Below are 57,671 nucleotides of genomic sequence, written 5' to 3' on the forward strand. Positions count from 1 at the left end.
GATGACGGTAGTATCTATCAGTCAGGCTGCTTGGGAGGTCCCGGCCTTCGCCGGGATGACGGTAGTATCTATCGGTCAGACTATTTGGGAGGTCCCGGCCTACGCCGGGATGACGGTAGTATCTATCAGTCAGGCTGTTTGGGAGGTCCCGGCCTGCGCCGGGATGACGGTAACTCTGTGAACGCCGTGATGACGGTAGGTTTGAATTTCGTCTCATTCCCAGCATACAAGGTCAAAAAAAACGCTGACCAGAACAACATGGTCTATTCTTTTTAATCTGTAATAGCAGGGCTTACATCAAAAGGTCTGAGATGAAATTATGGATTAAAATACTGTTGGGCTTGTTAGGAGCCTTACTCTTTATGGGTGGCTGGGCGGCAATGTTGGAGAAGGAGTTTACCGAAACCAGTAACACCGCTTATTTACAAAGCAGCGCCGTCTTATTTCAACAAGCAGGCATTGAACCGCAGTCCAAATTTGTGCAAACCCAGGGGCCCGTGCGCCGTGTCCATTACTATGAAATGGGGGAGGGGGAGCCTTTGATCCTCATCCATGGCGGAGGTGGCTATGCGTCGCAGTGGTTCCCTATCATGGAGTCACTGGCAAAATCTTATCATTTGTTTGTGGTCGATCGGCCGGGAAGCGGTTTAACAGACAAGTTTAACTATGATGGCGTAAATCTGACGAATCACGGGGCAGAATTCGTCCGTACTTTTATGGATGCGCTAAATTTGGACCGTGCTCACCTGGTTGGGCATTCTATGGGGGGCCTTTTCAGTGTGAATTTTGCTGATCGTTACCCTGAGCGGGTAAACAAGCTCGTGTTGATTGGCCATCCGGCAGGAGGCACCCTGGATATTCCACCACAGGTCATCATGATGGGCCTGCCGGGCGTGAATACACTACTGCTGAAGTTAATTGGAGAACCCACAATTGAGGGGAGCCGGGATTTCCATAACATGATGCTGGTTCATAATACGCAGCAGTTGTCGGATACATACTGGCAAAATGATGTAAATGCTCAGCTTATTCCCGGCAATGCGCGCTCATTCAATTCACTCATCGAAAACGTCGTGGAATTTGGTGGGTTCAAAGAAGAGTTTCTAATCCATAACGCGCTGTTCACTCTTCCTCATGACGTGACGTTTATTGTGGGTGATAAAGATATCTGGGACACCGTGGATAATGCCGAATACCTGGTGTCGAACATGAGCAATGCTGCTGTTCACGTAATTGACAACGCCAGCCATTTACCCTGGCTTGATGCACCGCAAGAAAGTGCGAACCTTATTTTAAAAGCGCTGGAATAGGTAATATTACTTCAATAGTGTGTGGGGCTTGCTATGCTGCCACATAAATAACAGGGTTTTCTGTGTACTCCCGCAGCGCAATAAAAAACGGCGCCAGAGGCGCCGTTCAGTGTCCGGGAAGACGGGTGTATCAGGCGTTGCCTATCTCAATGAGTTTTGGCTTTTTCGCCTCAGGTATGACTCGCTCCATATCGATATGCAGCAGGCCATTAGCCATATCTGCACCTACCACGTTCACGTGATCGCCAAGTTGGAACTTACGTTCAAAACTCTTTTCTGAAATCCCTTTATGCAGGAATTTGCGATCTTCCTTGTCAGTCTGGGGTTGTGGTTTACCGGCAACGGTCAGGGTGTTTTCCTGAACTTCAATGGTGACATCGTCCTGGCTAAAGCCAGCAATGGCCATTGTAATGCGGTATTTGTCCTCGGCCAGCAACTCAATGTTGTACGGAGGGTAGGCACTTTGTTTTTCGGTCCGGGTAGCTGCATCCACTAAGGATGCAAGGTGGTCAGAACCAATGAAAGAACGGTAAAGTGGAGACAGATCGATAGTACGCATAGTCATATCCTCAAAATTAAGCAATATGGTAAAAAAGGTGCCCCGATTCACGGCGGCGGTTGTGTCGACCTGATTCTTCAGCGCCGACACAACATATATAGGGCTGCGTAAACCCGTTTCAAGATACTTTTTGAAAAAATTTTAATTTATTTGCGACTTCACAACTTGGCCGGCCTTCATTACAAACTGAACGTTTTCCAGTTTGCTCATATCGTCCAGCGGGTTGCCGGGTACGGCGACCACATCGGCGAACTTGCCTTTTTGCAGGCTACCCAGCTGGTCTGCTTGTTTAAGTAGCGTGGCCGGGTTGATGGTGGCGGCCTGAATGGCCTGCATGGGCGTCATACCGAATTTCACCATGCGCGCAAACTGTTTGCCGTTATCGCCATGGGGGTACACACCGGCATCGGAGCCGAAGACCATGTTGACGCCGGCTTTAACGGCTTTTTCGAAGTTGTCACGCTGGCGCTGTCCTACCACCCGCTCTTTATTCAGGCTTTCCGCCAGGATCCCGGCTTCTTCGCCTTTTTCAAGAATGTATTCTGTGACGTAGATATCCATTGAGAAGTAGGTACCTTTTTCCAGCGCCAGTGCTATGGCTTCGTCGTCCAGCAAGCTTACATGTTCAACCGAATCCACTCCGGCACGAATAGCGTCTTTAATGCCGCTGGTACCGTGGGCATGGGTAGCTACCGTTAGTCCACGCAGGTGAGCTTCCTCAACCAGTGCCTGCATTTCTTCCAGAGTATATTGCTGAGCTCCCACTTTGGTGCCTTTCGACAATACACCACCGGTCGCACAGAATTTAATCACATTGGCGCCGTATTTGATGTTGCGACGCACCGCTTTACGCACTTCCCAGGGACCGTCGGCCACGCCATCACTGTAAGACTCATATTCAAATGGCAGCAGGTTACTGTCACAGTGTCCGCCTGTTACCCCCAATGAGGGGCCGGCAACAAACATTCTTGGCCCCATTACATCGCCGGCGTTGATGGCGTCGCGTAACGCTACGTCGGCAAAGCCTGGGGCACCAACATTACGTACCGTGGTAAAACCGGCCAGCAACGTGTCTTTGGCGTGCTTAACGCCCGTGATCGCGGCTCGGGGCAGGGAAACGGCCAGCCGCTTGTAGCCGTGTTTGCTGGCGTCGCTTGTCAGGTGAACGTGCATGTCCATAAAGCCCGGCATGAGTGTGGCATCACCCAGTGCAATGGTGTCAGCACCATCAGGCACGGTAATTTGCGAACGTTTCCCGGCATCCACAATGGTGTCGCCTTCGATAACTACTACCGCATCGCTTACCACGGTGCCATCATCAACATTTAACATTCTGTCTGCGGTTAACACCGTGGTCGTCGCTGAGGCACTGCCCGCCAGCCCGATAGCCAGCAACATCATAAGCACTTTCATAACTCATCCTTTGGTAAAGTTTTGCTTCACTTTACTGTATAAAGCGTTAATTGGAAGCGGGAGTGAGCAGTGACAGGGTAAGTGGGCGAGCGGATGAGATAAGTGCCGGGCGGGCAGGTATTAATGCTGTGAGCGTCGCTGGCGGGCCACCGCCAGACCGAGCAGTAACAGCGTCAGGCCGCCAGGCAGGAAGTCGCCGAAATAGTGATAAGGGGTCATACCCCGGGTGGTGGTAATGGGCGCAGTGATACTGCCCGCCTCAAATTGCGCCAGCTGGGAGATGGTCTGGCCCCGGTGATCCACAAAAGCGGTGATGCCATTATTGGTAGCGCGTACCAGCGGGCGGCCCATTTCAGCAGCCCGGGCGCGGGCGATTTGCAGGTGCTGGGCGGGGCCGTGGGAGCGGCCAAACCAGGCATCATTGCTCACAGTAATGATCATATCTGTGTTGTGATGTACGTTGGCCATGACCTGGCGGGGAAAAGCAATTTCGAAACAAATCGCCGGCGCCAGACGAATACCATTTGCCAGCAGGTTACGTTGCTGGAAGTCACCCCGCGAAAACGATGACATCGGCAGATCAAACAGCGGCGCCAGAGGGCGTAGTAAATCTTCAAACGGGACAAACTCGCCCACCGGGAGTAAATGGTGTTTAGCGTACCGGTTGTTATGAGAGTACTGATAGTGACCGGACTCATCACTTGAGTCGGCCTTGCCCAGCACCAGTAAACTGTTCCAGACTTCCTCTGATTCCCAGTTGTAGTTGACGATGCCGGTAATAAGGGCGGTATTTTCCTGCGCGGCGCGGGCATCCACCTCAGCCAGATAATCCAGTGCAAGATATTCCATTTTGGGAATCGCCGCTTCCGGCCAGATAATCAGATCGCTGTCCCACAGCCCCTCTGTCAGAGTGCGATACTTCTTCATAGTGGGCGCGTCCTGCTCCGGGATCCAGCGCAGCGACTGCTTAATGTTCCCCTGCACCATGGCAACCTGATAGGTTTTATGGGGCGTGACCCAGTTATGTTGTCCCGCCACCCAGCCACTGACATAGGCAATGGCAATGGCCAGTGAGGCCCGTAGCCAGCTTGCCCGGTCACTGGACACCGCTAATAATGCGGCCAGCGCGACCAGCAAGGCGGATACGCCGGTCTCACCGAGAATGGGAAACCAGCCCTGTAACGGACTGTCTAACTGACTGTAACCTATTGACAGCCACGGGAATCCGGTGAGTACCCAACTGCGCAGCCATTCACTGAGCATCCAGCATGCCGGCAACGCCAGCGGCCACAACCGGGCCGCGAAGAAGCGTTTGGTAAGGTAGAATGCCAGTGCAGGATATAGTGCCAGATAGCCGCACAATAACGCCATCAGGGCCACCGAGGCTATCAGCGGCAGGCCACCGAAGTCGGCAATACTCACATGCACCCAGCTGATCCCGGCGCCAAACCAGCCTAATCCAAACAGCCAGCCAGCTTTAAAGCCATTGCCGGGTAATTTGGCAAGCTGTCGCACGCCCAATGCCAGTGCGACCAGCGCCACCGGCCAGGCATAAAAAGGCGAGAATGCCAGCGTTAAGCTGGCACCACTGGCAATGAGCAGTAAACAGACGACCAGAGAGTTCAGCGCGTATTACTCCAGTGAGGGAACCGAAACCTTGAGCTGAACCAGCCGCCGTTTATCAGAATGGGTGATTTTAAACTGAATGTCACCAATGGTAATTTCGTCATTGGTGGCGGGCATATGCCCGAAAGCTTTGAGCACGATGCCGCCGATGGTGTCGGCTTCTTCTTCGCTGAAGCTGGTTTCAAAGAACGTGTTAAATTCTTCCACCGGGGTCAGCGCTTTTACCGAATAGGTATATTTGTTAAGCGGACGAATGTCGTCGGTACCATCTTCTTCAACATCGTATTCGTCTTCAATTTCACCGACGATAATTTCCAGAATATCTTCGATGGTGACCAGCCCGGAAACGCCGCCGTATTCGTCAACGACAATGGCCATGTGATAGCGCTGCTGACGAAACTCTTTCAGTAACACATCCACCCGTTTACTCTCGGGGACGATCACTGCCGGTCGCAGAACATCACGTAACTGAAATTCGCGTTCCGGATTAAACGCATAGCTGAGCAGATCTTTGGCCAGCAAAATACCTTCAATGTGATCTTTATCTTCGCTGATCACAGGAAAACGGGAGTGAGCAGACTCAAGCATTACCGGCAGAAACTCTTCTACCTTTTGCTCAATATCGATGGTGGTCATTTGTGCGCGGGGGATCATGATGTCGCGCACGCGCATGTCGTTTACGCCAATCACGCCTTCAATCATTTCACGTGTTTGGGGGTCAATTAACTCGCGCTGTTCGGCTTCGTTGATGACCTCTACCAGGTCTTGCTTGCTTTGCGGCTCGCCGGAGAATGACAGTTTTAATTTGTTAAACCAACTTTTTCCCTGGGAGCCGTTGGTAGAGTGGGGGTTGTCGTCGCTCATAGTGTCCGTTTTTTTAAATGTTCAGGGGTCAACTTAATGTTCCCGGTAAGGATCGTCAATGTCTAATTGTGACAAAATTTGTTTTTCCAACGCTTCCATGTGTTCGGCGTCTTCGTCGTTCTGATGGTCATAGCCCAGCAGATGCAGCATGCCATGCACAATCATGTGCGCGTAGTGGTGTGTTACCTGTTTTTGCTGTTGTTGCGCTTCGGCAACAATCACCGGTACACATACCACTAAATCGCCCAGCAGGTTAATCGGTACCTCGGGCGGGCATTCAAACGGGAAAGACAGCACATTAGTGGGCTTATCTTTTCCGCGATACTCGTGATTAAGGGTTTGCGATTCGTTTTCATCCACGAAGCGAACCGTCAGCTCTTTGTCAGACAATTGCTGTGCCTCTGCCACCGCCGAGACCCAGCACTCAACATCAGCCGGGCTGGGCAGGGTGGCATGGGCTTCATCGTCATGCTGGTAAGCTTGCTGGTAGTCAACCTCAATGGTCACGACTGGGTATCCTGGGACGCATCAGTGCCTTTGCTGTCAGGCGCTGACTGCTTGGCTTCGGCCTCACGTTTTGCTGCTTCTTTTTTAGCCGCGCGGGTTCGTTCCTGTTCGGCATCGTGATCTTCGTAAGCCTGAACAATGCGGGCAACCACGGGGTGGCGGACCACATCACCGGCTTTAAAGAAATTAAACGAAATGTCATTCACTTTGCTCAGCACATCAATGCTGTGACGTAACCCTGAGCGCACGCCTCTGGGCAGGTCTACCTGCGTGATATCCCCGGTTATAACGGCTTTCGAGTTGAAGCCTATCCGGGTGAGGAACATTTTCATCTGTTCGGTGGTGGTGTTCTGACTTTCATCTAGAATAATAAACGCATCATTGAGCGTGCGGCCCCGCATATAGGCCAGCGGTGCCACTTCAATGACGTTCCGTTCCATCAGCTTTTCCACTTTTTCGAAGCCCAGCATTTCAAACAGGGCATCGTATAAAGGACGCAGATAGGGGTCGACTTTCTGTGACAGATCGCCGGGCAGAAAGCCCAGCTTTTCGCCAGCTTCTACGGCTGGGCGGGTCAGCAGAATACGGCGTACATCCTGCCGTTCCAGGGCATCCACCGCACAGGCTACCGCCAGATAGGTCTTACCCGTACCCGCCGGGCCAATACCAAAGCTGATGTCATGATTGAGGATGTTGTCTACATACTGAGACTGGTTCGGGTTGCGCGGTTTGATAACGCCACGCTTGGTGCGAATATGGACTTCTTTGCCATAGTCACCCGCCTCAGCACGCTCCAGACAACGGGCTTCCTGAATAGCCAGGTGCACTTGCTCAGGCGCCAGGTCAGGAATAACGCCTTTTACTGGCTGGGTTTCAATGTACAACAGCTTGAGTAACTCTCCGGCCCCACTGGCTTGCAGCGGTTCGCCCAACACTTTGAAGGCGTTGTTGCGGTAGGTAATTTCCACGCCCAGACGACGTTCAATTTGCTTAATGTTGTCGTCGAACGGCCCACACAGGCTGGACAGTCGTTTATGATCTTCGGGTTCTAAAATAATGTCGTTGCTTACCAAAGTACTCAAGCTGCTGATATCCTCGCTTTTCTGAATGTCTTACGCTGTCGGTGTAAACTGGCCTACGCCCAATGCGTCAGGCTGCTCACCGGCATGCTTTGCTGTAATAGATTGGGGCGATACGGCTACACGCAACCCCATGTCTGCTTCACGTCTGACCACGTCGCCACGCAACGAATTACTGAATACGTCAGTAATGCGAACATCGACGAACTCGCCAATCATATCTGGTGTACCCTCAAAGTTTACTACCCGGTTATTCTCAGTACGGCCACTGAGCTCCATAGGATTCTTCTTGGACGGGCCTTCCACCAGAATGCGTTGTTCGGTGTTTACCATATTGCGGGCAATTCGCAATGCCTGCTGATTAATTCGCTGTTGCAGCAGATACAGACGCTGCTTTTTAGTTTCTTCACTTACATCATCTACGGCATCAGCAGCCGGCGTGCCGGGACGGGCGCTATAGATGAAGCTAAAGCTCAGGTCGTAATCTATGGCCTTAATCAGATCCATGGTGGCCTCAAAGTCGGCATCGGTTTCACCCGGGAAGCCGATAATAAAGTCACTGGACATGCTGATGTTCGGGCGCACCTTACGCAGACGGCGAATGGTTGATTTATATTCCAGCGCCGTATGGCCCCGCTTCATCAGGTTAAGAATACGATCCGAGCCGCTCTGTACCGGCAGATGCAGGTGGTCCACCAACTCAGGCACATTGGCATAGGCTTCAATAATATCGTTAGTAAATTCCACCGGGTGTGAGGTGGTGTAACGGATACGATCAATACCATCGATGCTGGCAACCAGCTCAAGCAGTTCCGCAAAGCGGCAAATGCCACCTTCAAACGTTTCACCCCGGTAGGCGTTCACATTCTGACCCAGCAGGTTTACTTCGCGAACACCTTGTTGCGCAAGCTGGGCAACTTCAAGCAGCACGTCGTCTACCGGACGGCTGACTTCTTCACCACGGGTGTAGGGCACCACACAGAAGCTGCAATACTTAGAGCAGCCTTCCATAATGGATACAAAGGCCGTAGGGCCTTCTGCACGTGGCTCTGGCAGGCGATCGAACTTCTCAATTTCAGGGAAGCTTACGTCAACCACTGATTTTTCACCGCCTTGCAGCTGATTAATCATTTCCGGTAAACGGTGCAGTGTCTGAGGTCCGAAAACCAGATCCACGAACGGCGCACGCTGACGAATCAGTTCACCTTCCTGTGAGGCCACGCAGCCGCCCACACCAATGATGAGGTCAGGCTTTGTCTGCTTGAAGTTTTTCCAGCGCCCAAGCTGATGAAACACTTTCTCCTGCGCTTTTTCGCGAATGGAGCAGGTGTTCAGCAGAATGACATCGGCTTCTTCCGGCGTTTCTGCCGCCGCGTAACCGTGCGTTGAATCCAGCAGGTCTGCCATTTTCTCCGAGTCGTACTCGTTCATTTGGCAGCCCCAGGTTTTGATATACAGCTTCTTGGTCATAACTACGTAAAAACCCGTGTTTGATCACCAGCGGTTGAGCATCCCGCGAAACCTGTTATCGTTAAGCGGAACGGGCACCTGAATGTGCGATAGCCTGATATGGCTGGTGGATGTTCAAAATAGCCGCACATTTTACCTTCTCTGACCCTCTTTGCCCAGCCTTGTTCATCGCCTTCCGTGAAATTTGTCGTAAGTGTAATGTTATGAAATCAGACCGGCGGAGTTAGCCTGCGGTATGGGGTAACGTGGCGTGTCGCCGGTGAAGCCGCCTTGGTGGTGACGCAGAGTAAACAATTTTACTGTCCGCCACGTAATCTCAGACAACAGCACGGCGGCCATAAACTCTGGCGGGGCATAGCATAACGGCGCCATTCTGATCATAATAGCGCCAGCAATGAGGAACTGATATGTATGATTTCTGTATAAATGGCGGCGGAATGGTCGGCGCCACGCTGGCGTTGGGGCTGGCCAGGCAGGGCTATCAGGTGGCCGTTATTGAGCCCGTGATGCCACCACCGTTTGAGGCCAGTGACGGCCCGGATTTGCGGGTTTCTGCAATCAGCGAGCACTCCGCAGATATTTTGCGTGCGCTGGGTGCCTGGGAAGCTATTGAAGCGATGCGCGTGCGCCCTTACGACACCTTGTCGGTGTGGGAAAACGACGGCAGCGAAACCGCCTTCACAGCGAACATGCTGGATATGCAGCAACTCGGGTATTTTGTTGAAAACCGGGTCCTGCAACTTGGTTGTCATGAGGTGTTACAGTCATTGGACAATGTGACCTGCTTTGTGGGTAATAAAGTTCGCCGTTTTGCTTTCCCTGTCGGCGGCGGCGCCATGGCAGGGCTGGTAGACGGTACCGAAGTGCAGGCACAATGGCTGGTGGGCGCAGATGGTGCGCAGTCGGTTGTTCGCAAAGCCGCGGAGATTGGTACTACGGGCTGGCAGTATGACCAACGGGCACTGGGCATGACGGTAAAAATGTCGTCACCGGCTACGCCCCATACCTGGCAGCGGTTTTACCCCAGCGGCCCCAGAGCGCTGTTACCCATGTACGATAATTATGCGTCGTTAGTGTGGTACGACAGCGCAGACCAGATCCAGGCACTGGCCCGGCTGGATAACGCTGCGCTTGCCGAAAAAGTGTCCGAAGCTTTCCCGTCGCGACTGACCGTCGACGGCACCACCTTTACCGTACTGGATAAGGCCGCTTTTCCGCTTACCCGTGCTCACGCTTCACGCTACGTCACGCCGTCGGTCATTCTGGTGGGGGATGCCGCTCATACGGTTAACCCGCTGGCGGGGCAGGGGGTGAATCTGGGCTTCCGTGATATCGAGTGTTTGCTCTCAGTGACCGCCGACCATCCTGATTTAACTTCGGCGGCGTTTTTCCGGGCGTTGCAAACACGCTACGAAAAACCGCGCCAGCGTGACAACCGATTAATGATGGCAGGGCTGGATAGCGTGTATGCCTTGTTTAGTAACGACCTTGGCCCCATTAAATGGGTAAGAAATCAGGTATTGGCGGTGACCGAGAAAGTGGTGCCGGCAAAACGTGAAGTAATGAAATATGCGCTAGGATTACATCAATGGAAGTTTTAATACTGTTAGCCGTGCTGTTCGCGGCACTGTTTATTGTAGTGCCGCTCATCGAGAAATCGAAAATGCGGATCAGCAACGAGGATGCGGCCAAATGGGCGAAGTGGATCTGGCCGCTGATGGGAATTTTATTAGTGGCTCAGCTTATTCGTCTGATGCTGGGCGGTTAAGCGCGGGCCAGTGTCCCTTCAGGTCCAGTAATAGCTTATCTATCAGCAGGTTGATGCGCGCGTCGCTGGCATACACGGCCAGTGTTCGCAGGCCGACAAACTGTTCCTGCAGCCAGTGAGCAATCAGGCTCTCATCACCTTTAATCATATTGTGGGGCGGCGCAGATAATGCCGCGACTACCTGCCCAAAGCCCTCATGCAACGCATCCATGCCATTCAGGATAGCCTGTTTGGCAGCCTCGCCCAGGTTGTCAAATTCTGCCAGCGATTTTACCAGCAGACACTGGCGCTTATAGCGTTTTTCACTGGCGCCGGTTACTTCCTCTACAAAGAAAGTCCGCAATGCCACTAACGGCTCTTGATGCTCACTCACTGCCTGCAACCTGGCCCGGCCATGTTCGGCATACTGATTAATCACCCGGGTAAATAAGCCTTCCTTGTTCTCAAAGCGAGCGTAAATACTGCCGGGGCGCATATCCAGTGCCTGTTGGATATCGCGCATACCCGCGCCCTGAAAGCCCTTTTTCCAGAATAGATCAGTGGCGCTATCTATGGCCCGTTGTTCGTTATATTTCATTTCGTACTACATTATGCGTGATTACTTGAACACATGTTCAATTATGACTTGAACAATTGTTCAAGTAAACCTAAGGTAGGTGTCCACGTTCGATAAGGAGAAAGAGATGACAGATTTTACGTTGCACTCAAAAGATTCCGCCCCTGCTGATGCGAAACCCTTGCTTGATAAATCGGAGCAGGCATTTGGCATGATCCCTAACCTGCATGCTGTAATGGCGGAAGCGCCAACGTTGCTGGACGGGTATCAGCAGCTGCACGAGCTGGCGCAAAAGACGTCGTTCAGTGCCGATGAGCTTACGGTGGTGTGGCAAACGATAAACGTTGAGCATGCATGTCACTATTGCGTGCCTGCCCATACCGCCATCGCTAAAAATATGGGCGTGGATGACGCCTTAATTGAGGCGTTACGCAACGATGAGACGCTATCCGATGACAAACTCAATGCCCTTAAAGAAATGACGCTGGCGGTTACCCGTGGCCGCGGTAATGTCGACGATGAACAGGTATCGGCGTTTTTTGAGGCAGGCTACGGCAAACAACAGCTTCTGGAAATTGTACTAGTGCTGTCTCAGAAAGTAATGAGCAACTATGTTAACCACTTTGCGGAAACGCCGGTAGACGAACCGTTCAAGCCATTCGCATGGGAAGCCAAGTAAGCTTCAGTCAGTTCGGTGAGATAAGAAAAAGGAGTGCGTTGCACTCCTTTTTTGTATTACCAAATACCGTCTTCAGACTTACCCTGAATCGTGCAGTCACCGGTTTTATATTCCGGCCGCTCACCGTTATCGTGTTTGGTGAAGTAGTCTTTACTCAACGACACAATGGTGGGTGTAAGCCAGATGATGGCAACGATATTGATAACTGTCATCAGACCCAGCGCCATGTCTGCCATGGCCCATACGTCGGGTAATGCGGCCTGGGCGCCCCAGAAAATCATAGCCAGGTAGCCAATGGTGTAGGCTGCCCGTCCGGGTCGGTTATCCAGCCGGAACATGTGCAGGTTACTTTCCCCATACGCATAATTGGCCACCACCGAAGTAAAGGCAAACAGACAGATAGCCGCGGCCACAAAGTCGGTGCCGCCAGTCCCCAGATGCTGACTCATGGCCGACTGGGTTAGCTGGATCCCCTGCATTTGATCGGAGCTGGAGCCGCCGGCAAGCAGAATAATGAAGGCGGTGGAGGTACACAGGATCATGGTGTCTAAGAATACGCCGAGCATTTGCACATAGCCCTGCGACACCGGATGGTTAGGATTGGGCGCGGCACTGGCTGCAGCATGGGGGACTGACCCTGAACCTGCTTCGTTGGAATACAGACCGCGCTGAATACCATTTTTGATGGCCGCGCCCAGTGCTCCGGCGCCGGCTTCCTGAAGTCCAAATGCATGACTGATAATATCCCAGAGTAACGCGGGCACAGCGGCATAGTTCATAAATGTAATGCCCAACGCTACCAGCACATATCCAATGCCCATAAACGGCACCACGTATTCAGCAAAACGGGCGATTCCGCGCAAGCCGCCAACAACAATCAGGGCCGCCAGCACAATAATGCCCACACCAGACCAGGCGTCAGGGATTTGATAGGCATTATTCAGGGCATCTGTAATAGTATTGGCCTGCACGGCGCTGAAAACAAAGCCGTAGCCCAAAAACAGGCACAGTGAGAACAGGATTGCCAGCCAGGTTTTATTCAGCCCCTGCTTGATGTAATAGGCCGGACCACCACGGAACTCGCCGTTCTCATCACGGACTTTATAAAGCTGTCCCAGGACACTTTCTGCGAACCCGGTGGCCATCCCTAACAGGGCAATCATCCACATCCAGAAAATAGCGCCAGAGCCGCCCAGAGAGATTGCAACGGCAACCCCCGCCAGGTTACCTGTCCCAACCCGGGCAGATAAGCTGGTACACAGCGCCTGAAATGAACTTATCCCTTCCCGGGTGGCAGTTTTACTGCCCCGCAGCAGGGTAAACATGTGCCCGAAGTGACGTAACTGCACGCCGCGCAGGCGTACGGTAAACCACACCCCGCACACAATCAGCATCACTATTAATACCTGACCATCGCCCCACAACACGTTATTGACGGCTGAAACTACATCGTTAACCAAAGCGGATCCTTGTTGTTATCGTTAAAAAGCCAATAATATCAACAGGCATAGTATCACGCTGATAGCCGTATGGAAGTCTATCCTGCCGCAAGTATACGGTACTCATCGTGAACCTGATTTTCTTCAGCATCACACAGAAGCGGGCAGGGGGGAAGCAGCAATATGCAGCCACTTTCATCATTCTAGTGCCTGAATGATATTGAGAACGCCACTTGGCATGCGCGAATGACGCTGTTTACCAGCGCACAACTTACCGGTTTGCAGTAAGGAAAGTGTAAGCGCTGGTTGCGTGGTAAGTACTCGACACATTGCCGGATGAACCACGAGAGAAAGCCAGTTTTGAGGTAGGTGAGAGCAGAGTGGTTCACTTGCAGATAGCGCACGTGAAATAACAGGGCAATGGCTGCTATGAAGAAAGTATAAAGGGTAAACTGCAGACACAAAAAAACCGGTCAGGGACCGGTTTTTCATATATGGCTGGGGTAGCAGGACTCGAACCTACGAATGGCGGGATCAAAACCCGCTGCCTTACCAACTTGGCTATACCCCAAGAGGCAACCGCGCAGCGTTGCGCAATTACTTAGAAAAAGTGGCTGGGGTAGCAGGACTCGAACCTACGAATGGCGGGATCAAAACCCGCTGCCTTACCAACTTGGCTATACCCCAACGGTGGTGCGGAAGGAGAGACTTGAACTCTCACGCCGTGAAGCACTGGAACCTAAATCCAGCGTGTCTACCAATTCCACCACTTCCGCATGGCTTTCACACAATAAAAAACCCATTAACTGGGTTGTGTGAAATGGTGGCTACGGCGAGATTCGAACTTGCGACCCCATCATTATGAGTGATGTGCTCTAACCAACTGAGCTACGTAGCCTCCGGTTTTTCTCTTCCCTCTCAGGAAGTGGCGCGTATTATGCGGATATGAGGTAACACCGTCAACCCCTTTTTTAGCACAAATTTTTAAGTGGCTATTAAGTAACCCGCAAGGGCTAAAATATACACTTTTTGTTGGCTAAACAGCCAGAATGGGCACTACTTTTTTGAAATTTCTTCGACACCGGGCTGGTAATAGCACACATCTATTGTCCGCGGCGTAAGGGATTTATCGTGAAAAAAAGCGTTTTCCAGGGTGCGCGCTGAATTAATTTTGCGCTGGTAACCCGGATGAGATGCTTTTTGCACACGAAACTGACGTTGTTGATCCACCGGCACGGTGTCGCCCATGCGCACCGACAAAATCTTACTGGCGTCAGTTGGGGAGGTAATCACCCCGCCATTAATGGTGTTTCCTCTGGGTAGCGCCTGCAGATGTGCCATGCCATCCAATACCTTGCCTATCACTGACATATTCTTATCGAGGTGTCGGGGAGCCTGGCCAATGACCACATAAAACTCTGTGGTGGCTGTATCCGGCTCATTATCACGGGCAAACGCTACTGCGCCCGGGCAGTGTATTAGCCACTGACTATCAGCTTGTTTGTCGATGGCAGCAGGTACCCCCCGGATAAACCCTGTTTCTGGCGCGTGTGGCGCGTCTGTTTCTACCGAGACAAAGTCCTCAGCCACCGGTGATTTCACAAACTCTGCTTTTAATGGCGTGGCCAGGTCGAAGGTTTGTTGCTCTGTATTGCTGCCGGCCTGGGCGACGAAACCTTCAATTACCCGGTAAAAGTAACGGTTATCATAAAAACCGCTGTTTACCAGATCTACAAAACGTTGTTTGTGTAGCGGCGCTACGGCGTCTGACAACATTATGACCACATCGCCGGTGTGGGTTTGTAAATAGACCAGGTCCTTTTGCTTGGGGAGATACCAGTCTGCATTGTCAGGTGCCTGTTCGGCCACAGCTGACAAGGAGACTAACAGCGGGAATAGTACCGAAAAAAACACTCGGGTGATGGGCATGAATTCATCCTGATATTATTGTTGGTTGTCCGTAGAGTCATTTGGCGGGGCATAGGGACGCTTACGCAGTAATCCGCATGAAGTGAGGCTCACCGGATCGTAGCGCGGCTCTGCATTGCGTTTCGCGGCCAGATGCTCACAAAAATCCACCACGTTGTTCGATTGCTCGATGGCCGCCCGTCGGTATGCACGTGCCTGAGCTTCCTGTCTGCGTTGCCAAAAACGTCTTATCCATTGCAGCATAACCGTAGCACCGTTTAAGTCACATAATTATATTTTTGGCGCAAGCGCTTGCGCAGTCAAGGCGTCAACGAATTAAAAAAGTGTAGGGTTCGGACATAAAAAAAGCCCCGTGCACAGGCAGCGGGGCTTTCGGTGTTTAGCGTTACCGTTAGACGTTAAAGCGGAAGTGAATAACGTCACCGTCTTTAACGATGTAGTCTTTCCCTTCCAGACGCCATTTGCCGGCGTCTTTGGCACCCTGTTCGCCATTGTATTCCACGTAATCGTCGTAGCTTACAATTTCAGCGCGGATAAAGCCCTTTTCGAAATCGGTATGTATTTTACCGGCAGCTTGCGGAGCTGTAGAGCCTTCCGGATACGTCCAGGCGCGCACCTCTTTTACCCCTGCGGTGAAATAGGTTTGCAGGGTCAGCAGGTTATAGCCGGCGCGGATCACACGATTTAAGCCTGGTTCTTCCAAGCCCATGTCCTGCATGAATTCTTCACGCTCGTCATCGTCCAGCTCGGCGATCTCTGACTCGATAGCGGCACATACCGCCACCACAACCGCGTTCTCACCTTCGGCGATGGTCCGAACTTCATCAAGATAAGGGTTATTCTCGAATCCCTCTTCGTTGACGTTGGCAATGTACATGGTGGGCTTGAGTGTCAGCATGTTCATGTAGCTGATGGCCGCCAGTTCTTCTTTCGACAGCTCCAGGGCGCGTAACAGCTTGCCTTCATCCAGGTGCGGTTTAATTTTTTCCAGCACTTTAAGCTCGAACTTGGCGTCGGCGTCGCCACCTTTTGCCCGCTTACCGACACGGATAAGGGCTTTCTCGGTGGTTTCGAGGTCAGACAGGGCCAACTCGGTGTTGATCACGTCAATGTCGTCTTGTGGGCTGACTTTGCCGGCAACGTGCACGATGTTGTCGTTATCGAAACACCGCACCACGTGACCAATCGCGTCAGTTTCGCGGATGTTGGCCAGGAATTTGTTGCCCAGGCCTTCGCCTTTGGAGGCGCCTTCAACCAGACCGGCAATGTCCACAAATTCCATGGTGGTGGGGATCACGCGCTGAGGATTTACAATGGCTGCCAGTTTGTCCAGGCGCAAATCGGGCACCGGTACTACGCCAGTGTTTGGTTCGATAGTACAAAACGGGAAGTTGGCCGCTTCAATGCCAGCTTTGGTTAACGCATTAAAAAGCGTCGATTTACCGACATTCGGCAGGCCGACAATACCACATTTAAAACCCATATCGATGGACCCTTGTATGCTGTGTGCTGAAAATCAGGCCTCGGCTTTAAAAGCGTGCAGCCGGTTTTGTGCTTGCTTGAGGTCATGGTTAAACAGTAGTTCAGTGCATCGTACGGCTTCGTCGATAGCACTATCAATGGCCTGTTTTTCATTCGCGGCTGGTTTACCCAGCACATGACCGGTCACTTTGCTTTTATGACCCGGATGTCCGATGCCTATTCGCAAGCGCAGAAAATCTTTGTTGTTACCCATGCTCGACACAATATCACGCACACCGTTCTGACTTGAGCTTCCGCCCATTTTGAATTTGGCCACGCCGGGTGGTAAATCCAGTTCGTCAAAAGCCACCAGAATTTGTTCAGGTGCAATGCGATAAAAGTTTGCCATGGCTGCCACAGACTGACCGCTTTTATTCATAAAAGTCGTGGGTGACAACAGGCGTACGTCCTGACCGGCAAGCGTGATGCGTGCGGTTTTACCAAAAAACTTACTTTCTGGCTTAAGCGGAGTGTGGAAAGTGTCGGCTAGCTGGTTGAGAAACCATTCGCCGGCATTGTGTCGGGTGGGGGCATATTCGGGGCCTGGATTACCCAGGCCCACGATAAGACGAATATCAGCCAAGCTGATTATTCCTCAGTACCTTCACCTTCTTCGCCTTCAGCAGACGCTTCTGAATCTTCATCAGCTGCTGGCGCTTTAGGAGCTTTCTTAACAGTAACTACTGCAAGGTCGTGCGTTTCGTCATCTTTTGCCAGTTCTACAGACGAGATGCCTGCAGGCAGAGTGATGTCTGACAGGTGAACGGTTTGACCCATTTCTACGTCAGTCATGTCTACTTCAATGTACTCTGGCAGATCTTTAGGCAGACACGTGATTTCGATCTCGTTCACGTGGTGCTCAGCAATACCGCCGTCGTTTTTGATTGGCGCACACTTGTCTTCGTTAATGAAGTGCAGTGGTACGTTAGTGTGAAGTTCTTCACCGGCAATTACACGCTGAAAATCAATGTGCATGATTTTTGGCTTGTACGGGTGACGTTGCATGTCTTTAACCAGCGCTTCTACTTTCTCACCTTCAATGTTCAGAGTAAGAACGTGTGAGTAGAATGCTTCGTAATCAGCAGAGTTGTTGATCTTGTTGTGATCGAAAGTCAGTGCAACAGGGGCGTCTTCGCCACCGTAAAGGATACCAGGTACTTTGTCTTCACGACGCAGGCGGCGGCTCGCACCTTTCCCTGTGTCTTTGCGGACAGAGGCATCCAACAGATAAATTGATCCAGCCATGGACTGTCTCCAAAAGTAAATAAGTTAAAATTTGTGAATATTCGCGACCAAATATTCACGTGTACACCGCAATTAGCGGGTCCCGAAATTCAAGGGCGGCGAATTCTACCACCCACACCGGCAACATACAAACGAGAAACGCAGTTTTTGCTGATGTCATTGGTCTTATGTAACCCGGCCTTGGTCGGCTGCGGCTAGGCAACGCTCAACGGCTCAGTATAGTAACTAACCAGGCCTGGTTATGACAGCCACACTGGCTTGTCTCAGGTAACAATAAGACACACAGGGAGCAGGTATGAAGCACATCATTTTCGGGGCAGTAGGGGTATTACTATTCTCGGCATCTGTAATTGCGGAAAAAACGGCACTGGTAGGCGGTCGGCTTATCGACGGGTTCGGTCATCATCCACTTGCCAACAGTGTCATTCTGGTTGAAGACGGCATTATCAGGGCCGTTGGCCAGCAAGGGGCATTGGCGGTGCCTGACGACTTTACGGTAGTCAGTACCGAGGGCATGGACGTGTTGCCGGGCCTGTGGGAAAACCACGCGCACCTTATGCTCAATGGCCACGCCGATTATCCCCACTGGCACGAAGCCTACGCCGACCGTTTTGCCGATGAGATAATGCCGGCCAGCGCCTTACAGTTGCTGCTGGCCGGTATAACCAGTACCCGGGACTTAGGCGCACCGCTGGATGCGTCAGTTTCACTGAAACAGGCAATTGAAAACGGTGAGTTAGCGGGCCCCACGGTGTATATTTCCGGCCCCTTTATTCAGGCCGAACCTTATCCGGGCACCGAAGCGTATCGCTGGGGTGTGAGCACCGAACAACAAGCCGTAGAAAAGGTCAATACGCTGGCTGATGCCGGCGTTGACATCATTAAGTTAATTGATCACGACAAGATGCCGCTCAGGGTGGCTAAAAAAGTCGTGCAGCAAGCCCATGCCCGCGGCCTCAAGGTAGTAGGGCACTCCCATCGTCCAGACGAAATTCGTGTTGGCATTGAGATAGGCATTGATAACTTTGAACATACCGGTCTGACGACTGCCCCAGAATACCCGGACGATGTCATGGCATTGCTGAAAGAGCGCACTGCCACAGGGCGAGTGGCCGGTGGCCCGCTTTACTGGACACCCACGGTAGAGGGTTTGTGGAATTATGAAAACACCGTGGCGAACCCTGAAAAGCTGGACAATACCTGCTGGCACCGTGGCCTTAAAAAAGACACCATTGCCGACATTAAGCAGTCGCTGTCTGCACCCGGTCAACTGGATTACATGCAGCTGACGCCGTTACGCAAACCCACGCTAAAACGTAAGTTTCAGCAGCTTAAAGACGCCGGCGTGGTTTTACTGGTCGGCACCGACAGCGGCATCCCCACCAAATTTCATTGCCAGAGCACCTGGAACGAATTAGCGGTGTGGGTCGAGCAAATGAGCATGTCGCCAATGGATACTATTCGCGCCGCCACTTACTGGCCTGCGGTAATGATGGGGGTTCAGGATAAAGTCGGCACGGTTAGCCCGGGTAAAGCGGCCGATATCATCGCCGTAAAAGGGGATGTGCTGCGTTATATCAATCTGCTGCAGGATGTAGATATGGTAATGAAAAACGGCACCTTGTATAAGCTGAACGGACAGGTGAGGGAAGAGGCTATTCCCTAGTCAAACAATAACGCTACGAATACAAAAAAAAAGGGCTCGCTAAGAGCCCTTTACTACTTTTTGGGGTTTAGCGTTTTAACACTACCCGGTAATGCGCCTTACCCTCGCGCAACCGATCCAGCGCCTCATTGATTTCATCAAACGAATAGAATTCGGTGACCGGTTCAATATTATGGTGATTAGCGAAGTCCAGCATTTTGCGGATAGTGGCCGGGCTGCCTACCGGCGAACCAGACACAGAACGCTGAGCCATAATTAACGGGAATACTTCCAAATCTAATGGCTCAAGTGTAGCACCGACAAAATGCAGACGGCCTTTCGGGGCCAGTGTGCTTAAATAGGTATTCCAGTCCAGCTTTACGTTAACTGTAGAAATAATCAGATCAAAGCGACCCGCAGCGGCTTCCAGTTCGTCGCTGTTACGGCTGTTGATGACTTCATGGGCGCCCAGTTCTTTTGCTTCCTGTTTCTTCTCTTCGCTGGAAGAAAATGCCACGACCTTACAGCCCCAGGCGTTTAGGAATTGCAATGCCAGATGGCCTAAGCCACCAATACCAATTACACCAACCTCTGAGGTAGGGGGTAAATTAAACTGCGCAAGCGGGTTAAACACAGTAATTCCGCCACAGAATAACGGGCCGGCTTTATCCGGGTCGATGCCTTCCGGAAGCGGAATTACCGCCGCGGCCTGCGCCCGTACTTTCTCAGCAAAGCCGCCGTGACGACCGGCAATGGTCATTTGTGCCGACTGACACAGGTTATGATCGCCACTTTCGCAGGTGCGGCAGTCATTACAGTAGGCGGAGTGCCAACCCAGGCCGACTTTCTGACCCACTTTCAGTGATGAAACATTATCACCTATAGCCGCGACAGTACCCACTACCTCGTGTCCGGGCACGAACGGGTATTCAGTGAGCCCCCAGTCGTTATCCAGCATGCTAATGTCACTGTGACAGATACCACAGGACTCCACGTCAATCTCTACATCTTCGCTACCGAGTTGACCGGGGTCATACTCAAACGGTTCGAGCTTACCGCCGGGTTCTTTCGCAGCAAAAGCTTTAATCATAAATTATCTCCACACTGGTTATATTAGCTAAGGTATACGGCGGTGAAGGGGAACTACGATCAGGAATTCGCTGATTAGTTTGGATGATGGGGCGGACGGTATGTTTAAGGGTACGGGCAAAACACTCCCCCTTGTCAGAAGTGCAGGGGGAGTTTTTTGTTCTGAAGGGTTTACCTGACAGTTAGTGAGTAGGGTTTTCCGGTTTTACCATGGCGTCACTAATGACTTCCACACTGTCGACTTTAAACACAGTACCAAACATAGTAATACTCATGACGTCTGGCATGGGAGTGCCCGTGACTTTCACTACCAGGCCATTCTGATGATACTTTTTGTCTAATCCCTGCAGGGTATAGCGGGCATCATCCTCACCAATAAGCGCGTAAAAGCCACCTTCCAGCTCCTTGTAAACAATGGTGCCGGTCACGGTTTTGGTTTTTTCCATACTGCTGTCCTCTTTAGCCGGCTCAGCCTGCACGGCTTCAGGCGCGGCTTGCAAGTTCATGTCGGTTTGCTTTGCTGATGGATCATCACCGCCACAGGCGGTCAGCGTCATCATAGCCGTACCAACGGCCATCAGGCTCCGTGTCGCATTTCTCATAGTGCATCCTTAAAGGTGTTCGATAAACCTATTGAAAGGGGATATCACCTATAGTGCAAGTCTTTTTATGAATGAGAAGTGAATAAGAGCAATGCAGGTCATTGGAGTAATACAAAAAAGGCAGCCAACAGGCTGCCTTCCAGATAATGTAGAAGTCGAAGCAGACTAATACTCAAACATTGCTGAAATAGACTCTTCGTTGCTGATGCGACGAATAGTCTCGGCCAGCATTTCTGACAGAGTAAGTTGCTTCACCTTACCAATGCCGCGCATTTCTTTGCTCAGCGGGATGGAGTCCGTCACAATGATTTCATCAATCATTGAATCTCTCAGGTTTGTTGCTGCATTGCCTGAGAAGATAGCATGGGTAGCATAGGCGTAAACGTTACGAGCACCATGACTTTTCAGGGCTTCAGCCGCTTTCGCCAGCGTACCGCCGGTGTCAATCATGTCATCAACAATGATGCAGTCACGATCTTTCACGTCACCGATGATATTCATTACCTGAGCCACGTTCGCTTTCGGACGGCGCTTATCGATAATCGCAAGGTCGGCATCATTTAGCAGCTTGGCAGTAGCACGTGCACGCACCACACCACCGATATCCGGTGAAACCACCACCGGGTCGGCAAAGTCACGGCGTACCATGTCAGCCAGCAGAATGGGCGTTCCAAAGGCGTTGTCTACCGGCACATCGAAGAAACCCTGAATTTGCTCGGCATGCAGGTCGATGGTCAGTACCCGATCCACGCCTACGTTTGACAGGAAGTCAGCAACCACTTTAGCGGTAATCGGCACCCGGGCAGAACGCACCCGGCGATCCTGACGAGCATAACCAAAGTAAGGAATGACTGCCGTAATACGGCCTGCTGATGCACGACGCAGGGCGTCGATCATCACAATCAGTTCCATCAGGTTGTCGTTGGTAGGTGCACATGTAGACTGGATAATAAAAACGTCCGAACCACGGACGTTTTCATGAATTTCGACGCTGATTTCACCGTCACTGAAGCGACCGACACTGGCGTTTCCAAGTTTGGTGTAAAGACGGTCGGCAACTTTCTGGGCAAGTGCTGGTACGGCGTTACCTGCAAAGAGCTTCATATCTGGCACAAGTGTTTCCTCAGTGCATTGATAAAGGAGATGGCTGGGGTAGCAGGACTCGAACCTACGAATGGCGGGATCAAAACCCGCTGCCTTACCAACTTGGCTATACCCCAATTTTTACCGCGTGTCAGAGGTGGCGTTCACTTCTTGTAGTTTTTGTTTTAAAGGCGATTGATTTACCCCTTTAGCAACAAAGCTTGTCCATTCGGCGGGCAGCATTGCCTGTACCTGTCTGGCTAAGTTTTGGTCGGTAAAGGTGGCAAAAACACATGCGCCCGTGCCCGTCATCCGCGACGGTGCGTAGTGTACCAACCACTGTAATAATTTTGCAACTTCGGGATGGCGATCGCAGACAATTTGCTGACAATCATTGCCCGTCGTTTCGAATTGGTAGCTATCCCAGTCAATCGGGGCTGTATTACGGGGTAATTCGTCAGCGCCGAACACGTCCGCGGTACTGATGTGGATACCGGGGTTTACAACCAGATACCAGTTTTCTGGCTGTGCGACAGGAGTAATTTGTTCGCCCACCCCACCGGCAAAGGCAGTCAGGCCACGCACAAAGATAGGCACATCGGCACCCAGTGATAAGCCAATGTCAGCCAGTTCATCCTCACTGAGGTGACATTGCCACAGAACGTTTAACGCAACCAAGGTGGTGGCGGCATTGGAGGAGCCCCCACCTATGCCACCGCCCATCGGCAATTGCTTATCCAGGTGAATGGTGACACCGGCATGAGGGAGGTTGGCGCAGGGCTGTAACAGCCGGGCTGCCCGAACCACTAAGTTTTCGTCGTTTGGCACGCCCGCGAGCGGCTCCTGCAGGCGCACGCTGCCGCTTTCATCGGTGACAAAGGCCAGTCTGTCGCCATAGTCCAGCATCTGGAACAGCGATTGTAACTGATGGTAGCCATTCTCATAACGGCCCAGAATATGTAAAAATAGGTTAAGCTTGGCCGGGCTGGGCCACCAGGCTGCTGATGTCAGGGGATCTGCCATTGGTGAATACGAATCTTAATAAAGTTGGAAGTGTCTTTCTGAGTAAGTGTCAGCGCGCCGGGCAGCCAGAGGTTATCAACCTGCATATAGTTGCCATAGCTGACCTGCCACTGCTGACAGCGGTTGCAGGCTGGCGACAGCGTCGCTAACAGACCTGCGTCGGTAAGGGTGTAACTGTCCGCGTCGCCGGGCACACCTTTTACCCAGTTCAGTAGCTGCCCGATAGGAATATCCCAACCGGTTACCCGGTATATCAGGCGGGTAGCATCGGTGTCGGTATAGGTACGGTCGTCAGCCTTAAGCGTGACCAGCCCGTGTTCAGCCTGTAAATCTACCAGGGTCACGCCAAGAAAGTTACTCAGACGAAATGCCAGATCCTGTTCGTTTACCGACCAGCGCAGGTTGGCGCTGACCGCCTCGTCATTTTCTCTGAGCGCCATTTTACCTGTCAGTTTCCACTGTTCAACCGCACGCAATTGCTCTATCTGGGCAGGCAGGTTAACCGGTGCTGAGGGACCTTGGGGGCGCACCGCGCAACCGTGAATCAGTATAATCGATAAAATCAATATACAACGAAAAAACATGGGAAAGTGTCGTGTTTGCCTGGTGCTGCCTGAAGTGGCTCTATAGGAACACAGTTTCGGCAGCACTTTCAATCATTTTGGCTTTTTCGTACAATGCCGCTCCGACGTTGTCAGCACGAATATTCATGACCTTACTTGCCTTAGGCATCAATCACAAAACCGCTCCTGTAGCGCTGCGCGAAAAAGTGGCATTCACCCCTGATTCGCTGGTGGCGGCCCTGTCGTCGCTAAAGCATTTGCCCGGAGTGGAAGAGTCGGTCATCGTGTCTACCTGTAACCGCACAGAATTGTATGCCCGGGTGAACCCGGATGATACGCCGTGTCTGCTTAGCTGGCTGGCGCAATTTCACCATGTGGACAAAAACGACATCGCCAGCAATAGTTATTTGTTTGAGCAGGACGAGGCCGTTAAACATATTATGCGGGTGGCCAGTGGGCTGGACTCGCTCATTCTTGGCGAGCCGCAAATCCTCGGACAGGTAAAGCAGTCATTCGGTGATGCCCGCCACTCAGGTATGGTCAGCGCAGAGTTTGAGCGCCTGTTTCAGCATGCCTTTGCGGTCGCAAAGCGGGTACGCAGTGAAACCGACATCGGCGCCAACGCCGTTTCGGTCGCTTACGCGGCGGTGCAACTGGCAAAGCATATCTTCGCCGAGCTGCCAAAGCGCAATGTATTGCTGGTGGGCGCCGGGGAAACTATTGAGCTGGTCGCACAACACCTGAAAGAGCAGGGGGTAGGCCGACTGGCTGTGGCAAACCGGACTGTGGCACGGGCAGAAATGCTGGCTTCTCAGCTGCAGGCAGATGTGCTGACCCTCTCTCAGCTGCCGGCGCACCTGAAAGATTTTGATATTGTTATCAGCTCCACAGCCAGTCAGCTACCTTTAATAGGCAAGGGCATGGTAGAAGATGCCTTACGTCAGCGCCGTAATATGCCTATGTTTCTGGTGGATCTGGCAGTGCCGCGAGACATCGAAGAACAGGTCAATGAGCTTGGCGACGCTTATCTGTACACGGTAGATGACTTGCAGCATATTGTTGAACAGAATATGGCAAGCCGGGAGCAGGCAGCGCAGGAAGCGGAAAAGATGATTGCCCATCAGGTTGTGGAGTTTATGACCTGGAAGCAGTCACAGCAATCTATTGATTTGGTTAAGCAATTTCGCGAACGGGGCATGCAGCAGCGTGACGAGCTTACCGAGAAAGCGAAACATCAGCTCGCCGAAGGCCGGGCGCCCGATGAGGTGGTACAGGAACTGGCCTACAAACTGACAAACGCGCTTATGCATGCGCCTACCAAAGCCTTGCGGCAAGCTGCCGCACAGGATAATGCCGCACTGACCCAGTGGTTGGGTGAAAACCTGTCACTCGACATGGTCGGCGGAAACGAGAAAAAAGAAGGTTAGAACATTACATGAAAGACTCAGTAGTCAACAAGCTGGAAAATCTGGTTGAACGCTTTGAAGAAGTGCAGGCACTGCTGGGCGACCCAGAGGTGATAGGGAATCAGGACAAATTCCGTAATCTGTCCAAAGAATTCAGCCAGCTGGAGGACGTGGTAGCGGGCTTCAACCGTTATCAGCAAGCGCAGGAAACACTGGCCTCTGCTCAGGAAATGCTGACGGAAGACGATCCGGAAATGCGTGAAATGGCTCAGGAAGAAATCAAAGAGGCCAAAGCCGAGATTGAGCGTTTGGAAAGTGAGCTGCAAGTGCTGTTGCTGCCTAAAGATCCCAACGATGACCATAACTGCTTTTTAGAAGTCCGGGCCGGTGCGGGCGGTGATGAAGCCGCTATTTTTGCCGGGGATCTGTTCCGTATGTATAGCCGCTATGCTGAAACAAAAGGCTGGCGCGTAGAAGTGGTGAGTGCCAGTGAAGGCGAGCACGGCGGCTTTAAAGAAGTGATTGCGAATATCGCCGGCGACGGCGTGTACGGGATCCTGAAGTTTGAGTCGGGTGGTCACCGGGTGCAACGGGTACCGGAAACAGAATCCCAGGGGCGTATACACACCTCTGCCTGTACCGTCGCCGTTTTGCCTGAAGTGCCTGAGTCAGAAGCTATCGAAATTAACCCGGCTGACTTACGTACCGATACATTCCGGGCCTCAGGCGCGGGTGGTCAGCACGTGAACAAAACCGACTCGGCGATTCGTATCACCCATATTCCTACGGGGCTGGTGGTAGAGTGTCAGGATGAGCGTTCACAGCACAAGAACCGGGCGAAAGCGATGTCGGTACTGCAGGCGCGCCTGAATCAGATTGAAGAAGAGAAACGGGCGGCAGAAGAAGCCTCGACCCGAAAAAGTCTGGTAGGCAGTGGCGATCGCTCAGAGCGGATCCGTACTTATAACTTCCCTCAAGGACGGGTGACAGACCACCGTATTAACCTGACCATTTACCGGCTTGATGAAGTCATTGCCGGGGACTTACAGCAACTGATGGAGCCGATTTTACAGGAGCATCAGGCGGACCTGCTGGCCTCGTTGTCTGACGAATAACGTGGCGGAAACCGTAGCCAGCGCCCTGCAGTGGGCGCAGCAAACGTTATCTGAGTGCGATGACAGCGTCATCGACAGTAAAGTATTGCTGGCACACGTGCTGGAACGCACCCAAACCTGGCTCTATACCTGGCCGGATTACACGCTGACGGCTGCCCAGTGGCAGCAATTTCAGTTGCTCGTGGCCCGGCGCAATAGCGGTGAGCCCGTTGCTTATCTAACCGGCGTTCGCGCGTTCTGGACCCTTGAACTTGCCACCTCGCCGGCCACCTTAATTCCCCGGCCAGAAACAGAGTTGCTGGTCGAAAGTGCCCTTGAGCTAATGCCAGAAGGCGCCAGCCGGGTTTGCGATCTGGGCACAGGCACCGGAGCCGTAGCGTTGGCGATTGCCAGTGAACGGCCGGAGCTGGCGGTGACTGGCGCAGATTTGCAACCTGATGCCGTGGCACTGGCGCGCGCGAATGCTCTGCGTAACCAGGTTGGGAATGCCCGGTTTATTGAATCAAGCTGGTTTGAAGCCTTGTCGGGAAAATTCGATATGATTGTATCGAACCCTCCCTATGTGGAAGCCGACAGCGAATATCTGGAAAAAGGCGACGTGCGGTTTGAGCCGCGCAGTGCGTTAGTAGCCGGCGCGGACGGTCTTGATGATATCCGCATTATTGTTGCCGCTGCACCTGAGTTTCTGTGCGCCGGAGGCTGGGTGTTGTTGGAGCATGGCTTTAATCAGGCCGACGCCATTCAGACATTACTCCATGCCGCAGGCTTTAAGCAAATTCATACCAGAAAGGACTTAGCTGGCCACGCCCGAATTACCGGCGGTTGCTGGCAAACTTGCGAATAATCTTCCTTCCAGTACTATCCATACTGTAAATTTGCGGCGAAAAGGATCTACGCACATGAATGATGACCTGCTATTCATTGAAGACGATGACGAGGAGCCGGCAGAACAACTGGGCTCCTGGAAAGTGCTCATTGTCGATGATGAACCTGAGGTCCATGCGGTTACAAAGCTGGCGCTGAGTGACTTTGCCTTAAATGGTAAAACACTTGAGTTTATCAGTGCTTACAGCGGTGAAGAGGCGCGAGAACTGTTTCGTAATCACGCTGACATCGCTGTGGTGCTGCTGGATGTGGTGATGGAAACCGACGATGCCGGATTACGGGTAGCAGAGTATGTGCGTAACGAACTGGATAATCACTTTACCCGCATCATTCTGCGTACCGGCCAGCCAGGCCAGGCGCCTGAGAAAGACGTAATTATCAATTACGACATCAACGACTACAAATCCAAAACTGAACTCACCGCGCAAAAGCTGTTCACTGTGATCATTGCTGCCCTGCGCTCATACCGCGATATCATTGCGATTGAAGAAAACCGTCAGGGGCTGGAGAAAATTATTGATGCCTCTGCGGATATGTTTTCCACCCACTCGCTGGAAAAATTCATGCAGGGCATTATTCAGCAGTTGTCCTCTATCCTCGGTTGCTCACAGGACGCCGCTTATATAACCTCCACAGTGGCTGTTCCCAACCCGATTAACCAGACAGATCCTGACGAACTGTTTGTGTTTGCCGGTAACGGGGAGTACACCAGTAAAAAAGGTACCCCCTTGCAACAGGCGCTCACAGAAACGGAGTTTGCCCTGTGTCAGCAGGCGCTGCAGGAAAAGTCCATTGTGTATACCGAAGATCACGTGGTGGCGTATTGTTCCAGTCGCTCTAAGGGAGGCTCTTTGCTGTATCTGACCGGCTTACCCCGGCGGATTGGTGAAACCGACAAGCGGTTAGTTCAGCTGTTTTCCGATAATCTTCAGATTGCCTTCGAAAATGTGCTGATGACCAATGAAATTGAGGCCACGCAGCGGGAAATTATTGAGCGTCTTGGCAAAGCCATGGAGTGCGACAGTCAAAGCAGTCAGCATATTGCCCGCATGATTAAAATGGCCGAGGTGCTGGGCGCCGCCGCTGGGCTTGATGATACCCGGCTTACCTATCTGCGGTTAGCCATGCCGTTGCACGATGTAGGCAACACCCGGGTCCCGGTGAGTATTCTGGAAAAGACGTCCGGATTAAGCGAAGACGAACTCAATGCGATTCGCGAGCACGCTGAATTTGGCTATCAGATTTTAAAAAACTCCAGTCAGCCGACTATTCAGCTTGCTGCCACACTGGCTCGCCAGCACCATGAACGCTGGGACGGTAACGGCTACCCGAATGGCCTGCAAGGGGAAGAAATACAGCTGGAAAGCCGGCTGGCAACGTTAGTCGATGTATTTGATGCGTTATACAACGCCCGTCCTTACAAGGCGGCCTGGCCTCGCGAAAAAGTCGTCGCGTTGTTACAGGAACAAAAAGGTAAGCACTTCGATCCTAAGCTGGTCGATCTGGTGATTACCCATATTGAGTCCCTGGTCGCTATCCAGGCACAATTTCCCGACCAACCACAATAAAAACCAAGAAGGAACCTGTCATGTATATGATGGCAAAGCATTTACACCTTACTGCCGTAGTACTTAGTATTTTGCTGTTTGTACTGCGCTTCATCTGGGCGCAAATGGATCCCACCGCCTTGCAACGGAAGTGGGTTAAAATCGTGCCGCACATTATTGACACTGTGCTGCTGGGCAGTGCTATCTGGCTGTGTGTACTGATTGCGCAATACCCGCTGGTCACAGGCTGGCTGACATTTAAGTTACTGGGATTAATTGCCTATATTGTACTTGGCGTGATAGCACTCAAAAAAGCCAAAACAGCTCCCATGCGCTGGGGAAGCTTTGTACTGGCGTTGGTTGTACTCGGACTGACAGCCAAGGTCGCACTGACTAAACAACCATTATTTTTCTGATTAAAGGCTACATATAATTATGACCGTTTCTTCTCAAACCATTCAGGTCGGTGACATTCAGGTTGCCAACTCGGCTCCTTTTACCCTGTTTGGCGGTATGAATGTCCTGGAGTCCCGCGACCTTGCCATGCGCATAGCCGAACACTATGTAAAGGTGACTGAAAAGCTTGGCATACCCTATGTTTTCAAAGCCTCGTTCGATAAAGCCAATCGGTCTTCGGTGAATTCATACCGTGGGCCGGGGATGGAGAAGGGCTTGGCGATTTTCGAAGAGATCAAAGAAACCTTTAATATCCCGGTTATCACTGACGTGCATGAGCCGCATCAGGCTGCGCCAGTGGCGGAAGTGGCAGATGTCATTCAGTTACCGGCGTTTCTGGCCCGGCAGACGGACCTGGTGGTGGCGATGGCAGAAACCGGGGCGGTCATCAACGTCAAGAAACCCCAGTTTCTGGCTCCACATGAAATGCGCCACATTATTACCAAGCTGGGTGAGGCGGGAAATGACAAGGTGATCCTGTGTGAGCGGGGCAGCTGCTTTGGTTATAACAATCTTGTGGTAGACATGCTGGGTATGGATGCAATGAAAGCCTATGCACCGGTTATCTTTGACGCTACCCATGCGCTGCAAATGCCGGGTGGACGGGAGAGTTCGGCCGATGGTCGTCGGGCGCAGGCTGCGCAACTGGCGCGTAGTGGTATGGCTTTGGGTCTGGCCGGGTTGTTTATTGAAGCCCACCCGAATCCGGATGAAGCTAAATGTGACGGCCCTTGCGCATTGCCGTTATCGAAACTTGAGCCCTATCTGACTCAGATGAAAGAATTGGACGAATTAGTGAAAGGGTTTGCGCCGCTGGATACCAGCAACACCTGAAGGTGAGATTGCGGATACCGGCAGTGATACTGCCGGTATTCGAATCAGGTGTGAGTGCGAATTATTCGCTGCGTGCCAGGGTACGCTCAGTTCGTTTGTCTTTACGAACCGCAAACATACGTTTGCTGAGTGATACGGCGGCATCCAGTGCCAGCGCAGACGAAGCCTGCTGCTTTACTGAGCCAGACAGGTTGGTGTCCGGGATCAGATCGTTTAGTGTAATAGCCTGTTCAGCAGATTTAATCAGCTCGCTGGATTGCTGGTTTTGAGAGGTCTCTGCAGCCTGTGTTGCAGCTGTCGCAAACGCCATCACGGAAACTGTGGAAAGTAAGAGTTTGTTCATTTTTCACACCTAATTAAATTAATTTACAAAATAGTACGTCGGTTGTTAATTTCTTTAACAATCTGTTTCTTTAAGTTTATGATTTAAAACCGCGATTTCAGATTGCGGGCAAATAATAAACAACCTCCACCGGAAAATAAAACGAGTAAAAGTATGACAATTGCATTAGAATAACTAATGTAAATGTCATCCAATATTCATAAAAGGCAGCCACCCGAATGCACCGTCGATTACCGCCATTAAATGCTCTGAAGGCCTTTGAAGCTGCGGCACGTCACCTGAGTTTTACCAGAGCTGCTGATGAGCTGTTTGTGACTCAGGCGGCGGTGAGCCATCAGATTAAAGCGCTCGAAGAATTCTTATCCATGAAGTTGTTTATCCGGCGTAATCGCACCCTGCTGCTGACCGAAGAGGGGCAGGCCTATTTTCTGGAGCTTAAAGACATTTTCAAAAATCTGCAGGAAGCCACCGAACGGTTGCTGGCGAAAGGCAGTAAAGGCGCTATTACGGTGGCCATGCCGCCCAGCTTTGCCAGTCAGTGGCTGGTGCCCCGTATTTCCAAGTTCAGCCTGGCTCAGCCCGACATAGACGTTCGCATTAAAGCGGTGGATTTCGATGAGGGCTTTTTGGATGACGATGTGGACGTGGCAATTTACTATGGTAAGGGGCGCTGGAGCGGGCTTCAGGCAGATAAGCTGCATACCGAATTCCTGACGCCGCTGTGTTCACCCACGTTGTTTAGCGGCCCCAAACCGTTAACTCAGCTTTCGGATCTGCGTCATCATGTGCTGTTACACGACTCCAGCCGCGAGGCGTGGAAAAACTGGCTGAAGCAGGTAGGCGTCCTGGGCGTTAATGTGAACCAGGGACCGGTTTTCAGTCACTCTATGTTAGTCTTGCAGGCGGCCGCGCTGGGGCAGGGTATCGCGCTGGGAAATACCATTCTGGCCCGCCCGGAAATTGACGCCGGCCGGTTAGTGATGCCGTTTGAAGAAAAAATAGAAAGCCGCGATGCCTTCTATCTGGTATGCGAAGAGTCCCAGGCCGACCTCGGCAAGATAGCGGCATTCAGAGAGTGGATCTTACAACTTGTGGAAGAGGAGCAGGAGGATGTTTGATATTCAGATAGTACCCGCTGCCGAGCCTGTAGCCAGACTCATCCTGGCCCATGGTGCCGGCGCGGGCATGCAGTCCGACTTTATGCAGGATATGGCCACCCGGTTAGCTAAACACCATGTTGAGGTGGTGCTGTTTAACTTCCCGTACATGCAAACCATGATTAAAACGGGTAAGCGTCGTCCGCCGGAAAAAGCCGATAAGTTACAGTCACATTATATTGCGCTGAAACAATATGTAGATGAAACGCGCGCTGCGCTGCCCACGTTTATAGGCGGTAAGTCTATGGGTGGCAGAATGGCCACACTGGTGGCAGACACCCTGGATGTGCGTGGGGTAGTGGTCTTCGGTTACCCCTTCCACCCTCCCGGCAAGCCTGAGAAAACCCGGGTAGATCATCTTAAGGCAATCACAACGCCGGTCTGCATTATCCAGGGCGAGCGCGATACCTTTGGAAACAAAGACGATATCCGTGAATACGATCTGGGCGTGCAGGTAAATTGTCATTTGCTGGAGGATGGCGATCACAGCCTCAAGCCGCGCAAAGCCAGTGGTATTAGTTACGAGACGCATCTAACCACCGCCCGTGATATTGCGGTGGCCTTCATAAACAAGCGACGTCACTAATGCGAAAGCTGATCATTATAGCGGCAGCGAGTGGAGCATTGGCAGTTGTGCTGGGCGCCTTTGGTGCACACGGGCTGAAATCACTCCTCACAGCCGCCCAATTAAACACCTTCGAAACCGGCGTGCGTTATCAGATGTATCACGCACTGGCGCTGCTGGCGTTACCCGTCCTGATTCCCCTTGCTGATTTACGGTGGCTACGCCGGGCTGGCATGGCCTTTATACTGGGCACGTTATTGTTCAGTGGCAGCCTCTACATGATGGTGCTGCTTCAGGCGGCGTGGGCCGGGCCAATCACACCAGTAGGTGGCGGGTTATTTATACTCGGCTGGCTGGCGTTAATTATTGCTTTGTGGAAAGGGCAGCGACATGACTGAATTACTGGCATATTGCCGTAGCGGCTATGAAAAAGACACTGCCAGCGAATTAACGGCACTGACCGCAGAGCAGGGTGTATATGGTTACCCTGTGTTGTCTGCAAACAGTGGCTACGTCAGTTTCATGCTCCACCAGGCAAAGGATCTGCACACCCTGGCCGCATCAATACCGGTTGCGGGCACTGTGTTCCCCCGTCAGCTGGTGGCAGTCACCGAATCGCTGACCAATGTAGATAAACAAGATCGTATTTCACCTGTGCTGAGCGTGCTGCGTGAAGTAGTGGCTCAGACCGGTCAGGCTGGCAATGTGGTGGTAGAGCACGCCGATACCGATGACGGTAAGCAGCTGGCCAAGTTCTGCCGTAAATTTGTTGTACCGTTAAGACAGGCGTTGCGGGGCGCCGGGATCCTCAGTAAGAAGGACGACAACAATAAACCGGTGCTACATGTATTTTTCACTGAATTTGACGCCTGTAAAATAGGCTACTCGCTGCCGGCGGCCCGCAGCCCCTGGCCGATGGGCATCTGCCGGTTGAAGTTCCCCGCCGATGCGCCGAGTCGCTCTACGCTGAAACTGGAGGAAGCCATTGTCAGTATGTTGTCGGCAGAAGAACGTGAACAGGTACTGAGAGCCGGTGGGCGTGCCGTTGACCTTGGGGCGTGTCCCGGTGGCTGGACCTATCAGCTGGTGCAGCGGGAGATGTATGTGGAGGCCGTGGATAACGGGCTGGTGGACGACTCTCTGATGCGCACCGGACTGGTGGGGCATGCCGCCGCCGACGGCTTTACCTACCAACCTGAATATGGGCGGGTAGATTTGCTGGTATGTGATATGATTGAACAACCTGACCGGGTAGCAAAGCTAATGGGCGACTGGCTGGTAAAAGGATTGGCCGACCACGCTATTTTTAATCTCAAGCTACCTATGAAAAAACGTTACGAAACCGTCACTCAGGCGCTCACTTTGTTAAAACAAAGAATGGCTGAGGCGAAAATCAAATTTTCACTTCAGGCCAGACATCTGTATCATGACCGCGACGAAATTACCGTGACAGTGATACGACAGGAATAGGCGGTAATCCTACTACGGCAAAATAAGTTAGGGATATTCATCCTTAATTCTATAAGTTGTTGTTTAAATAGAATTTTATTGAAATGTGGCGCGGAGCCGCTGGATAAGTTTTACTCATTCGGCGGAAAAAGGTGTAAATCTGGTACCAAGATCCTTTATAATCCCGCCGTTTTTTTACTCTGAACCAACGAAAGTGAACTAATGGCAGACTTATCTCATTACAGAAACATTGGTATTTTCGCCCACGTAGACGCGGGTAAAACTACCACTACAGAACGAATTTTGAAGCTTACCGGTAAGATCCACAAAACCGGTGAAGTGCACGATGGTGAGTCAACTACTGACTTCATGGAACAGGAAGCTGAGCGTGGTATTACTATCCAGTCAGCGGCTGTTACCTGTGAGTGGAAAAACCACCGCTTAAACGTAATTGATACTCCAGGACACGTTGACTTCACCGTTGAAGTTTACCGTTCACTGAAAGTACTTGACGGTGGTATCGGTGTATTCTGTGGTTCTGGTGGTGTTGAGCCGCAATCAGAAACCAACTGGCGCTATGCAAACGAGTCAGAAGTTGCCCGTGTTATCTTCGTAAACAAGCTGGACCGTATGGGTGCAGACTTCTACCGTGTGGTAGGGCAAGTTAAGAAAGTTCTTGGCGCAACGCCGCTTGTTATGACTCTGCCAATTGGTATTGAAGATGACTTCGTCGGTGTGGTGGACGTGCTGACTAAACAGGCCTACGTTTGGGATGATACTGGTCTTCCTGAAAATTACGAAATAAAAGACGTACCGGCTGACATGGTAGACAAAGTTAATGAATACCATGAAATGTTAGTGGAAACCGCTGTAGAGCAAGATGACGATCTTATGATGGCTTATATGGATGGCGAAGAGCCGTCTATTGAAGACCTTAAGCGTTGTATCCGTAAAGGTACCCGTGACCTTGCGTTCTTCCCGACGTTCTGTGGTTCTGCCTTTAAGAATAAGGGTATGCAACTGGTGCTGGACGCCGTTGTTGACTATTTGCCTAGCCCGACTGAAGTTAAGCCACAACCGCTAACTGACAAAGAAGGTGAGGAAACAGGTGAAGTTGCGACTGTATCTGTAGATGAGCCGCTTCGCGCCCTTGCATTTAAAATTATGGATGACCGCTTCGGTGCGCTTACCTTCGTACGGGTTTATTCTGGTAGGCTTAACAAAGGCGACACCATTCTTAACTCTGCTACTGGCAAGACCGAACGTGTCGGCCGCATGGTTGAGATGCAGGCTGATGAACGTAACGAACTAACGTCAGCCCATGCCGGTGATATCATCGCTATTGTTGGTATGAAGAATGTTCAGACAGGTCATACACTTTGTGATGTTAAACATCCTTGTACACTGGAAGCGATGGTTTTCCCTGATCCGGTAATCTCAATTGCAGTTGCACCTAAAGACAAGGGTGGTTCTGAGAAGATGGGTATCGCAATCGGTAAAATGGTTGCAGAAGATCCTTCATTCCGTGTTGAAACCGATGAAGATTCTGGCGAAACCATCCTTAAGGGAATGGGCGAGCTTCACCTGGACATCAAAGTAGACATCCTGAAGCGTACTTACGGTGTTGAGCTGGTAGTAGGTCAGCCGCAGGTTGCTTACCGTGAAACCATCACGCAAGAAGTTGAAGACAGCTACACGCATAAGAAGCAGTCTGGTGGTTCTGGTCAGTTCGGTAAAATCGACTACCGTATCAAGCCAGGTGAGCAAAACTCAGGCTTCACGTTCTCTTCTACTGTTGTGGGCGGTAACGTTCCTAAAGAATTCTTCCCTGCGATTGAGAAAGGCTTCAAGGGCATGATGGAAGAAGGTCCGGTAGCGGGATTCCCGGTACTTGACGTAGAAGTTGAACTGTTCGACGGTGCTTTCCACGCGGTTGACTCGTCAGCCATTGCGTTCGAAATTGCAGCGAAAGGTGCATTCCGTCAGTCTATGCCTAAAGCGGCTCCACAGCTGCTTGAGCCAGTGATGAAAGTTGACGTGTTCACGCCTGAAGATCACGTTGGTGATGTTATCGGTGACCTGAACCGTCGTCGCGGCATGATCAAGGATCAGGAAGCGGGCGCTACTGGCGTACGCATCAAAGCTGACGTACCTCTGTCAGAAATGTTCGGGTACATCGGTCACCTGCGTACCATGACATCTGGCCGTGGTCAGTTCTCAATGGAATTCAGCCACTATTCAGCATGTCCTCAGAACGTTGCTGACAAAGTGATTGAAGAAGTAAAAGCACGTAAAGAAAAGAAATAAGCTTTTCTTAACGATGTAAAAAAGCCCGCTGCTGCGGGCTTTTTTGTGCCTGTGTGTCAGTGACAGACAGGTTTGTTTGAACCATTTTGCCCGGCGTAAAATCGAGTGGTCCCTGACAAGCAATAAATTTATTAACGAAAGTAGCGGTTTTTTTGTCGGCGATTTAGCTGCTTGAACGTAGCGCTTTAGTCAGGTCGCGCCGTGCACGCTTCATTGCTTTTAATCGTGCTTTCGAGAACGCCTTTCCCGCATACTCAATATGTTCAAAGTCTTGTACCAGCGTTTTCAGCGCGTGGCAGGAAGCTGGTGACAGGTGAGGCGTCAGCGTTTGCTGATAGGCATGAAGCGGCTGGTTAACCCGCTTTATGCCGGTGTGTTTCGTTAACAGCTGTTCAGCGCGGTCGATTACCTGATAATGCTCCGGTCTGGTGTTTGGTTGCCAGCGGGGCAAAAAGTAGCTGGCAAGCAGTAATGCCAGCCCGCCGACCACGGCCAGGAAAAACAGCAGTAACTTGCGTGGAGTCAGTTCACCCAGCAGCTTCTGTAACAGATTTTGCTGCATATCCGCGTCAAACCCGAGTACCCAGCGGCTCCATAAATAGTCGGTATTGGCCAAAAACAGGCGCACCGAGCCGAACAAGGGCATGCTGTACAACCCATCAAAGGGTGAGTTGAGGGTATCGCCATTCTCTTCCAGCGCTTGCTGAAGACCAAAGCTCACTCTGGCAGGGGACACCACACTGGTTGGGTCGAACCTGACCCAGCCGCGATCGTCAATAATAGCTTCAACCCAGGCATGCGCGTCATACTGGCGTACACTCAACACGTTTTCCTGTATCGGCTCACCGCCATGATAGCCGGTGACAATGCGGGCGGGAATGCCGGCAAGACGAAGCGAGTAAGCCATGGCACTTGCATAATGGGTGCAAAATCCTGCCTGTTTATCAAACAGAAACGCGTCCACCGGATTCAGTGGCATAGGATCAGGGCTGAGCGTATAGCGAAACCCTTCCTGTACAAAGTAACCCAGCAGTTGCTGTATAAACGCGGCATCTCCCGGGTAGCGCTGGCGTAGCTGGGAAACCCAGCGTTGCGTAGCGGGGTTGCCCTTCACTGGTAACTGCAAGTTCAGCCTGCTGTCCAGCGTTAACAGCGTCTGGTTCAGTTGCACATCCGGGTATGATTTCACGTCATACGCCATCTTGCTCATCAGAGGGCGCCGGGCGATAAGCTGATAATCAGCGCCTTGCCAGATTTCATTGCCTCTGCCCTGATCTGTGACCTGGGCTATATCAATGGCGTAAAGCCAGCGCTGCCCGGTGGCTTCGGCGATAACCTGGTAGGTAAACGCCCGTCCACTGGCCGCGGGCTCAAATTCACGATTCAGCAGCTGGTACTGGTTGCGAATTTGTTTACGGGTTGGGCTTACCGACCAGGTACGCCCATCGAAATGTTCCAGAGTGATTGCCCGCCAGTAGCGTTCCTGCCGCATGGGGAGGGGACTGTCGAATGTTGCATTAAACACCAGTTCGTCTGACTGGGACAAATTAGCAATATCGCCCGGGGTAACGGACTCAGCCAGCCCGGTCGTCGAACTTTTTGCCGTAGGCATTTTCCACAATGGCGACAGATGGGGCAGTAGCAGAAACAAAATGATGGCAATCGGCAATGCCTGCGCCGATGAGACAGCCAGACTACGTGCCTGCCGGGTGAGTGACCGGCCGGGTGAGAATAGCGCCGTGAGCGCCAGTAGCAGAACAGCCAAAAGCGCCAGATACATCACCGTGTTAACCAATGACTGGCTGAATATGAAGCCACAGCCAATCAGAAAAAGTGTACTGGCAAACAGTTGCAGAAAGTCTTTTCTGCGAGTCATGAGCATGAGCTTCAGTGAGCAGGCCATAGCCAACAGGTTTATCATCGACAGTAGCAGCCCGAGATCCGTACTGAACCACGCCAGCGTTACACCGCTTAACAGTGCCAGCAGATTAATGGTTCTGCTGCTGGGGGCCCGGTTATACCAACCAGCATACAACGCCATTCTGACCAGCACTGCACATAATGCCAGTAGCATGACCCACAGTTGTAGCGGACTATAGAGGGTCAGGGTGACCGTGAGGAACACCAGAGCCAGGGTCATGCTGGCAATATGCCCGGCAATAGGCAGTCTGAGTGCACTCATGGCACCGCCCCCAAGCCAGGAAAGCGGGCCAGCGCACACAGACACTGGTGCTTGTGCGCATCACCTGAGCCCAGGGGGACTTTAATGTGGCCAAGATGAAGACCAAAGTACGCCCCTTGTTCACTCAGCGCAATCACCTGAAAGGCAAGCTTACCCAGCGCCGTTTCCACAGGTTCGCCACCGGACATTCGCAGGCAGCCGGTCTGACGTTGCGGCTGACTGAATGTTTTGCTTACCCAGTCACCGCCTTTGGCAATATTTTTCCAAGCAATACGCTGCAAAGGCTCGCCCACCTGATATCCCCGCAGGGCATAGAAGTCGTCATGCCCGGGTTGTTCACTACTGGTGTCACTGCCTTCGTCATCTTCCGGGTAAAGGGTAACCTGGCACGGGATGGGCCGGGGGTACACGGTAAGCGTTTGCTGGAAATCCAGGTGCGTCCAGCACCGGTATAGTCCCAACGGAAACAAGCTGCTTATGGTCACCCTGGGTAATTTAATAATACCGCGGGTTTGGGTGACGTAGGGCAAACTGAAGTGGGGGGGATGGCTGTCCAGATCAACGGTGAGCGGGGCAGGCTGCTGCCACCATGTCACCTCAATCTGACCATGCACTGGCTTTTCGTCGGCATCGGTTCTGACCATCAACGCCAGCATGGCCGGCTCCCCTGCATACACGGGTTTTACCGGTGTCGCCCGGATAGTCAGCCTGGCAAAGTTCTGGTAACTGGTGAACAGCGTGATAAGCATAAGGGCGAGTAAGAAATAACACAGCAGTAACATTAGGTTATTCTGGTAATTGGTGCCCAGAATAAACAGGCAGCCACACATCAGCAGATAACCCCATCCAAACCAGGAAGGAAAAATAAATACCGATTTTAAGTTGAGCGAATAATGACGGCTGGGTGGAATGCGTTGTTGCAACCAGCGCAAGGTTCGCGCCTGCCAGTGTGCACGTAATGTCATGTGCAGCTTAAGCCGCTAAAGGATCGACACTGTCCAGCAAGCGCTGGCTCAATACGTCGCTGTCGGCGTATTCGCCCTGTTGAGACCGTAGCCGGTGCTCGGTCACCGCCACGAATATTGCCTGCACGTCCTCGGGCACCAGATAATCGCGATCATGCAGCAGTGCCCAGGCTCTGGCTGACTGTAAAATGGCTTTACTGGCCCGCGGTGAAAGCGGGTTGGGGAAGCCTGGCTCGTCGCGACTATGGACCACCAACCGCAAAATATAGTTTATAACACTGTCGCTACAGTGCACCTGAGCTACGGCCTGTTGATAGTGCTGCAGGGTCTCCGGAGAAATTAACGCAGGTTGCCTCTCTGTCTTACGGTCGCTGCCCGCCCGCAACATCGACTGTTCCGCTTCCCAACTGGGATAGCCCAGTGAGATGCGCATTAAAAATCGGTCCAGCTGGGACTCCGGTAACGGGTAGGTGCCAGACTGGTAACCCGGGTTCTGCGTGCCAATCACAAAAAAAGGTGAGGGCAGTGGGTGTGTGGTGCCATCAATGCTGACTTGTTGTTCTTCCATGGCCTCCAGTAATGCGCTCTGGGTTTTGGGGCTGGCCCGGTTTATTTCATCGGCCAGCACCAGCTGACTGAAAACCGGGCCCGGACGAAACTGGAATTGCTGCTGCACAGTGTCGAATATATTTACTCCCAGCATGTCTGAGGGCAGCAGGTCAGAGGTAAACTGAATACGGGAGAAGTCCATACCAAACACATCTGACAAGGCATGGGACAACGTGGTTTTGCCCATCCCGGGTAAGTCTTCAATTAGCAGATGTCCGTTTGCCAGTAAGCAGGTGACGGCCAGCTTAAGCTGGTCGGTTTTACCGATAACATGTTGGCTGAGGGCTTTAATCACCGCATGAAATTCAGTTTTCATTACTTCTGGTTCCCCGTACTGGCGTTTTTCAAATAATATCAATTCACTAGAATTGATAAATGATACGTCTGATACGTGAGTATAGGTTATGACGTCAAAAAACTGAGTGAAAATCGGTCGTTATAAAGTGCTGCGAGACGGCCAGCGGTTGTCTATAATGGGGCATCCAAAAAAGGAAGTAGTTATGAAAAGCATTGAAATAGATGACGATTTGTATGCCTTTATCGCCGGTCAAACCAAACATATTGGCGAGAACGCATCAGACATCCTGCGCCGGTTGTTAATGCCGGAGTCGCCCGCGCCAGCGAGAGGCGAAGAAACACCGCCGGTCTCAGGCGACATGCCGGCAGACCCTGCCGTGGCGCTAACTGAAACTGCCATGCCTGCATCTGCTGAACTGATCGCTGATGCGCCAGAGCCTGCTGCAGTTTCTCAGGCATCGGGTGATATTCTGGAACAGGTAACTGAAAGCGCATTATCAACGTTTTCGAAGCGCGTGGATCAGTTTTTGTTTGTGCTGGCACAGCTACATAAACAGAACCCGCAAGCTTTTGGTGCAGTTGAACAAATCCGGGGCAAAAACCGCACGTATTTTGCGACCTCCAAAGAGGCGCTGTTAAACAATGGCTCCAGCACCAACCCCAAAGCGATACCGGATAGCCCTTACTGGGTGGTAACCAATAACAACACGGCGAAGAAAATTGCCATGTTGGAACAGGTTCTGCAAAAGCTGGGCTACGATGAAAAGGTAGTTTCTACCCTGGTCTCCCGCTTTGCGCCAGAAGGCAAGTAAGCACCACCGGAGCAATACCTGAAAGTGCTCCGGTGCCGGATAATGAACATTAAATAAGGAACTGACATGGCATTACATCCCCAGGCGGGGCAACCCGCAGCACCCGAGCAACTCATTAATGTGGCAGCGCTGGTCAGTCAGTATTACAGCTACCGCCCTTCGCCGGAAAATCCGGCTGAAGCGGTAAGTTTTGGTACCTCAGGGCATCGCGGCACAGCAGCGTCAGCAACATTTAACGACATGCATATTGCGGCAATCTGCCAGGCGCTGGCTGAGTATCGCCAACAGCAGGGGATCACAGGGCCGCTCTTTATCGGTAAAGACACGCATGCCCTGTCTGAGCCGGCCATGACCACCGCCATAGAGGTGTTATGTGCGAACAAGATCAAGGTGGTTATTCAGCGTAGCGATAACGCCAGCCGTGGATACACGCCAACGCCGGTTATTTCCCGTACCATTATTCGTTACAACCGCGCCGGGCACGATGATAAAGCCGATGGCGTGGTAATTACGCCTTCCCACAATCCGCCCGCCGATGGGGGATTTAAATATAACCCTCCCCATGGCGGCCCAGCTGACAGTGATGTCACTAAACTCATTCAGGATCGCGCTAACGCATTAATAGGGCATGGTAACAGCGACGTTAAGCGTATTACCCTTCGCGAAGCGATGCAGAGTGAGTTTTGCGAAGAAAGCGACTTTATGGAAGCGTATATCGATGACCTGGCGCAGGTTATTGACATGCAGGCGATAGCCGATGCCGGGCTGAAGCTGGGTACCGACCCACTTGGCGGCGCGGGTATCGGTTACTGGGATCGTATCGCCGAGAAGTACGGTCTGGATATTGCGGTGGTCAATGCCCGGGTCGATCACCAGTTTGGTTTCATGCGTCGCGATAAAGACGGCAAACTGCGGATGGACTGTTCTTCAGCCTACGCTATGGCCGGCTTAATTGAGCTGAAAGATAATTTCGATTTGGCGTGTGGTAACGATCCCGACTTCGACCGCCACGGCATTGTGTGCAAAAGCGTCGGGCTGATGAACCCGAATCATTATCTGGCGGTGGCGATTGACTATTTATATCAACATCGCCCGCAATGGCCGGCATCGTTGAAAGTGGGTAAAACCCTGGTTTCCAGTAGTATGATTGACCGGGTTGCGGACAACCTGGGTAAGCAGGTTGCTGAGATGCCGGTGGGTTTTAAATGGTTTGTAGGTGGTTTAACGACCAGTGAAATTGGCTTTGCCGGCGAAGAAAGTGCCGGCGGGATTTTCCTGCAGCGTGACGGCAATACCTGGGCCACCGACAAAGACGGGTTCATCCTGTGCTTACTGGCGGCAGAAATACTGGCGGTTACCGGTAAAGATCCCGGTGAACACTACCAGGCACTGACGTCTCAGTTCGGCGCGCCTTACTATACCCGTATGGATGTTGCAGCCAGCCTGGAGGAGAAAGCCAAGTTATCGGCCATGGATGCTTCGGTAGTCACCAGCAAAGAACTGGCCGGGGAGGCCATTACTAATGTTCAGACTAAGGCGCCGGGCAATAACGCCAGTATTGGGGGCGTAAAGGTCTCCACCGAAAACGGCTGGTTTGCAGCCCGCCCCTCGGGCACGGAACAAATCTATAAAATCTACGCGGAAAGCTTTAATGGTGAAAGTCACTTACAGGAATTAGTGAAGGAAGCGGAAGCCTTAGTAGGAAAAATCATCCGCTAAGCGGTTAAGGGCAGTGTGCTGCTGCCAATTTTGTAATAATAATGTTAAATAAAACACTTTTGCATACGTTTTCATCAAAAAATTACGTAATTTAACAGAAATTTTACAAACATGCGGCGGGAACACTGCTATATTGCGGGCATATGATGCTATTTTCTTGTAATTTAATTACATTGATTGTGGCGTATCAGAGATGTGAGGCATTCTGCCACGTCTCCCGCCGCATCCTTAACAGTGAGAACACACTATGAACGCGAAAGTGATGAAAACAACACCAGCTGCGAAAATAGACAAATCTGAATTTAAAGCGGCGGTCGTCCGGCATTTACACTGCACCCTGGGCACCGACGAAAACAAAGCCAACAACCACGCCTGGTGGAAAGCCACGTGCGCTGCCATGCAGGAGCAAGTGCTGGAAGGGCTTCGCAAAACCCAGAAAACCCACTACATGAATGACACCCGTGCGGTGCATTACTTTTCGGCTGAATTTCTTATGGGCCGTTTGCTGTCAAATAACCTGCAAAACTTTGGCTTATATGAAGTGGCCAGTGGTGCACTGAAAGAGCTAGGGGTAGAGCTGGCAGATGTAATGGAAGAAGAGCCAGACATGGCGCTTGGGAATGGCGGCCTGGGTCGACTGGCAGCCTGTTTTATTGACTCGCTGGCGACCATGGAACTGCCCGCTATAGGCTATGGCCTGCACTACGAGCACGGCTTGTTCCGTCAGGAAATCAGAAGCGGTGCTCAAATAGAACGTCCTGATAGCTGGCGTGACTATGGCAACCCATGGGAAATCTGCCGCCCTGAGTCAATCCAGGAAGTCTCGCTGTACGGATATGTGGAAACCAAATACGGTGAGAACGGCGGCATTCAGAAAGAGTGGCACCCGGGCATGATTGTAAAAGGGGTGCCATGGGACATCCCGGTAGTCGGTTACGAAGGTAAAACCGTCAACGTGCTGCGTTTGTGGCAGAGTGAAGCGTCGGGCTACTTTAACTGGGACGTATTCAACGCCGGTGGTTACGTTGACGCGCAGCGCGAAAACGTGCAGGCAGAGACCATTTCTAAGGTACTTTACCCTAACGATGAAACTGAAGCCGGCAAAGAGCTACGTCTTATTCAGCAGTACTTCTTCTGCTCGTGTTCACTGAAAGACATCATTCGTCGTTACAAGCGCGCACACGGCGATGACTGGAGCCGCTTCCCCGAGCAGGTGGTGGTGCAGCTTAACGACACCCATCCGGCCATTGCCATCCCAGAGCTGATGCGCATTCTGCTGGATCGCGCCGAACTGGACTGGGATACGGCCTGGGGTATCTGTACCAAGGTGTTCGCGTATACTAACCATACCTTGCTGCCTGAAGCGCTGGAAAAGTGGCCGGCTCGCATGATTGAAAAAATCCTGCCTCGTCACCTGGAGATCATTTACGAAATTAATCACCGTTTCATGTCGGTGGTTGATAAAAAGTGGCCTGGTGATAACGCCGTGAAAGCCAAGTTGTCGATTATTGAAGAAGGTCACGAGAAAATGGTGCGTATGGGCCACCTGTCTGTGATTGGCTCCTTCGCGGTAAATGGGGTGGCAGAAATTCACTCTAAGCTGGTGAAACAGAATCTGTTCCCTGAATTTGACCAACTGTGGCCGGGTAAGCTGACTAACGTTACCAACGGCATTACGCCTCGTCGCTGGCTGAAAGCCTGTAACCCTAAGCTGTCGAAATTGATTGATAAGAAAATCGGTGAAGACTGGCCGAAGGACCTGTACAAGCTCGAAGGACTGGCGAAACTGGCAGATAACAAAGCCTTCCAGAAGCAGTTTATGCAGGTGAAGCAGGAAAATAAACAGTTGCTGGCAGAAGAGATTAAAGCCTCAACCGGTATTGATGTAGATACTAAAGCGATATTCGACGTGCAGATTAAGCGTTTGCACGAATATAAGCGCCAGCATCTGAACCTGCTCCACATCATGGCGCTGTATCGCCGTCTGCTGGAAAATCCGGATTACGATATGCACCCGCGGGTGTTCATCTTTGGGGCGAAGGCTGCACCAGGCTACAAGCTGGCCAAAGACATTATATTTGCGATCAATAAAGTAGCAGATAAAGTGAATAACGACCCCCGGGTTAACGGTAAGCTGAAAGTGGTATTTTTGCCGAACTACCGGGTCTCTCTGGCAGAGAAGATGATTCCGGCGTCAGATGTGTCTGAGCAAATCAGTACTGCGGGTAAAGAAGCCTCAGGCACCGGCAACATGAAGCTGGCACTGAACGGTGCGCTTACCATAGGCACGCTGGATGGGGCGAATATTGAAATTGCCGAGGAAGTGGGCGATGACAATATCTTTATCTTCGGTATGACCGTGGAAGAAGTGGATGCATTGCGTGAGAAGGGCTATAACCCTCATGATTACTATTATCGCGATGCAGAAATTAAAGCTGTACTGGACTGGCTGGAAACGGATTACTTCACGCCAGGCAGCCCGGGCGCACTGGTATCAATTAAGCAAAGCTTGCTGGATGGCGGTGACCCGTACATGGTACTGGCCGATTTCCGCGCCTACTCTGATGCACAACTGAAAGTAGATGAAGCGTATCGCGATACTGCGCGCTGGGCGAAGATGGCTATTATCAATACGGCCAAGATGGGTAAATTTACCTCTGACCGCTCCATTAAAGATTACGTGGAACGTATCTGGAAGCTGGAAAGCTGCCCTGTTGAAAAATAGTCTCGCTGACTGCTGAGAAACAAAAGCCCGGTTAACCGGGCTTTTTTGTGTTTAAGGGGCAGGTGATGGCTGCACCTAATCTGTTTAGCTGGCTACCAGACAAAGGTACGACTGATAGCCGCAACTACACGTTCATCAGTCAGGTAGGAGTTCAGGTTGGTGGTCTCTGCCGCTACTTCAATGTTAAAACCCTGCCAGGTTGTCAGCCAGGCCAGTCTTACGTGCTGGTAGGATTTATCAGCCCCTTCCCAGGTATATTTATCGCCATCCAGAGAGGTAGAGCTGTCGGCACTCAGCCGCAATCGTTGGTGCTCTGTCAGTAGCCAGCTGTGTGCAATCTCGATGATGGTATGACGGGCACCGGTGCCGGAGTAATCCCACGCATACCAGAGGTTAAGCTCTGATTCACCGCCGCCCCATGCGTACGCAAAATAAGAAAATATTTCCGGGTAGTTGATGGTGCTACTGGTACTGCCACGGTGGTAACTAAAATAGGTAATGCCGTAGTCGAGTTGCAGCGATGAATTGAGCGCCACGCGATGACCCAGGTAGCCATCAATTTCAAGCTTACCGTCTTCACCGTAATCGACATTCGCCGCCCATGCACCCACATACACGCCGCTGTCGGCCAGGTAATCCAGTGACGCCTGCAGGGTAGGGTTGTTTTCTGTTTGGCTGATGCCTAAAAACACATGGTCGGTGGCGGCAGTGACGGTGGCTGACGTATCAGCAATGGCAGGCGCAGCCAGGCCAGTGGCCAGCAATGCGCAAAACGCAGTTTTCATTGTATAGGAGAGTCCGTTTTTTTCATTAGTTATACCACCAATTCGTGAACTTTCACGCAGTGGTTGACTATTTGAACCAGGAAGGCAGGTGGGCACGGATTAGCTGTTTACATTTAGGTTAATTTCGCTGTTATCAGTCAAGGCAATTTGAACTGTGTAAGGTTCTAACGGAAAAACGCACTGGAGTAGGGGGACGGTAAAATATACTTGGCAAGTACGCTCGTATAGTTAAAGGAGGAGAAGTACGAGAAGCTTATGGGAAAGCCAGCTCTGTAAGATTACTGTTCAGGACAAAAGACTACTTTCAAGTTATGCCCCCTTCGCGAATAACTTCTACGAATGCGGATTAACAAGTCGTCGCGATTTTACATTGTTTAGTAGGCAAATTGTGGTGCGTATGGAGATACGCACCAGCTTTTTATAGTAAATTATTTTTTAATTCTGCGACGCACAGCAAGACCCGCCAATCCTAAACCAAATATCGCTAAAGACGTTGGTTCAGGGACATTAACGTTTCTACACTGAGGCTGGGTTGGATCTGCGACACACGAGTCAACTGCTTGTTGGCCAACCCCAAACGAAAAGTTATCCCAGGTAGTGATGCCACCCGGATCTGTACCGCCGACTCTTAGAGATGAGACAAACACGGTCGGGTCAAACACCACGCCAAAGAATTCACTATGAGTTGTACCAGTAGAAGAACTGAAATTAAAAATAGTCTCAGCGCCCGTATCGGCATCAGTTAAAATCAACTGCATGCCACCACCATCATTATCATAAACGTCAAAGGCAACAGCGTTCACAGGGGAGGCAAAGGATACGTCAAAGCTAATCAGTGAAGCGGAGCGTCTATCACCGTAAATAGCCGGCGCGCTGCCAAGTACATTGGAATTACTAATACGGATATAACTACCATTTCCGGTATTATTATAAACATTTCCGGCAGTGGTGGTAATACCGCTGGTACCGTCACCAGTCGCACCGTCAATACCGTCGACGGTAAAAGAATATAAAGACGCTTCCCACGCAGCTCTTGCTTCGGCGCTCGTCATTGTAACGCCGTTATTCAAAACGCTAGAGCCTTGAAAGGTAATTATTGCGGCGTTACTGACAGCTGAGGCTGAAAGTGCTAATGCTGCAAACAAAAATTTTATTTTTTTCATAGTTTTCCTCAGTTTAATTTTACAGTGATCTTCCATAAATCACCGGCTGCTCAGTAAGCACTTAGTGTGCCAATATATAAATGATTGTTTTTTATATGTATTATTTTGGTGGAATTCGGAGTTGTAAAATTTACTGACAAATATTGGTGCAATTTTATTCAATCTATATTGTAAACAAAAAAATTAAATATGATGAGTAACGTACCGATTAGTAATAGTTGTTGAATTACCGTCTTGAAGGATATGCGCGGTAAATCGGAGACTAAGTAGTTTAAATGGCACTAGTAAGTGGTGAGGTAGGGGTCCAGCAAGAGAAAAGAAGTGAGCCAGCTTTTTCAGCCGGGAGTGTTCAACGTCCGCACCGGCCGCCCCCTGCAAGCAGGAGCAGCCGGTCTCAAGGGGGTTAAAATGAAAATGTGCGGCTTACCGCGACCACTATCCGCTCATCAGCCAGTTCAGAGTCCAGAGTGGTGTTTTCGGCAGCCACTTCAATGGCAAAGCCTTGCCAGCTGGTCTGCCAGGCAATTTTAACGTGTTGATATGAGGTATCACTGCCTTCCCATGACCATTTGTCGCCATCCAGAGAATTAGAGCTGTCGGCACTGATACGCAGCGCATGGTTTTCTGCCAGCGGAATAGTGTGCGCTATTTCAACAATAGTGTGGCCTGCGCCGGTGCCGAAATAGTCCCATGTATACCAGAAATTTGCTTCCGTGGTGCCGCTGCCCCAGCCATATCCAAACTTGGCATACATCTCTGGATAGTTAAGTTCACTGCTGTCGTCGCCACCGTGATAAGTATAATAAGCAATGCCGTAATCCACACTCACAGACTCATCAAGCTGAACAAAATGACCTATGTAGCCGTCCAGTTCCTGGTCTGCGCTGGCGCCGTAGTCCACATTAGAGGTCCACACCCCGGCATACACACCACCTGAGGCCGCATAATCCAGCGATGCCTGGAGGGCGGGGTCATTATCGGTCTGGCTTACCCCATTAAACATATAGTCGCTGGCCCCGGTGACGGTTACCGACCAGTTGGCCATGGCACCGGTGGTCCAGCAGGAAAGCAAAGCGAGTGTCATTATTGATTTTTTCATCGAGGGTTCCTAAGCGTGCTTTTCAGCGTCTTCACATTGAGCCCATCAACTACAAATTAACCGGGACCCGACACTCGTCCTGCCGGGTTCGGTTTATCAAACAGGCGCTTACCTATCTTTATATAGCTCATCTTCACGAGTTTCGCGCCTATCAGCACAGTTACGTGAATGAGCTACATGCAAAACTAAATACTCTCCGAGCGTTGTTTGGTTTCCCAGTCCGAATCAATTGCCACCGGCACGGTTTCCATGGTGAGTGGCGGCTTGCCCAGGATAATATCAGCCGCTTTCTCGGCGACCATAATCGTAGGGCCATTCAGGTTGCCATTTGGAATGGTCGGAAAGATTGAGGAGTCCACCACGTGCAGGTTCTCGATGCCCCGTACCCGGGTAGTGGAGTCCACCACCGCCATATCGTCCTCGCCCATTTTGCAGGTGCAGGAGGGGTGGTAGGCGCTTTCCACGGCATCCCGCACAAACGCATCTATATCTTCATCAGACTGAATGTCCTCGCCGGGTTGGATCTCTTTACCGCGATACTCATCCATAGCAGGCTGATTAATAATTTCCCGTGTCAGCCGCACACAGGCTCTGAATCCTTCAATGTCTTCCTCATGCTGTAAGTAGTTAAACAGAATGGAGGGCGGCTGTTGCGGATCGGCTGATTTTGCTTTTACCCGACCGCGACTTTTCGGTTTGTTATGGCCAATGTGTACCTGAAACCCGTGACCGTCGAAGGCACTTTTACCGTCGTAGCGAATGGCCGCAGGCAAAAAGTGATACTGTAAGTCTGGCCATTTGACCCCGGCTTTAGAGCGAATAAAGCCGCATGACTCAAAGTGGTTGGTAGCGCCCAGACCGTCTTTAAACAACAGCCAGCGTGCCCCGATTAAGCCCTTGGAAATAAGCCCCAGTTTGCCGTTCAGTGTGATAGGCTTTTTACAACGGAACTGGAAGTAAAACTCCAGGTGATCCTGCAAATTCTGTCCCACACCTGGCAAATGATGATTAACCGGCAGGCCGGCTTCCTCCAGATGTTCACGATCTCCTATGCCCGACAGTTGCAGCAGGTGAGGAGAGCCAATGGAGCCGGCACTGAGAATGACTTTGCGACTCGCTTTAACGTCCACAGTGTCGCCACCTTGCCGGTACTGCACACCTACTGCCTTGTTATCTTCAAGGAGAACTTTGTGGACTTGCACATGGGTAAGAATCGTGAGGTTATTTCGGGATTTAACCGGATCCAGATAAGCGCGAGCGGTCGAGCAACGCTTGCCACCTTTCACCGTCATATGCATGGGGCCAAACCCTTCTTGTTGCTTGGCGTTGTAATCATGGGTAATGGGGTAGCCTGCCTGATGGCCTGCATCAATGAAGGCGCGGTATAATGGGTTCTCCATTTCATTACCGTTGTTCACACCCACAGGGCCATCGTCGCCCCGGTAGGTATCACCACCCAGGTACCAGGATTCGGCGCGTTTGAAATAGGGCAGGCAGGCCTGGTAACCCCAGCCTTTAGCCCCTTCTTCTTCCCATTCGTTGAAGTCATGGGCGTGACCTCGCACATATACCATGCCGTTAATAGAAGAAGAACCGCCTAACACCTTGCCGCGTGGGCAATGCATTGTACGGTCGTTCAGGTAAGGCTCGGGGTCGGTGTGAAATTGCCACGCGTACTTGTCGGTGTTCATCGGGATCGAAAGCGCCGTGGGCATCTGAATAAAAATGCTTTTGTCGCTCCCTCCGGTTTCGAGCAGCAATACTTTATGATCGCTATTCTCGCTGAGCCGGTTAGCCAGCACGCAGCCAGCTGATCCTGCACCTACAATGATATAATCATAATCTTGCATGGCGTCTCCTAAAAGGGGGCTTCCAGTTTATTCATACCCACATACACCGACTTGGTTTGCGTGTAGTGGTGCAATGTTTCAATGCCATTCTCCCGGCCGACCCCAGAAAGTTTATAACCACCTACTGGCATTTCGGCGGGGGAGGCACCATAACTGTTAATCCAGCATATGCCTGCCTGTAATTTGCTCACCACACGGTGGGCCCGGCGAATATCTGTCGTCATTACTCCGGCTGCCAGACCCATAGGTGTGGCATTAGCACGTTTGATCACTTCGTTTTCGTCATCAAAGGTAAGCACACTCATAACCGGACCGAATATTTCTTCGCGGCAGATGGTCATATCGTCGGTACAGTCGGTGAAAACGGTGGCAGCAACAAAATATCCATCAGGCGCAGAATCAGGTTTAATACGCTCGCCACCAATGGCGACAGTGGCGCCTTCTTGTTTGCCCTTTTCAATATAGGACATAACTAACTCAAGATGCTCCTCAGAGATAAGTGCACCAAAATTGGTGTCAGGGTCAGTGGGGTCGCCTGCTATTATATTATTGCGGGTGCGCTCCAGCAGGGAGTCCATGAATTTGTCATAAATACTTTGTTGGACAAACACCCGTGTACAGTTAGTACAAACCTCACCCTGGGTATAGAAGTTTCCGAGCATCGCAGCCGAGACCGCTTCCTCGATATCTGCATCCTCGAAAACCAACAGCGGCGACTTGCCGCCCAGCTCCATGGTGACATCTTTCAGCGTCTCCGACGCACTGCCCATTACCTTGCGCCCCGTGCCGACTTCACCGGTAAATGAGACTTTTTTGATTTGGTCATGACTGGTAAGCCACTGACCCACTTCACCTTCGCCGTGGACGACATTGAAAACCCCACGCGGGACGCCGGCTTTAATGAATACCCTGGCCAGCTCTACGGCTCCGCGCGGTGTTTCTTCTGAGGGCTTGAATATCATGGCGTTACCGGCAGCCAGCGCCGGGCCCGACTTCCAGCAGGCAATCTGTAACGGGTAATTCCAAGCGCCAATGCCGGCGCAGATACCTAAGGGCTCGCGGCGGGTGTAATAAAAATCACCGTCTACTTCTTGTTGCTGACCCACCTGCGTAGGCGAGAGCGAAGCAAAAAACTCGATGACATCGGCGCCGGTCGCCACGTCTACCTCGCTAGCCTCCTGAATGGGCTTACCCGTATCGAGGACTTCAACATTTGCCAGGCTGTCGTTATTTTCACGCAACAGTGCTACCGCACGGTGCAATATACGCGCACGCTCTTTGGCCGGTGTGGCAGACCACACTGCAAAGCCGCGCCGGGCACTTTCGATAGCTTTTTCACGAACAAACTCGTCGGCCACCTCGACCTCATAAAGTTGTTCTCCGGTAGCAGGATTGATTACAGCGAATGTCTCACCGCTTTGGTTAGACAGTGGTTCGCCATCAATAAAATTAGTTAACCTGTCGGCTGTCATCGGGATCCCTCTTGTTGTCTGCGCCTGCAGGCAACCCGCAGGCTATTGCATCTTAATCAATAGCATCAATACGGATTTTCGCCATAAAAAGACCGCTTAACGATAAAAACCTGGCACCCATGAAATGGGTCACCCATAAATCAGCGGAAATCGCCGATATTGTTGTTAAAAACGTCAAATGTCTTACAAAGGGTCGATTTTAGGTTGCGAAGGCCGCATGCACATGGTTTTATAGCTTCATAATTACAAAAATAGTCGTATTGCTTGCCCGGGCAAGAGGAAGCGCAGTTTATGAGTCGATTGCACCAGTCACTGGCGACAATTCCGAATCGTTATGCTTTTATTGATCACATAGATAAAAGTGTTTATCAGCATATGCACGTATCGCTGCTGCTGATTGACGTGGTGCGCTTTTCTGATGTGACTTCCAGTCTTGGTATTAACGTAGGCGATCGTTTTCTTCTGGAAATTGCCAACCGTCTGATCACCTTATTCCCTTCCCATGCAGTGCTGGGCCGTATTAGCGGCGACGTATTCGGTATTATGCTGCCGGGTAAGCATACTCCGGCGCAATTGCAGGCGCGCTTCGAGCATCTTGTCGAGCATTTCAAAACCCCCATGCATTATGACAACCATGCTTTTATTGCCGACTTCAATGTGGGGGTGGCTACCACACCTGTCGAAGGCTTCAGTCTGACCCGGTTTGTATCCCGCGCCGAAGCCGCCCTCAAGCAGGCCAAGGAAAATAAATACGAGAACCTGTTCATTCTTGGCCAGGAACAAAAAGCCGATACCGGTCGATCGCTGGCGCTAAAGGCGGATTTAAAACGGGCGCTGTCTCACAACGAACTGGAACTGTACTTTCAGCCCAAGGTAGAACTGTCGAGCTTGCGCATTGTCGGGGCAGAGTGTCTGCTGCGCTGGAATCATCCCTTAGACGGGGTATTGTTTCCCGGCCCGCTGATTGAGGCCGCGGAGTCTTACAACATGATGAATGAACTGGCCTACTGGACCTTCGAGCAGGCGTTCCGCAGTATGGTGAAGCTGGACGAGCAGGGCTTTGATCTCACCCTGTCAGTCAATATATCACCCACTCAACTCTACGATTCGAAACTGATCCCCACATTAACGCTGCTAAGTGCAACCTACAATATTGCATTGTCACGGATTGAGCTGGAGCTTACCGAAGATGTGGCGCTGTCTAATTCATTGATGGCACGGCAACAACTTACCCAGCTGCGGGCACTTGGCGTGGCAATTTCGGTAGACGACTTCGGAAAAGGCTACTCAAACCTGGCTTATATCCGCGATCTGGACATAAATGCCCTGAAAATTGATAAAACCTTTGTGATGGAGCTGGGCAAAAACGATGTGAACCAGGCGATCATCGAGGCCGCCAAAATTATTGGTCATGCTAAAGGCTGTGAAGTCATTGCTGAGGGCATTGAAACGCTGGAGCAGTTGCATCTGCTGCGAGACTTAGGGATCACTGTCGGGCAAGGGTACCTGTTTTCCCGCGCAGTTCCTCTGGCTGATTTTACCAGTCTGGCGAGTACCGAAATTACCGTCGGCGACTCCCCCCTGCGTCGCGCCCTGGGATAAGTGCTTCGTTACAGCAAATTCTGCCTTGCGGTGGCAATTTGCGGGCAAGCAGGTAGACTTAGCTGCATTAATTAGCTAACTCAAAAGGTCATCTACCCGTGAATCAACCTGTTGAAAATGGTGAGTTTCTTAAGTTTTCCCGACAGCAGCCTGAGCGCTTTTCCTCGCCGTCGCAATTCTCCCTTTCTAACGGCACGCAAGTAACCATTACTGCCCCTGGGATTATCAGTTTTGATCCCGGCCAGCAGGCGGCGCAGCCGACTAAACAGATAGTGTATTCCTGCGGTGTACACGGTAACGAGACCGCCCCCATCGAAATTTGTGATGATTTGGTAAAAGACATCCTCACCGAATCATTACAACTGCGTCACCGGGTCTTGTTTTTATTTGGCAACCTGCCCGCCATGGACATTGGTGAACGGTTTGTTGAAGAGAACATGAATCGTCTTTTCAGTGGCGCTCACTCGGAGGGTGAGGGGTGTAACAACGCGGAAAGAAAACGGGCCAGACAACTCGAACAGGCGATATGTGACTTTTATGCCGGGGCATCTGACTCAGCGCCCCGCTTTCATTATGATCTGCACACCGCCATTCGTGCTTCAAAAAATGAAAAGTTTGCGGTTTATCCCTATCTGCATGATCGTCGTCACAGTCGCGGTCAGTTGGCATTTCTGGCTGCCTGTGGGGTGAAAACCATTTTACTGTCGGAAAGTGCCACTACCACGTTCAGTTATTATTCATCACACCAGCACCAGGCGCACGCGTTCACAGTTGAGCTGGGCAAAGTACGCCCGTTTGGCGAAAATGACATGAGTCGTTTCGAGGATGCCCGCCAGGCGCTTACCAGGCTGATAAGCGAAGATGACTATGCGCCCACGGTGGCGTTGGACGAGCTGGATATTTACCGTGTGAACCAGGTAATAAACAAGCATCACGAAGATTTTAAGCTGCATTTCGAAGACGATACCCCTAACTTTACTGACTTTGAAAAGGGGGAGGTGTTTGCCTCGGAATCCGGGCGTACTTATCAGGCCGAATATGCCGGCGAGGCCATCGTATTTCCGAATGCCAATGTGGCGTTAGGTCAGCGGGCGTTACTTACTGTTGTACCTACCACACTGGACAACCCGGATGTTTGAACTTGATTCACGGCTGCAACAAGATACCTTGCAGGTAGGAGCCTTGCCCCTGTCAAGGGTATTGCTGATGAACGATAGTCAGTTTCCGTGGGTAATTTTGGTACCCCAGCGCAGCGGAGTGCGCGAAATTATCGAGTTGAACAAGGACGACGAAGCACAGCTGTGGCGGGAGTCCCGTCAGGTCAGTGAAGCGCTGCAGAAATTATATTCACCCCATAAACTCAATGTGGCGGCACTGGGAAACGTGGTCAGTCAACTGCACGTACACCATGTGGCACGATATACACATGACTGTGCCTGGCCTGCGCCAGTATGGGGTAAACAAGCCGCAGTGCCTTACTCTGATAAAGAAGGGCGCAGTCGCTGTGAGGCGCTGGCAGAACAACTGAATATTGTAACGTCAAAGTAACCTCATGGCCGTCATGCCGGCCTCATTAAAGATGAGCAAAACATAAGGAATAAACGATGATCATCTCTACCACGCCGACCCTGGAAGGCAAAAAAATTGAACAGTATTACGGCATTGTTGTGGGTGAAGCGGTAATGGGGGCGAATGTATTCAAGGATTTATTTGCCTCTATCCGCGATATTGTAGGCGGCCGCTCCGGCTCCTACGAAGACGAGTTAACCAATGCCCGTAAGCTGGCATTTACTGAGCTTGAACACGAAGCCCGTGCCATGGGCGCCAATGCGGTGGTGGGTATCGATCTCGACTATCAGGTCATAGGTGATAAAGGCAGTATGCTAATGGTCAGTATTAGTGGTACGGCGGTTAAAACAGTCGACCTTTAATCCCGGACAGCGGTTACCAGCCGCTGTCGTCGTCTTTATCTGAATTGTCTTTCGGCTTGAAATCTTTTGGTAGCCGAAATTTTCCGCTATGTCTGAGCAGTAAAATATTGCCGACAATAACGGCCAGCACCAACACAATAATTAACGTAACCCAACCCATACTCATGGTATTCCCTTATTCAGTACATATCGGGGATAAAACGCCGATAGTGACTGTAACAATGCGGCCTTTCCGGCAAGGTCAGCCGCGTGAATAGCTTGCTCCAGCGCAGCCTGATTGCGGAGCTGTTCAAAACCTGTCGCTGTTGCACGATGGCTGAGGTGCCAGCGTTCAGTGGCGACACCGCCTGTAAAGCGGTTAAACGGTCGATAAAAACCAAATTCGCCAGCATGTATATCGAGCCAGTGTGAGAGGGGAGCGCATGGGCCGTCATCGCGGTATTCACTGTCTACCAGCTCAAAGGGCTGTCCCCAGGCCTTCACCCGTTGCCGGTCATAGACATCTATGTCGGTACCCCAGTGATGCCGGCTACCACCGGGCATGGCTGACCAGGTAAGTATAGCAACAAGCTTGTCATTATCGCTGAGTTCAGCAAAGTTCAATGGTTGACCGCTGGCGTCGTAAAGCGTGGTTCCACCTCGCCATTTGCGGTTCCAGATCGCCACCTGCCGGTCAAAACTGCGGTATGCTGATACCAGCTGGCAGTCTATGCCATCGGCGCTGGCCGCATCCTGCATCGATAAAAATGCGGCCAGCACATCAGGATGCAGACGATGTCCGTTACCCGCGTCTGCCAGGTAACGATTGTCCTGTCCCAGCCAGTCGTTATTGGTCATGCAATAAACGCTTTAGTATGCCGTAGTACATCTTTTCAAGCTTCACCAGATCGTCCATTTTCACCCTTTCATCTACCTTATGAATAGTGGCATTGACCGGACCCAGTTCAATCACCTGTGCGCCAGTCGGAGCAATAAAGCGACCGTCTGAGGTGCCGCCAGCGGTAGACAGTGTCGTGGGACGCCCCGTCACTTCTTCAATTGCAGCCTGAGTGGCTGTGACTAAATCGCCTTCGTCAGTGAGGAACGGCTGACCATTGAACGTCCAGTTGATGTCGTACTTCAGTTGGTGGCTAGCGAGGATCTGATTAACCTTCTCAATGAGTTGCTGATCGGTCACCTCGGTGGAGAAGCGAAAGTTAAAGCACACGTGCAGGGTGCCGGGAATGACATTGCCCGCCCCGGTGCCGCCGTGAATGTTCGAGATCTGAAAGCTGGTGGGCGGGAAAAACGCATTGCCGTTATCCCAGTGTGTGTCAGCCAGTTCTGCCAAGGCAGCGGCGGCTTTGTGCACCGGGTTTTCCGCCAGGTGAGGGTAAGCCACGTGCCCCTGCACACCATGAACCGTTAAATCACCGGTCAGGGAACCGCGGCGCCCGTTCTTAACGATATCGCCAACCTGTTCTGTGCTGGACGGCTCACCCACCAGACACCAGGTCATTTTTTCATTGCGTGCTTCCAGCGTGTCGACGACCCGGGTTGTACCGTTGATAAACGGGCCTTCTTCATCGCTGGTGATTAAAAAGGCAATGCTGCCCCGATGATCCGGGTAGTCCGTGACAAAGCGTTTAGTGGCACTCAGCATGGCGGCGAGGGACCCCTTCATATCAGCAGCCCCCCGGCCATGCAGATAGTCGCCCACCTCGGTGGCAACAAACGGCGGTGTTTGCCACGCATCTTCAGGGCCACTGGGTACTACATCGGTGTGACCGGCAAAACAGAACACCGGGCCGTCTTTACCACGCCGTGACCACAGATTGGTGGTGTCTTCGAATATCAGCGTTTCGTTGTCAAATTCCAGCGCTTCCAGCCAGGTTTTCATAAACGGCTGACAGCCCGCATCCTCGGGCGTCACTGAGCGCTGGTTGATTAAAAATTTAGTGATGTCGATAACGTCTTGCATCAGGAAAAAATGCTCTCGTAGTTGTCGGCTTTAAAGCCAAGATAATAGTTACCATCAGTGATGAGTAACGGACGCTTGATCATCGCTGGCTGGTCCAGCATCAGCGTTAGTGCGCGCTCTTTGTCCAGCGCCTGTTTGTCCTCATCAGGAAGCTGGCGGTAGGTGGTGCCCCGTTTATTGAGCAGTTGTTCCCAGCCTAAATGCGCTTCAGCGGTGGCTAACCAGTCGCGATCGATTCCATCTTTACGGTAATCGTGGAACTGATAACTGATATCGTTGGTTTCCAGCCACTTTCTGGCTTTCTTGATGGTGTCACAGTTGGTAATGCCATACAGCGTTGTGGTCATAATGAGAAGCTTAATCTGTGTAAATGAAAATAAGTCTATCTGCTGGCGGCCAGTGATGCAAAAGGTTCAAAGATACTGTAAGGCTTACAGCAAATGCGCCACTCACCGTTACCCTCTGG

General features: G+C 51.6%; 56 protein-coding genes and 5 tRNA genes. 23 read left to right on the top strand and 38 right to left on the bottom strand.

Annotation, left to right across the window (positions count from 1 at the left end):
* The first annotated feature begins 311 nt into the window (after positions 1–311).
* A complete protein-coding gene (locus tag OCL06_RS04260) occupies positions 312–1,310 on the top strand; it encodes an alpha/beta fold hydrolase (protein WP_262992513.1) in 999 nt (332 codons plus the stop codon).
* 130 nt (positions 1,311–1,440) lie between these two features.
* Here OCL06_RS04260 and OCL06_RS04265 read toward each other — a convergent pair whose 3' ends face one another.
* The 8 genes from OCL06_RS04265 to OCL06_RS04300 all read right to left on the bottom strand — a co-directional run bounded on the left by OCL06_RS04265 (position 1,441) and on the right by OCL06_RS04300 (position 9,209).
* Positions 1,441–1,869 carry an Hsp20 family protein gene (locus tag OCL06_RS04265; protein WP_262992514.1) on the bottom strand — a complete coding sequence of 143 codons (429 nt, stop codon included), beginning with the start codon at positions 1,867–1,869 and terminating at the stop codon, positions 1,441–1,443.
* Between the two features lie 141 nt (positions 1,870–2,010).
* A complete protein-coding gene (locus OCL06_RS04270; RefSeq protein WP_262992515.1) occupies positions 2,011–3,282 on the bottom strand; it encodes a Xaa-Pro dipeptidase in 1,272 nt (423 codons plus the stop codon).
* A 120-nt stretch (positions 3,283–3,402) separates the two neighbouring features.
* Positions 3,403–4,899: an apolipoprotein N-acyltransferase gene (lnt, locus tag OCL06_RS04275; protein ID WP_373318454.1), complete on the bottom strand. Its 1,497-nt coding sequence runs from the start codon at positions 4,897–4,899 to the stop codon at positions 3,403–3,405.
* A gap of 15 nt (positions 4,900–4,914) precedes the next feature.
* Positions 4,915–5,772 carry a CNNM family magnesium/cobalt transport protein CorC gene (gene corC, locus OCL06_RS04280; protein ID WP_262992516.1) on the bottom strand — a complete coding sequence of 286 codons (858 nt, stop codon included), beginning with the start codon at positions 5,770–5,772 and terminating at the stop codon, positions 4,915–4,917.
* Positions 5,773–5,805: 33 nt separating this feature from the next.
* Complete coding sequence (gene ybeY / locus OCL06_RS04285; protein ID WP_262992517.1) at positions 5,806–6,279, bottom strand: rRNA maturation RNase YbeY; 474 nt, start codon at positions 6,277–6,279, stop codon at positions 5,806–5,808.
* Entirely contained in the window at positions 6,276–7,361 is a 1,086-nt protein-coding gene (locus OCL06_RS04290) for a PhoH family protein (RefSeq protein ID WP_262992518.1), read from the bottom strand. Before OCL06_RS04290 ends, ybeY begins: the two co-directional genes overlap by 4 nt.
* 30 nt (positions 7,362–7,391) lie before the next feature.
* Positions 7,392–8,828, bottom strand: a complete 1,437-nt coding sequence (gene miaB, locus OCL06_RS04295) for a tRNA (N6-isopentenyl adenosine(37)-C2)-methylthiotransferase MiaB (RefSeq protein WP_262992519.1) — start codon at positions 8,826–8,828, stop codon at positions 7,392–7,394.
* A 201-nt stretch (positions 8,829–9,029) separates the two neighbouring features.
* Positions 9,030–9,209 carry a hypothetical protein gene (locus OCL06_RS04300; RefSeq protein ID WP_262992520.1) on the bottom strand — a complete coding sequence of 60 codons (180 nt, stop codon included), beginning with the start codon at positions 9,207–9,209 and terminating at the stop codon, positions 9,030–9,032.
* Positions 9,210–9,235: 26 nt separating this feature from the next.
* On the opposite strand from OCL06_RS04300, the gene OCL06_RS04305 reads away from it, so the two are divergent.
* Both OCL06_RS04305 and OCL06_RS04310 read left to right on the top strand, forming a co-directional pair.
* Entirely contained in the window at positions 9,236–10,429 is a 1,194-nt protein-coding gene (locus tag OCL06_RS04305; RefSeq protein ID WP_262992521.1) for an FAD-dependent monooxygenase, read from the top strand.
* Positions 10,417–10,596: a hypothetical protein gene (locus tag OCL06_RS04310; RefSeq protein ID WP_262992522.1), complete on the top strand. Its 180-nt coding sequence runs from the start codon at positions 10,417–10,419 to the stop codon at positions 10,594–10,596. The genes OCL06_RS04305 and OCL06_RS04310 overlap by 13 nt, the downstream gene beginning before the upstream one ends.
* Here OCL06_RS04310 and OCL06_RS04315 read toward each other — a convergent pair.
* Positions 10,571–11,173 (bottom strand): TetR/AcrR family transcriptional regulator, encoded by a 603-nt coding sequence (locus OCL06_RS04315; RefSeq protein WP_262992523.1) that lies wholly within the window; start codon positions 11,171–11,173, stop codon positions 10,571–10,573. The genes OCL06_RS04310 and OCL06_RS04315 overlap by 26 nt on opposite strands.
* 106 nt (positions 11,174–11,279) lie before the next feature.
* Here OCL06_RS04315 and OCL06_RS04320 point away from each other — a divergent pair, with 106 nt between their 5' ends.
* On the top strand, positions 11,280–11,831 hold the full coding sequence (locus tag OCL06_RS04320) for a carboxymuconolactone decarboxylase family protein (protein ID WP_262992524.1): 552 nt from the start codon (positions 11,280–11,282) through the stop codon (positions 11,829–11,831).
* Positions 11,832–11,887: 56 nt separating this feature from the next.
* Here OCL06_RS04320 and OCL06_RS04325 read toward each other — a convergent pair whose 3' ends face one another.
* From OCL06_RS04325 to OCL06_RS04370, 10 genes are all read right to left on the bottom strand, one after another.
* Complete coding sequence (locus OCL06_RS04325) at positions 11,888–13,291, bottom strand: alanine/glycine:cation symporter family protein (protein WP_262992525.1); 1,404 nt, start codon at positions 13,289–13,291, stop codon at positions 11,888–11,890.
* Positions 13,292–13,765: 474 nt separating this feature from the next.
* Positions 13,766–13,841: transfer RNA gene (locus OCL06_RS04330), tRNA-Gln, on the bottom strand.
* Positions 13,842–13,881: 40 nt separating this feature from the next.
* Positions 13,882–13,957, bottom strand: a tRNA-Gln gene (locus tag OCL06_RS04335).
* A 4-nt stretch (positions 13,958–13,961) separates the two neighbouring features.
* Positions 13,962–14,046 (bottom strand) — tRNA-Leu (locus tag OCL06_RS04340).
* 45 nt (positions 14,047–14,091) lie between these two features.
* A tRNA-Met gene (locus OCL06_RS04345) sits at positions 14,092–14,168 on the bottom strand.
* 158 nt (positions 14,169–14,326) lie between these two features.
* Entirely contained in the window at positions 14,327–15,199 is an 873-nt protein-coding gene (locus OCL06_RS04350; RefSeq protein ID WP_262992526.1) for a peptidylprolyl isomerase, read from the bottom strand.
* A gap of 15 nt (positions 15,200–15,214) precedes the next feature.
* Complete coding sequence (locus tag OCL06_RS04355; RefSeq protein WP_262992527.1) at positions 15,215–15,442, bottom strand: hypothetical protein; 228 nt, start codon at positions 15,440–15,442, stop codon at positions 15,215–15,217.
* A gap of 148 nt (positions 15,443–15,590) precedes the next feature.
* Positions 15,591–16,682, bottom strand: coding sequence for a redox-regulated ATPase YchF (gene ychF, locus OCL06_RS04360; RefSeq protein ID WP_262992528.1), 1,092 nt, complete (start codon positions 16,680–16,682; stop codon positions 15,591–15,593).
* 33 nt (positions 16,683–16,715) lie between these two features.
* Entirely contained in the window at positions 16,716–17,303 is a 588-nt protein-coding gene (gene pth / locus OCL06_RS04365) for an aminoacyl-tRNA hydrolase (protein ID WP_262992529.1), read from the bottom strand.
* 5 nt (positions 17,304–17,308) lie between these two features.
* On the bottom strand, positions 17,309–17,965 hold the full coding sequence (locus OCL06_RS04370; RefSeq protein ID WP_262992530.1) for a 50S ribosomal protein L25/general stress protein Ctc: 657 nt from the start codon (positions 17,963–17,965) through the stop codon (positions 17,309–17,311).
* Positions 17,966–18,260: 295 nt separating this feature from the next.
* On the opposite strand from OCL06_RS04370, the gene OCL06_RS04375 reads away from it, so the two are divergent.
* Entirely contained in the window at positions 18,261–19,631 is a 1,371-nt protein-coding gene (locus tag OCL06_RS04375; RefSeq protein WP_262992531.1) for an amidohydrolase family protein, read from the top strand.
* Between the two features lie 67 nt (positions 19,632–19,698).
* Here the strand turns inward: OCL06_RS04375 and ahr are convergent, their stop codons facing one another.
* The 6 genes from ahr to lolB all read right to left on the bottom strand — a co-directional run bounded on the left by ahr (position 19,699) and on the right by lolB (position 23,937).
* Positions 19,699–20,700 (bottom strand): NADPH-dependent aldehyde reductase Ahr, encoded by a 1,002-nt coding sequence (gene ahr / locus OCL06_RS04380; protein ID WP_262992532.1) that lies wholly within the window; start codon positions 20,698–20,700, stop codon positions 19,699–19,701.
* 181 nt (positions 20,701–20,881) lie between these two features.
* A complete protein-coding gene (locus OCL06_RS04385) occupies positions 20,882–21,301 on the bottom strand; it encodes a ribose-phosphate pyrophosphokinase (RefSeq protein WP_262992533.1) in 420 nt (139 codons plus the stop codon).
* A 165-nt stretch (positions 21,302–21,466) separates the two neighbouring features.
* A complete protein-coding gene (locus OCL06_RS04390) occupies positions 21,467–22,405 on the bottom strand; it encodes a ribose-phosphate pyrophosphokinase (RefSeq protein ID WP_262993104.1) in 939 nt (312 codons plus the stop codon).
* Positions 22,406–22,445: 40 nt separating this feature from the next.
* Positions 22,446–22,521, bottom strand: a tRNA-Gln gene (locus OCL06_RS04395).
* Positions 22,522–22,525: 4 nt separating this feature from the next.
* Complete coding sequence (ispE, locus tag OCL06_RS04400) at positions 22,526–23,407, bottom strand: 4-(cytidine 5'-diphospho)-2-C-methyl-D-erythritol kinase (protein ID WP_262992534.1); 882 nt, start codon at positions 23,405–23,407, stop codon at positions 22,526–22,528.
* Entirely contained in the window at positions 23,392–23,937 is a 546-nt protein-coding gene (lolB, locus tag OCL06_RS04405; RefSeq protein WP_262992535.1) for a lipoprotein insertase outer membrane protein LolB, read from the bottom strand. Before lolB ends, ispE begins: the two co-directional genes overlap by 16 nt.
* Positions 23,938–24,116: 179 nt before the next feature.
* Here lolB and hemA point away from each other — a divergent pair, with 179 nt between their 5' ends.
* From hemA to kdsA, 6 genes are read left to right on the top strand one after another with little or no spacing between them, the layout of a single operon-like run.
* Positions 24,117–25,397, top strand: coding sequence for a glutamyl-tRNA reductase (gene hemA, locus OCL06_RS04410; RefSeq protein WP_262992536.1), 1,281 nt, complete (start codon positions 24,117–24,119; stop codon positions 25,395–25,397).
* Positions 25,398–25,405: 8 nt separating this feature from the next.
* Positions 25,406–26,491 (top strand): peptide chain release factor 1, encoded by a 1,086-nt coding sequence (prfA, locus tag OCL06_RS04415; protein WP_262992537.1) that lies wholly within the window; start codon positions 25,406–25,408, stop codon positions 26,489–26,491.
* Position 26,492: 1 nt separating this feature from the next.
* On the top strand, positions 26,493–27,335 hold the full coding sequence (gene prmC, locus OCL06_RS04420) for a peptide chain release factor N(5)-glutamine methyltransferase (protein ID WP_262992538.1): 843 nt from the start codon (positions 26,493–26,495) through the stop codon (positions 27,333–27,335).
* Between the two features lie 55 nt (positions 27,336–27,390).
* Complete coding sequence (locus OCL06_RS04425) at positions 27,391–28,944, top strand: DUF3369 domain-containing protein (RefSeq protein ID WP_262992539.1); 1,554 nt, start codon at positions 27,391–27,393, stop codon at positions 28,942–28,944.
* Between the two features lie 20 nt (positions 28,945–28,964).
* Positions 28,965–29,339 (top strand): SirB2 family protein, encoded by a 375-nt coding sequence (locus OCL06_RS04430; protein ID WP_262992540.1) that lies wholly within the window; start codon positions 28,965–28,967, stop codon positions 29,337–29,339.
* Positions 29,340–29,358: 19 nt separating this feature from the next.
* The gene (gene kdsA / locus OCL06_RS04435; RefSeq protein WP_262992541.1) at positions 29,359–30,213 is read left to right on the top strand and encodes a 3-deoxy-8-phosphooctulonate synthase; all 855 of its coding nucleotides are present in this window, start codon (positions 29,359–29,361) and stop codon (positions 30,211–30,213) included.
* Positions 30,214–30,274: 61 nt separating this feature from the next.
* On the opposite strand, the gene OCL06_RS04440 is transcribed toward kdsA, so the two are convergent.
* Entirely contained in the window at positions 30,275–30,556 is a 282-nt protein-coding gene (locus OCL06_RS04440; RefSeq protein WP_262992542.1) for a hypothetical protein, read from the bottom strand.
* A gap of 218 nt (positions 30,557–30,774) precedes the next feature.
* Here OCL06_RS04440 and OCL06_RS04445 point away from each other — a divergent pair, with 218 nt between their 5' ends.
* The 5 genes from OCL06_RS04445 to fusA all read left to right on the top strand — a co-directional run bounded on the left by OCL06_RS04445 (position 30,775) and on the right by fusA (position 36,034).
* Positions 30,775–31,674 carry a transcriptional regulator GcvA gene (locus OCL06_RS04445; RefSeq protein WP_262992543.1) on the top strand — a complete coding sequence of 300 codons (900 nt, stop codon included), beginning with the start codon at positions 30,775–30,777 and terminating at the stop codon, positions 31,672–31,674.
* Complete coding sequence (locus OCL06_RS04450) at positions 31,667–32,299, top strand: alpha/beta family hydrolase (RefSeq protein ID WP_262992544.1); 633 nt, start codon at positions 31,667–31,669, stop codon at positions 32,297–32,299. The genes OCL06_RS04445 and OCL06_RS04450 overlap by 8 nt, the downstream gene beginning before the upstream one ends.
* A complete protein-coding gene (locus tag OCL06_RS04455; protein WP_262992545.1) occupies positions 32,299–32,676 on the top strand; it encodes a DUF423 domain-containing protein in 378 nt (125 codons plus the stop codon). The genes OCL06_RS04450 and OCL06_RS04455 overlap by 1 nt, the downstream gene beginning before the upstream one ends.
* Complete coding sequence (gene rlmM, locus OCL06_RS04460; RefSeq protein ID WP_262992546.1) at positions 32,669–33,748, top strand: 23S rRNA (cytidine(2498)-2'-O)-methyltransferase RlmM; 1,080 nt, start codon at positions 32,669–32,671, stop codon at positions 33,746–33,748. The genes OCL06_RS04455 and rlmM overlap by 8 nt, the downstream gene beginning before the upstream one ends.
* 201 nt (positions 33,749–33,949) lie before the next feature.
* Positions 33,950–36,034 (top strand): elongation factor G, encoded by a 2,085-nt coding sequence (fusA, locus tag OCL06_RS04465; RefSeq protein ID WP_262992547.1) that lies wholly within the window; start codon positions 33,950–33,952, stop codon positions 36,032–36,034.
* 163 nt (positions 36,035–36,197) lie between these two features.
* Here fusA and OCL06_RS04470 read toward each other — a convergent pair whose 3' ends face one another.
* From OCL06_RS04470 to OCL06_RS04480, 3 genes are read right to left on the bottom strand one after another with little or no spacing between them, the layout of a single operon-like run.
* Complete coding sequence (locus tag OCL06_RS04470) at positions 36,198–38,216, bottom strand: transglutaminase TgpA family protein (protein WP_262992548.1); 2,019 nt, start codon at positions 38,214–38,216, stop codon at positions 36,198–36,200.
* Positions 38,213–39,181, bottom strand: a complete 969-nt coding sequence (locus OCL06_RS04475) for a DUF58 domain-containing protein (protein WP_262992549.1) — start codon at positions 39,179–39,181, stop codon at positions 38,213–38,215. Before OCL06_RS04475 ends, OCL06_RS04470 begins: the two co-directional genes overlap by 4 nt.
* 7 nt (positions 39,182–39,188) lie before the next feature.
* Entirely contained in the window at positions 39,189–40,106 is a 918-nt protein-coding gene (locus OCL06_RS04480) for an AAA family ATPase (protein ID WP_262992550.1), read from the bottom strand.
* A 184-nt stretch (positions 40,107–40,290) separates the two neighbouring features.
* On the opposite strand from OCL06_RS04480, the gene seqA reads away from it, so the two are divergent.
* The 3 genes from seqA (at position 40,291) to OCL06_RS04495 (ending at position 45,343) form a co-directional block, all read left to right on the top strand.
* A complete protein-coding gene (seqA, locus tag OCL06_RS04485; RefSeq protein WP_262992551.1) occupies positions 40,291–40,899 on the top strand; it encodes a replication initiation negative regulator SeqA in 609 nt (202 codons plus the stop codon).
* A gap of 66 nt (positions 40,900–40,965) precedes the next feature.
* The gene (pgm, locus tag OCL06_RS04490) at positions 40,966–42,618 is read left to right on the top strand and encodes a phosphoglucomutase (alpha-D-glucose-1,6-bisphosphate-dependent) (RefSeq protein ID WP_262992552.1); all 1,653 of its coding nucleotides are present in this window, start codon (positions 40,966–40,968) and stop codon (positions 42,616–42,618) included.
* A gap of 247 nt (positions 42,619–42,865) precedes the next feature.
* On the top strand, positions 42,866–45,343 hold the full coding sequence (locus tag OCL06_RS04495) for a glycogen/starch/alpha-glucan phosphorylase (RefSeq protein ID WP_262992553.1): 2,478 nt from the start codon (positions 42,866–42,868) through the stop codon (positions 45,341–45,343).
* A 92-nt stretch (positions 45,344–45,435) separates the two neighbouring features.
* Here the strand turns inward: OCL06_RS04495 and OCL06_RS04500 are convergent, their stop codons facing one another.
* From OCL06_RS04500 to betB, 5 genes are all read right to left on the bottom strand, one after another.
* Entirely contained in the window at positions 45,436–46,128 is a 693-nt protein-coding gene (locus OCL06_RS04500; protein ID WP_262992554.1) for a TorF family putative porin, read from the bottom strand.
* A 428-nt stretch (positions 46,129–46,556) separates the two neighbouring features.
* Positions 46,557–47,291 carry a PEP-CTERM sorting domain-containing protein gene (locus OCL06_RS04505; protein WP_262992555.1) on the bottom strand — a complete coding sequence of 245 codons (735 nt, stop codon included), beginning with the start codon at positions 47,289–47,291 and terminating at the stop codon, positions 46,557–46,559.
* Between the two features lie 403 nt (positions 47,292–47,694).
* Positions 47,695–48,390: a TorF family putative porin gene (locus tag OCL06_RS04510; protein ID WP_262992556.1), complete on the bottom strand. Its 696-nt coding sequence runs from the start codon at positions 48,388–48,390 to the stop codon at positions 47,695–47,697.
* A gap of 185 nt (positions 48,391–48,575) precedes the next feature.
* Positions 48,576–50,240 (bottom strand): choline dehydrogenase, encoded by a 1,665-nt coding sequence (betA, locus tag OCL06_RS04515; RefSeq protein WP_262992557.1) that lies wholly within the window; start codon positions 50,238–50,240, stop codon positions 48,576–48,578.
* Between the two features lie 8 nt (positions 50,241–50,248).
* Entirely contained in the window at positions 50,249–51,712 is a 1,464-nt protein-coding gene (gene betB, locus OCL06_RS04520; protein ID WP_262992558.1) for a betaine-aldehyde dehydrogenase, read from the bottom strand.
* A gap of 291 nt (positions 51,713–52,003) precedes the next feature.
* Here betB and OCL06_RS04525 point away from each other — a divergent pair, with 291 nt between their 5' ends.
* The 4 genes from OCL06_RS04525 (at position 52,004) to OCL06_RS04540 (ending at position 55,245) form a co-directional block, all read left to right on the top strand.
* Entirely contained in the window at positions 52,004–53,314 is a 1,311-nt protein-coding gene (locus OCL06_RS04525; protein WP_262992559.1) for a putative bifunctional diguanylate cyclase/phosphodiesterase, read from the top strand.
* A gap of 98 nt (positions 53,315–53,412) precedes the next feature.
* The gene (astE, locus tag OCL06_RS04530; RefSeq protein ID WP_262992560.1) at positions 53,413–54,453 is read left to right on the top strand and encodes a succinylglutamate desuccinylase; all 1,041 of its coding nucleotides are present in this window, start codon (positions 53,413–53,415) and stop codon (positions 54,451–54,453) included.
* Positions 54,446–54,862 (top strand): HIT domain-containing protein, encoded by a 417-nt coding sequence (locus OCL06_RS04535; RefSeq protein ID WP_262992561.1) that lies wholly within the window; start codon positions 54,446–54,448, stop codon positions 54,860–54,862. Before astE ends, OCL06_RS04535 begins: the two co-directional genes overlap by 8 nt.
* 56 nt (positions 54,863–54,918) lie before the next feature.
* Complete coding sequence (locus OCL06_RS04540) at positions 54,919–55,245, top strand: heavy metal-binding domain-containing protein (protein ID WP_262992562.1); 327 nt, start codon at positions 54,919–54,921, stop codon at positions 55,243–55,245.
* Positions 55,246–55,258: 13 nt separating this feature from the next.
* On the opposite strand, the gene OCL06_RS04545 is transcribed toward OCL06_RS04540, so the two are convergent.
* From OCL06_RS04545 to OCL06_RS04560, 4 genes are read right to left on the bottom strand one after another with little or no spacing between them, the layout of a single operon-like run.
* Positions 55,259–55,411 (bottom strand): DUF2897 family protein, encoded by a 153-nt coding sequence (locus tag OCL06_RS04545; RefSeq protein ID WP_262992563.1) that lies wholly within the window; start codon positions 55,409–55,411, stop codon positions 55,259–55,261.
* Positions 55,408–56,082 (bottom strand): M15 family metallopeptidase, encoded by a 675-nt coding sequence (locus tag OCL06_RS04550; protein WP_262992564.1) that lies wholly within the window; start codon positions 56,080–56,082, stop codon positions 55,408–55,410. Before OCL06_RS04550 ends, OCL06_RS04545 begins: the two co-directional genes overlap by 4 nt.
* Positions 56,072–57,205: a succinyl-diaminopimelate desuccinylase gene (dapE, locus tag OCL06_RS04555; protein ID WP_262992565.1), complete on the bottom strand. Its 1,134-nt coding sequence runs from the start codon at positions 57,203–57,205 to the stop codon at positions 56,072–56,074. The genes OCL06_RS04550 and dapE overlap by 11 nt, the downstream gene beginning before the upstream one ends.
* Complete coding sequence (locus tag OCL06_RS04560) at positions 57,205–57,552, bottom strand: ArsC family reductase (RefSeq protein ID WP_262992566.1); 348 nt, start codon at positions 57,550–57,552, stop codon at positions 57,205–57,207. Before OCL06_RS04560 ends, dapE begins: the two co-directional genes overlap by 1 nt.
* Between the last annotated feature and the right edge of the window lie 119 nt (positions 57,553–57,671).

The organism is Alteromonas salexigens (assembly GCF_025628895.1).
GTDB classification, from domain to species: domain Bacteria; phylum Pseudomonadota; class Gammaproteobacteria; order Enterobacterales; family Alteromonadaceae; genus Alteromonas; species Alteromonas salexigens.

Coding starts and splice junctions, on each gene's coding strand:
- OCL06_RS04260 (WP_262992513.1), top strand. CDS start 312: ATGAAATTATGGATTAAAATACTGTTGGGCTTGTTAGGAGCCTTACTC.
- OCL06_RS04265 (WP_262992514.1), bottom strand. CDS start 1,869: ATGCGTACTATCGATCTGTCTCCACTTTACCGTTCTTTCATTGGTTCT.
- OCL06_RS04270 (WP_262992515.1), bottom strand. CDS start 3,282: ATGAAAGTGCTTATGATGTTGCTGGCTATCGGGCTGGCGGGCAGTGCC.
- corC (WP_262992516.1), bottom strand. CDS start 5,772: ATGAGCGACGACAACCCCCACTCTACCAACGGCTCCCAGGGAAAAAGT.
- miaB (WP_262992519.1), bottom strand. CDS start 8,828: ATGACCAAGAAGCTGTATATCAAAACCTGGGGCTGCCAAATGAACGAG.
- OCL06_RS04300 (WP_262992520.1), bottom strand. CDS start 9,209: ATGATCAGAATGGCGCCGTTATGCTATGCCCCGCCAGAGTTTATGGCC.
- OCL06_RS04305 (WP_262992521.1), top strand. CDS start 9,236: ATGTATGATTTCTGTATAAATGGCGGCGGAATGGTCGGCGCCACGCTG.
- OCL06_RS04310 (WP_262992522.1), top strand. CDS start 10,417: ATGGAAGTTTTAATACTGTTAGCCGTGCTGTTCGCGGCACTGTTTATT.
- OCL06_RS04315 (WP_262992523.1), bottom strand. CDS start 11,173: ATGAAATATAACGAACAACGGGCCATAGATAGCGCCACTGATCTATTC.
- OCL06_RS04320 (WP_262992524.1), top strand. CDS start 11,280: ATGACAGATTTTACGTTGCACTCAAAAGATTCCGCCCCTGCTGATGCG.
- OCL06_RS04350 (WP_262992526.1), bottom strand. CDS start 15,199: ATGCCCATCACCCGAGTGTTTTTTTCGGTACTATTCCCGCTGTTAGTC.
- OCL06_RS04355 (WP_262992527.1), bottom strand. CDS start 15,442: ATGCTGCAATGGATAAGACGTTTTTGGCAACGCAGACAGGAAGCTCAG.
- ychF (WP_262992528.1), bottom strand. CDS start 16,682: ATGGGTTTTAAATGTGGTATTGTCGGCCTGCCGAATGTCGGTAAATCG.
- OCL06_RS04370 (WP_262992530.1), bottom strand. CDS start 17,965: ATGGCTGGATCAATTTATCTGTTGGATGCCTCTGTCCGCAAAGACACA.
- OCL06_RS04375 (WP_262992531.1), top strand. CDS start 18,261: ATGAAGCACATCATTTTCGGGGCAGTAGGGGTATTACTATTCTCGGCA.
- ahr (WP_262992532.1), bottom strand. CDS start 20,700: ATGATTAAAGCTTTTGCTGCGAAAGAACCCGGCGGTAAGCTCGAACCG.
- OCL06_RS04385 (WP_262992533.1), bottom strand. CDS start 21,301: ATGAGAAATGCGACACGGAGCCTGATGGCCGTTGGTACGGCTATGATG.
- OCL06_RS04390 (WP_262993104.1), bottom strand. CDS start 22,405: ATGAAGCTCTTTGCAGGTAACGCCGTACCAGCACTTGCCCAGAAAGTT.
- ispE (WP_262992534.1), bottom strand. CDS start 23,407: ATGGCAGATCCCCTGACATCAGCAGCCTGGTGGCCCAGCCCGGCCAAG.
- hemA (WP_262992536.1), top strand. CDS start 24,117: ATGACCTTACTTGCCTTAGGCATCAATCACAAAACCGCTCCTGTAGCG.
- prfA (WP_262992537.1), top strand. CDS start 25,406: ATGAAAGACTCAGTAGTCAACAAGCTGGAAAATCTGGTTGAACGCTTT.
- OCL06_RS04425 (WP_262992539.1), top strand. CDS start 27,391: ATGAATGATGACCTGCTATTCATTGAAGACGATGACGAGGAGCCGGCA.
- OCL06_RS04430 (WP_262992540.1), top strand. CDS start 28,965: ATGTATATGATGGCAAAGCATTTACACCTTACTGCCGTAGTACTTAGT.
- kdsA (WP_262992541.1), top strand. CDS start 29,359: ATGACCGTTTCTTCTCAAACCATTCAGGTCGGTGACATTCAGGTTGCC.
- OCL06_RS04440 (WP_262992542.1), bottom strand. CDS start 30,556: ATGAACAAACTCTTACTTTCCACAGTTTCCGTGATGGCGTTTGCGACA.
- OCL06_RS04445 (WP_262992543.1), top strand. CDS start 30,775: ATGCACCGTCGATTACCGCCATTAAATGCTCTGAAGGCCTTTGAAGCT.
- OCL06_RS04450 (WP_262992544.1), top strand. CDS start 31,667: ATGTTTGATATTCAGATAGTACCCGCTGCCGAGCCTGTAGCCAGACTC.
- OCL06_RS04455 (WP_262992545.1), top strand. CDS start 32,299: ATGCGAAAGCTGATCATTATAGCGGCAGCGAGTGGAGCATTGGCAGTT.
- rlmM (WP_262992546.1), top strand. CDS start 32,669: ATGACTGAATTACTGGCATATTGCCGTAGCGGCTATGAAAAAGACACT.
- fusA (WP_262992547.1), top strand. CDS start 33,950: ATGGCAGACTTATCTCATTACAGAAACATTGGTATTTTCGCCCACGTA.
- OCL06_RS04470 (WP_262992548.1), bottom strand. CDS start 38,216: ATGAGTGCACTCAGACTGCCTATTGCCGGGCATATTGCCAGCATGACC.
- OCL06_RS04475 (WP_262992549.1), bottom strand. CDS start 39,181: ATGACATTACGTGCACACTGGCAGGCGCGAACCTTGCGCTGGTTGCAA.
- OCL06_RS04480 (WP_262992550.1), bottom strand. CDS start 40,106: ATGAAAACTGAATTTCATGCGGTGATTAAAGCCCTCAGCCAACATGTT.
- seqA (WP_262992551.1), top strand. CDS start 40,291: ATGAAAAGCATTGAAATAGATGACGATTTGTATGCCTTTATCGCCGGT.
- pgm (WP_262992552.1), top strand. CDS start 40,966: ATGGCATTACATCCCCAGGCGGGGCAACCCGCAGCACCCGAGCAACTC.
- OCL06_RS04495 (WP_262992553.1), top strand. CDS start 42,866: ATGAACGCGAAAGTGATGAAAACAACACCAGCTGCGAAAATAGACAAA.
- OCL06_RS04500 (WP_262992554.1), bottom strand. CDS start 46,128: ATGAAAACTGCGTTTTGCGCATTGCTGGCCACTGGCCTGGCTGCGCCT.
- OCL06_RS04505 (WP_262992555.1), bottom strand. CDS start 47,291: ATGAAAAAAATAAAATTTTTGTTTGCAGCATTAGCACTTTCAGCCTCA.
- OCL06_RS04510 (WP_262992556.1), bottom strand. CDS start 48,390: ATGAAAAAATCAATAATGACACTCGCTTTGCTTTCCTGCTGGACCACC.
- betA (WP_262992557.1), bottom strand. CDS start 50,240: ATGCAAGATTATGATTATATCATTGTAGGTGCAGGATCAGCTGGCTGC.
- betB (WP_262992558.1), bottom strand. CDS start 51,712: ATGACAGCCGACAGGTTAACTAATTTTATTGATGGCGAACCACTGTCT.
- OCL06_RS04525 (WP_262992559.1), top strand. CDS start 52,004: ATGAGTCGATTGCACCAGTCACTGGCGACAATTCCGAATCGTTATGCT.
- OCL06_RS04535 (WP_262992561.1), top strand. CDS start 54,446: ATGTTTGAACTTGATTCACGGCTGCAACAAGATACCTTGCAGGTAGGA.
- OCL06_RS04540 (WP_262992562.1), top strand. CDS start 54,919: ATGATCATCTCTACCACGCCGACCCTGGAAGGCAAAAAAATTGAACAG.
- OCL06_RS04545 (WP_262992563.1), bottom strand. CDS start 55,411: ATGAGTATGGGTTGGGTTACGTTAATTATTGTGTTGGTGCTGGCCGTT.
- OCL06_RS04550 (WP_262992564.1), bottom strand. CDS start 56,082: ATGACCAATAACGACTGGCTGGGACAGGACAATCGTTACCTGGCAGAC.
- dapE (WP_262992565.1), bottom strand. CDS start 57,205: ATGCAAGACGTTATCGACATCACTAAATTTTTAATCAACCAGCGCTCA.
- OCL06_RS04560 (WP_262992566.1), bottom strand. CDS start 57,552: ATGACCACAACGCTGTATGGCATTACCAACTGTGACACCATCAAGAAA.